This window comes from Pseudoduganella aquatica, assembly GCF_009857595.1.
In the GTDB taxonomy this organism is placed as follows: Bacteria; Pseudomonadota; Gammaproteobacteria; order Burkholderiales; family Burkholderiaceae_D; genus Rugamonas; species Rugamonas aquatica_A.
Genome location: NZ_WWCU01000038.1, coordinates 1 through 54521, shown reverse-complemented (window position 1 = coordinate 54521; position 54521 = coordinate 1). Strand labels below are relative to the sequence as shown.

59 protein-coding genes, 3 tRNA genes, 1 pseudogene and 1 riboswitch (1 of these 64 running past the window's edge) are annotated in these 54521 nt (G+C 64.2%); of the genes and pseudogenes, 36 read left to right on the top strand and 27 right to left on the bottom strand.

Annotated elements, in window-relative coordinates; translation table 11 throughout:
* The 3 genes in view from nusB to ribBA are tightly spaced (at most 49 nt apart) and all read right to left on the bottom strand, a layout consistent with a single transcriptional unit that may run on beyond the window.
* Positions 1-146, bottom strand: partial view of a transcription antitermination factor NusB gene (gene nusB / locus GTP77_RS24505; protein WP_161074771.1) — the 5' portion only. It extends 325 nt beyond the left edge of the window; the window shows 146 of its 471 coding nt (coding positions 1-146); the start codon lies at positions 144-146; its stop codon lies beyond the left edge, outside the window.
* 29 nt (positions 147-175) lie between these two features.
* Positions 176-670, bottom strand: a complete 495-nt coding sequence (gene ribH / locus GTP77_RS24500) for a 6,7-dimethyl-8-ribityllumazine synthase (RefSeq protein ID WP_161074770.1) — start codon at positions 668-670, stop codon at positions 176-178.
* 49 nt (positions 671-719) lie between these two features.
* Positions 720-1829 carry a bifunctional 3,4-dihydroxy-2-butanone-4-phosphate synthase/GTP cyclohydrolase II gene (ribBA, locus tag GTP77_RS24495; protein WP_161074769.1) on the bottom strand — a complete coding sequence of 370 codons (1110 nt, stop codon included), beginning with the start codon at positions 1827-1829 and terminating at the stop codon, positions 720-722.
* 176 nt (positions 1830-2005) lie between these two features.
* Between ribBA and GTP77_RS24490 the strand changes: the two genes are divergently transcribed.
* On the top strand, positions 2006-2896 hold the full coding sequence (locus GTP77_RS24490; protein ID WP_161074768.1) for an SMP-30/gluconolactonase/LRE family protein: 891 nt from the start codon (positions 2006-2008) through the stop codon (positions 2894-2896).
* A 106-nt stretch (positions 2897-3002) separates the two neighbouring features.
* On the top strand, positions 3003-3425 hold the full coding sequence (locus GTP77_RS24485) for an OsmC family protein (RefSeq protein ID WP_161074767.1): 423 nt from the start codon (positions 3003-3005) through the stop codon (positions 3423-3425).
* Position 3426: 1 nt separating this feature from the next.
* Here the strand turns inward: GTP77_RS24485 and GTP77_RS24480 are convergent, their stop codons facing one another.
* From GTP77_RS24480 to pilV, 8 genes are all read right to left on the bottom strand, one after another.
* The gene (locus GTP77_RS24480; protein WP_161074766.1) at positions 3427-4053 is read right to left on the bottom strand and encodes a riboflavin synthase; all 627 of its coding nucleotides are present in this window, start codon (positions 4051-4053) and stop codon (positions 3427-3429) included.
* A 9-nt stretch (positions 4054-4062) separates the two neighbouring features.
* Entirely contained in the window at positions 4063-5160 is a 1098-nt protein-coding gene (ribD, locus tag GTP77_RS24475) for a bifunctional diaminohydroxyphosphoribosylaminopyrimidine deaminase/5-amino-6-(5-phosphoribosylamino)uracil reductase RibD (RefSeq protein WP_161074765.1), read from the bottom strand.
* 21 nt (positions 5161-5181) lie between these two features.
* Positions 5182-5799, bottom strand: coding sequence for a GspH/FimT family protein (locus tag GTP77_RS24470; protein ID WP_161074764.1), 618 nt, complete (start codon positions 5797-5799; stop codon positions 5182-5184).
* A complete protein-coding gene (locus tag GTP77_RS24465; RefSeq protein WP_229202348.1) occupies positions 5727-6191 on the bottom strand; it encodes a type IV pilin protein in 465 nt (154 codons plus the stop codon). Before GTP77_RS24465 ends, GTP77_RS24470 begins: the two co-directional genes overlap by 73 nt.
* A 5-nt stretch (positions 6192-6196) precedes the next feature.
* On the bottom strand, positions 6197-8326 hold the full coding sequence (locus GTP77_RS24460) for a pilus assembly protein (RefSeq protein ID WP_371869395.1): 2130 nt from the start codon (positions 8324-8326) through the stop codon (positions 6197-6199).
* Positions 8327-8388: 62 nt separating this feature from the next.
* Positions 8389-9021: a pilus assembly PilX family protein gene (locus GTP77_RS24455; protein WP_229202346.1), complete on the bottom strand. Its 633-nt coding sequence runs from the start codon at positions 9019-9021 to the stop codon at positions 8389-8391.
* Complete coding sequence (locus GTP77_RS24450) at positions 9021-10001, bottom strand: PilW family protein (RefSeq protein ID WP_161074762.1); 981 nt, start codon at positions 9999-10001, stop codon at positions 9021-9023. Before GTP77_RS24450 ends, GTP77_RS24455 begins: the two co-directional genes overlap by 1 nt.
* A complete protein-coding gene (gene pilV / locus GTP77_RS24445) occupies positions 9998-10552 on the bottom strand; it encodes a type IV pilus modification protein PilV (RefSeq protein WP_161074761.1) in 555 nt (184 codons plus the stop codon). The genes GTP77_RS24450 and pilV overlap by 4 nt, the downstream gene beginning before the upstream one ends.
* Positions 10553-10696: 144 nt before the next feature.
* Between pilV and GTP77_RS31100 the strand changes: the two genes are divergently transcribed.
* Entirely contained in the window at positions 10697-11419 is a 723-nt protein-coding gene (locus GTP77_RS31100) for a DUF4351 domain-containing protein (protein WP_161074760.1), read from the top strand.
* A gap of 6 nt (positions 11420-11425) precedes the next feature.
* Here the strand turns inward: GTP77_RS31100 and nrdR are convergent, their stop codons facing one another.
* Together nrdR and glyA are read right to left on the bottom strand one after the other, a co-directional pair.
* Complete coding sequence (gene nrdR / locus GTP77_RS24435; protein WP_161074759.1) at positions 11426-11887, bottom strand: transcriptional regulator NrdR; 462 nt, start codon at positions 11885-11887, stop codon at positions 11426-11428.
* Between the two features lie 77 nt (positions 11888-11964).
* Positions 11965-13209: a serine hydroxymethyltransferase gene (gene glyA, locus GTP77_RS24430; protein WP_161074758.1), complete on the bottom strand. Its 1245-nt coding sequence runs from the start codon at positions 13207-13209 to the stop codon at positions 11965-11967.
* A 90-nt stretch (positions 13210-13299) separates the two neighbouring features.
* Positions 13300-13419: riboswitch (ZMP/ZTP riboswitch) on the bottom strand.
* Between the two features lie 85 nt (positions 13420-13504).
* Here glyA and GTP77_RS24425 point away from each other — a divergent pair.
* The 20 genes from GTP77_RS24425 (at position 13505) to GTP77_RS24330 (ending at position 30609) form a co-directional block, all read left to right on the top strand.
* Complete coding sequence (locus tag GTP77_RS24425; protein WP_161074757.1) at positions 13505-14251, top strand: SDR family oxidoreductase; 747 nt, start codon at positions 13505-13507, stop codon at positions 14249-14251.
* A 107-nt stretch (positions 14252-14358) separates the two neighbouring features.
* On the top strand, positions 14359-14781 hold the full coding sequence (gene ybgC, locus GTP77_RS24420) for a tol-pal system-associated acyl-CoA thioesterase (protein WP_161074782.1): 423 nt from the start codon (positions 14359-14361) through the stop codon (positions 14779-14781).
* Positions 14782-14785: 4 nt separating this feature from the next.
* Positions 14786-15475, top strand: a complete 690-nt coding sequence (gene tolQ / locus GTP77_RS24415; protein ID WP_161074756.1) for a protein TolQ — start codon at positions 14786-14788, stop codon at positions 15473-15475.
* 15 nt (positions 15476-15490) lie between these two features.
* Positions 15491-15931 carry an ExbD/TolR family protein gene (locus GTP77_RS24410; protein WP_228893427.1) on the top strand — a complete coding sequence of 147 codons (441 nt, stop codon included), beginning with the start codon at positions 15491-15493 and terminating at the stop codon, positions 15929-15931.
* 3 nt (positions 15932-15934) lie between these two features.
* Positions 15935-16885 carry a cell envelope integrity protein TolA gene (tolA, locus tag GTP77_RS24405; RefSeq protein WP_308807779.1) on the top strand — a complete coding sequence of 317 codons (951 nt, stop codon included), beginning with the start codon at positions 15935-15937 and terminating at the stop codon, positions 16883-16885.
* 8 nt (positions 16886-16893) lie between these two features.
* Positions 16894-18168, top strand: a complete 1275-nt coding sequence (gene tolB, locus GTP77_RS24400; RefSeq protein ID WP_161074755.1) for a Tol-Pal system beta propeller repeat protein TolB — start codon at positions 16894-16896, stop codon at positions 18166-18168.
* A 37-nt stretch (positions 18169-18205) separates the two neighbouring features.
* Positions 18206-18733 carry a peptidoglycan-associated lipoprotein Pal gene (gene pal, locus GTP77_RS24395; RefSeq protein WP_161074754.1) on the top strand — a complete coding sequence of 176 codons (528 nt, stop codon included), beginning with the start codon at positions 18206-18208 and terminating at the stop codon, positions 18731-18733.
* Positions 18734-18820: 87 nt separating this feature from the next.
* Positions 18821-19591 (top strand): tol-pal system protein YbgF, encoded by a 771-nt coding sequence (gene ybgF, locus GTP77_RS24390; protein ID WP_371869393.1) that lies wholly within the window; start codon positions 18821-18823, stop codon positions 19589-19591.
* A gap of 77 nt (positions 19592-19668) precedes the next feature.
* Positions 19669-19744: transfer RNA gene (locus GTP77_RS24385), tRNA-Lys, on the top strand.
* Between the two features lie 29 nt (positions 19745-19773).
* Positions 19774-19849 (top strand) — tRNA-Lys (locus tag GTP77_RS24380).
* Positions 19850-20190: 341 nt separating this feature from the next.
* Complete coding sequence (locus GTP77_RS24375; RefSeq protein WP_161074752.1) at positions 20191-20886, top strand: hypothetical protein; 696 nt, start codon at positions 20191-20193, stop codon at positions 20884-20886.
* 9 nt (positions 20887-20895) lie between these two features.
* On the top strand, positions 20896-21444 hold the full coding sequence (locus GTP77_RS24370; RefSeq protein WP_161074751.1) for a hypothetical protein: 549 nt from the start codon (positions 20896-20898) through the stop codon (positions 21442-21444).
* A gap of 158 nt (positions 21445-21602) precedes the next feature.
* Positions 21603-22388, top strand: a complete 786-nt coding sequence (locus GTP77_RS24365) for a substrate-binding periplasmic protein (protein WP_161074750.1) — start codon at positions 21603-21605, stop codon at positions 22386-22388.
* Between the two features lie 109 nt (positions 22389-22497).
* Positions 22498-23301, top strand: a complete 804-nt coding sequence (locus tag GTP77_RS24360) for an alpha/beta fold hydrolase (RefSeq protein WP_161074749.1) — start codon at positions 22498-22500, stop codon at positions 23299-23301.
* A 2-nt stretch (positions 23302-23303) separates the two neighbouring features.
* The gene (locus tag GTP77_RS24355) at positions 23304-24926 is read left to right on the top strand and encodes an ATP-binding protein (RefSeq protein ID WP_161074748.1); all 1623 of its coding nucleotides are present in this window, start codon (positions 23304-23306) and stop codon (positions 24924-24926) included.
* Between the two features lie 89 nt (positions 24927-25015).
* The gene (locus GTP77_RS24350) at positions 25016-25279 is read left to right on the top strand and encodes a hypothetical protein (RefSeq protein ID WP_161074747.1); all 264 of its coding nucleotides are present in this window, start codon (positions 25016-25018) and stop codon (positions 25277-25279) included.
* Positions 25280-25483: 204 nt separating this feature from the next.
* Positions 25484-26680, top strand: a complete 1197-nt coding sequence (locus GTP77_RS24345; RefSeq protein WP_187358835.1) for a glycoside hydrolase family 88/105 protein — start codon at positions 25484-25486, stop codon at positions 26678-26680.
* A gap of 13 nt (positions 26681-26693) precedes the next feature.
* Entirely contained in the window at positions 26694-28310 is a 1617-nt protein-coding gene (locus GTP77_RS24340; RefSeq protein WP_161074746.1) for a family 43 glycosylhydrolase, read from the top strand.
* Between the two features lie 11 nt (positions 28311-28321).
* Complete coding sequence (locus GTP77_RS24335; protein ID WP_161074745.1) at positions 28322-29656, top strand: pectate lyase family protein; 1335 nt, start codon at positions 28322-28324, stop codon at positions 29654-29656.
* Positions 29657-29856: 200 nt separating this feature from the next.
* Positions 29857-30609 carry an MCP four helix bundle domain-containing protein gene (locus GTP77_RS24330; protein ID WP_161074744.1) on the top strand — a complete coding sequence of 251 codons (753 nt, stop codon included), beginning with the start codon at positions 29857-29859 and terminating at the stop codon, positions 30607-30609.
* Between the two features lie 46 nt (positions 30610-30655).
* Here the strand turns inward: GTP77_RS24330 and GTP77_RS24325 are convergent, their stop codons facing one another.
* Positions 30656-31402, bottom strand: a complete 747-nt coding sequence (locus tag GTP77_RS24325; protein ID WP_161074743.1) for an SDR family oxidoreductase — start codon at positions 31400-31402, stop codon at positions 30656-30658.
* A 101-nt stretch (positions 31403-31503) separates the two neighbouring features.
* Between GTP77_RS24325 and GTP77_RS24320 the strand changes: the two genes are divergently transcribed.
* Entirely contained in the window at positions 31504-32493 is a 990-nt protein-coding gene (locus GTP77_RS24320; protein WP_161074742.1) for an AraC family transcriptional regulator, read from the top strand.
* A gap of 29 nt (positions 32494-32522) precedes the next feature.
* Complete coding sequence (locus tag GTP77_RS24315; protein ID WP_308807778.1) at positions 32523-32996, top strand: DUF6130 family protein; 474 nt, start codon at positions 32523-32525, stop codon at positions 32994-32996.
* 9 nt (positions 32997-33005) lie between these two features.
* Here GTP77_RS24315 and GTP77_RS24310 read toward each other — a convergent pair whose 3' ends face one another.
* The 4 genes from GTP77_RS24310 to GTP77_RS24295 all read right to left on the bottom strand — a co-directional run bounded on the left by GTP77_RS24310 (position 33006) and on the right by GTP77_RS24295 (position 36332).
* Positions 33006-33695, bottom strand: a complete 690-nt coding sequence (locus GTP77_RS24310) for a pentapeptide repeat-containing protein (protein WP_161074741.1) — start codon at positions 33693-33695, stop codon at positions 33006-33008.
* Positions 33696-33807: 112 nt separating this feature from the next.
* Entirely contained in the window at positions 33808-34494 is a 687-nt protein-coding gene (locus tag GTP77_RS24305) for a nucleotidyl transferase AbiEii/AbiGii toxin family protein (protein ID WP_161074740.1), read from the bottom strand.
* Positions 34487-34705 carry a hypothetical protein gene (locus tag GTP77_RS24300; RefSeq protein ID WP_228893435.1) on the bottom strand — a complete coding sequence of 73 codons (219 nt, stop codon included), beginning with the start codon at positions 34703-34705 and terminating at the stop codon, positions 34487-34489. The genes GTP77_RS24305 and GTP77_RS24300 overlap by 8 nt, the downstream gene beginning before the upstream one ends.
* A 76-nt stretch (positions 34706-34781) precedes the next feature.
* Positions 34782-36332: a helicase HerA-like C-terminal domain-containing protein gene (locus GTP77_RS24295; RefSeq protein ID WP_161074738.1), complete on the bottom strand. Its 1551-nt coding sequence runs from the start codon at positions 36330-36332 to the stop codon at positions 34782-34784.
* A gap of 133 nt (positions 36333-36465) precedes the next feature.
* On the opposite strand from GTP77_RS24295, the gene GTP77_RS24290 reads away from it, so the two are divergent.
* Positions 36466-37056 (top strand): hypothetical protein, encoded by a 591-nt coding sequence (locus tag GTP77_RS24290; RefSeq protein WP_161074737.1) that lies wholly within the window; start codon positions 36466-36468, stop codon positions 37054-37056.
* Positions 37057-37060: 4 nt separating this feature from the next.
* On the opposite strand, the gene GTP77_RS24285 is transcribed toward GTP77_RS24290, so the two are convergent.
* A complete protein-coding gene (locus tag GTP77_RS24285) occupies positions 37061-40021 on the bottom strand; it encodes a two-component regulator propeller domain-containing protein (RefSeq protein ID WP_161074736.1) in 2961 nt (986 codons plus the stop codon).
* Positions 40022-40155: 134 nt separating this feature from the next.
* On the opposite strand from GTP77_RS24285, the gene GTP77_RS24280 reads away from it, so the two are divergent.
* The gene (locus GTP77_RS24280; protein WP_161074735.1) at positions 40156-40944 is read left to right on the top strand and encodes a substrate-binding periplasmic protein; all 789 of its coding nucleotides are present in this window, start codon (positions 40156-40158) and stop codon (positions 40942-40944) included.
* A gap of 2 nt (positions 40945-40946) precedes the next feature.
* On the opposite strand, the gene GTP77_RS24275 is transcribed toward GTP77_RS24280, so the two are convergent.
* Positions 40947-41384 carry a hypothetical protein gene (locus GTP77_RS24275; protein WP_161074734.1) on the bottom strand — a complete coding sequence of 146 codons (438 nt, stop codon included), beginning with the start codon at positions 41382-41384 and terminating at the stop codon, positions 40947-40949.
* Positions 41385-41657: 273 nt separating this feature from the next.
* Between GTP77_RS24275 and GTP77_RS24270 the strand changes: the two genes are divergently transcribed.
* Entirely contained in the window at positions 41658-44972 is a 3315-nt protein-coding gene (locus GTP77_RS24270; RefSeq protein WP_229202345.1) for a DUF4450 domain-containing protein, read from the top strand.
* 7 nt (positions 44973-44979) lie between these two features.
* On the opposite strand, the gene GTP77_RS24265 is transcribed toward GTP77_RS24270, so the two are convergent.
* Positions 44980-46938: a helicase-related protein gene (locus GTP77_RS24265; protein WP_229202344.1), complete on the bottom strand. Its 1959-nt coding sequence runs from the start codon at positions 46936-46938 to the stop codon at positions 44980-44982.
* Positions 46939-46993: 55 nt separating this feature from the next.
* On the opposite strand from GTP77_RS24265, the gene GTP77_RS24260 reads away from it, so the two are divergent.
* The 5 genes from GTP77_RS24260 to GTP77_RS24240 all read left to right on the top strand — a co-directional run bounded on the left by GTP77_RS24260 (position 46994) and on the right by GTP77_RS24240 (position 49317).
* The gene (locus tag GTP77_RS24260; protein WP_161074733.1) at positions 46994-47599 is read left to right on the top strand and encodes an IMPACT family protein; all 606 of its coding nucleotides are present in this window, start codon (positions 46994-46996) and stop codon (positions 47597-47599) included.
* 50 nt (positions 47600-47649) lie between these two features.
* Positions 47650-47725: transfer RNA gene (locus GTP77_RS24255), tRNA-Lys, on the top strand.
* A 200-nt stretch (positions 47726-47925) separates the two neighbouring features.
* On the top strand, positions 47926-48417 hold the full coding sequence (locus GTP77_RS24250; RefSeq protein WP_161074732.1) for an Hcp family type VI secretion system effector: 492 nt from the start codon (positions 47926-47928) through the stop codon (positions 48415-48417).
* Positions 48418-48468: 51 nt separating this feature from the next.
* Positions 48469-48885 (top strand): BPSL0067 family protein, encoded by a 417-nt coding sequence (locus tag GTP77_RS24245; RefSeq protein WP_161074731.1) that lies wholly within the window; start codon positions 48469-48471, stop codon positions 48883-48885.
* 3 nt (positions 48886-48888) lie between these two features.
* Complete coding sequence (locus GTP77_RS24240; RefSeq protein ID WP_161074730.1) at positions 48889-49317, top strand: STY0301 family protein; 429 nt, start codon at positions 48889-48891, stop codon at positions 49315-49317.
* Positions 49318-49344: 27 nt separating this feature from the next.
* Here the strand turns inward: GTP77_RS24240 and GTP77_RS24235 are convergent, their stop codons facing one another.
* The 3 genes from GTP77_RS24235 to GTP77_RS24225 form a co-directional block, all read right to left on the bottom strand.
* On the bottom strand, positions 49345-50052 hold the full coding sequence (locus GTP77_RS24235) for a DNA alkylation repair protein (protein WP_161074729.1): 708 nt from the start codon (positions 50050-50052) through the stop codon (positions 49345-49347).
* Positions 50053-50126: 74 nt separating this feature from the next.
* Entirely contained in the window at positions 50127-50543 is a 417-nt protein-coding gene (locus tag GTP77_RS24230) for a putative toxin-antitoxin system toxin component, PIN family (RefSeq protein WP_161074728.1), read from the bottom strand.
* A complete protein-coding gene (locus GTP77_RS24225) occupies positions 50530-50820 on the bottom strand; it encodes a type II toxin-antitoxin system Phd/YefM family antitoxin (protein WP_223149394.1) in 291 nt (96 codons plus the stop codon). Before GTP77_RS24225 ends, GTP77_RS24230 begins: the two co-directional genes overlap by 14 nt.
* Before the next feature lie 123 nt (positions 50821-50943).
* On the opposite strand from GTP77_RS24225, the pseudogene GTP77_RS30255 reads away from it, so the two are divergent.
* Positions 50944-51078: pseudogene (locus tag GTP77_RS30255) on the top strand (YciI family protein); the annotation flags it as partial.
* 8 nt (positions 51079-51086) lie between these two features.
* Here the strand turns inward: GTP77_RS30255 and GTP77_RS24220 are convergent.
* A complete protein-coding gene (locus tag GTP77_RS24220; RefSeq protein ID WP_161074726.1) occupies positions 51087-51626 on the bottom strand; it encodes a PEP-CTERM sorting domain-containing protein in 540 nt (179 codons plus the stop codon).
* 115 nt (positions 51627-51741) lie between these two features.
* Here GTP77_RS24220 and GTP77_RS24215 point away from each other — a divergent pair, with 115 nt between their 5' ends.
* Positions 51742-52689: a sensor domain-containing diguanylate cyclase gene (locus GTP77_RS24215; RefSeq protein ID WP_229202343.1), complete on the top strand. Its 948-nt coding sequence runs from the start codon at positions 51742-51744 to the stop codon at positions 52687-52689.
* Between the two features lie 39 nt (positions 52690-52728).
* Positions 52729-53616 carry a KPN_02809 family neutral zinc metallopeptidase gene (gene ypfJ / locus GTP77_RS24210; protein ID WP_161074724.1) on the top strand — a complete coding sequence of 296 codons (888 nt, stop codon included), beginning with the start codon at positions 52729-52731 and terminating at the stop codon, positions 53614-53616.
* Between the two features lie 28 nt (positions 53617-53644).
* Here the strand turns inward: ypfJ and GTP77_RS24205 are convergent, their stop codons facing one another.
* Together GTP77_RS24205 and GTP77_RS24200 are read right to left on the bottom strand one after the other, a co-directional pair.
* Positions 53645-54079 carry a hypothetical protein gene (locus GTP77_RS24205; RefSeq protein ID WP_161074723.1) on the bottom strand — a complete coding sequence of 145 codons (435 nt, stop codon included), beginning with the start codon at positions 54077-54079 and terminating at the stop codon, positions 53645-53647.
* 93 nt (positions 54080-54172) lie between these two features.
* The coding region (locus tag GTP77_RS24200; RefSeq protein WP_161074722.1) for a helix-turn-helix transcriptional regulator at positions 54173-54521 on the bottom strand (349 nt) is incomplete at its 5' end.

Genomic DNA, 54521 nt, shown 5'->3' with positions numbered 1-54521 from the left:
TGCGCGGCGCGGATGTGGTTGACGACGGTTTTCGCGTCTTCATTGTTCAGCAGCCACTGGTACAGGCCCTGCAGCGCGAACTCGCGCGCGCGGTGGCGCGGCGTGCGGTTCTTGCTCGGGTTGGCGTGCGTAGATTTGTCGGTCATGATTTCCTGCCTGTTCTTATAAGTACTGATTATTCTTCTTCGTCGTAGCCGCCGTCTTGCTGGAGTTCTTCCAGCGCGATCGACAGATTGGCCATTTCCACGGCCACGCGGGCGGCGTCCGCGCCTTTGACGGCCATGCGCACTTCGGCTTGCTCGTCGTTTTCGGTGGTCAGCACGGCGTTGGCGATAGGGATGCCGAAGTCCAGGCCGATGCGGGTGATGCCCGCGCCCGATTCATTCGACACCAGTTCGAAGTGGTAGGTTTCGCCACGGATGACGGCGCCCAGCGCGATCAGCGCGTCGAACTGCTGCGATTCGGCCAGCTTTTGCAGCACGAAGGGGATTTCCAGCGCGCCGGGCACGGTCACGTGCAGCACGTCTTCGTCGGCAACGCCCAGGTGCTTGAGCTCGGCCAGACAGGCCGACAGCAGGCCGTGGCAGACGTCTTCGTTGAAACGCGCTTGAACGATACCGACGCGCAAGCCGTCGCCGGACAGATTGGTTTCGTAGCTTCCTACGGTCATGGCATGCCTCTTTTCTGTATGTGTATATTAATGAGTGTTGTGGACGGGCTTACGCGGCCGGCTTGGCAACGTAGCCCGTGACTTCGAGGTCGAAACCTGCCATGGAAGGCATTTTACGCGGGCTGGCCAGCAACTTCATCTGGCGCACGCCAACCGCGCGCAGGATTTGCGCGCCGATGCCGTAGTCGCGCAGGCCCATGCTGGCGGCGCGGCCCTGCGGCTTGGCGTCCTTGGCCAGCGCGCTGAACTGGCTGAACAGCTGGTCGGCCGTTTCTTCGCAGTTAAGCAGCACGATCACGCCCTGCTCGGCCGCCTGCACCGCCTGCATGGACGAGGAGATGTTCCACGAGTGCGTGGTCGCTTCCGATTCCAGCAGGTCCAGGATGGACACCGGCTGGTGCACGCGCACCAGCGATTCCTTGCCGGCGGCCATGTCGCCATGCACCAGCGCCAGGTGGGCCGAGCCGGTCGGCGTGTCGCGGAAGGCGATCATGCGGAAGTCGCCGTAGGTGGTCTTCAGCGGACGCTCGGCCACGCGCTCGACGATGCATTCGTTCTGGCTGCGGTAGTGGATCAGGTCGGCGATGGTGCCGATCTTCAGGCCGTGCTCCTGGGCGAACTCCAGCAGGTCCGGCAGGCGCGCCATGGTGCCGTCGTCCTTGACGATCTCGCAGATCACCGAGGCCGGGGTCAGGCCCGCCATGGCGGTCAGGTCGCAGCCCGCTTCGGTATGGCCGGCGCGCATCAGCACGCCGCCCTTCTGGGCTTTCAGCGGGAAGATGTGGCCCGGCTGCACGATGTCCATCGGCACGGCGTTCTTGGCCACGGCCACCTGGATGGTCTTGGCGCGGTCGGCCGCCGAGATGCCGGTGGTCACGCCTTCGGCCGCTTCGATCGACACCGTGAAGTTGGTGCCGAAGGAGGTGCCGTTGCGGGCCGTCATCATGGACAGGTCGAGCTGCTTGCAGCGTTCCTCGGTCAGGGTCAGGCAGACCAGGCCGCGCGCGTGCTTGATCATGAAATTGATCGCTTCCGGCGTGACGAAGTCGGCCGCGAGCACCAGGTCGCCTTCGTTTTCCCGGTCTTCTTCGTCGACCAGGATCACCATGCGGCCAGCGCGCAACTCGGCGACGATTTCTTCGGTGCTGGAGATAGACATTTCAATTCCTTCGGTTCAGGTTTCTTTAACCCTCTATTTTAAAGGATTTGGAGAAACTAATCTGGAACTCCGCCTCGAACGCCCCGGAAAGTCCCGAAGTTAAGCAAATGATAGCGCTACACACGCTTGCGCTTTTCGGGTAAGGTAATGCGTCCACCACTTACCGAATTGCCATCGTGACCGCACACAAGACCGACCTCGCGCCCCGCCTGCTCTGGCAACTGGGCGCCGAACTGGGCGAAGGCCCGCTGTGGCTGCCTGAACAGCAGCGCCTGTATTTCGTCAACCTGAAGGGCAGCACGCTGCACGCGCTGGACGCGGACGGCGGCCGGCACGCCTGGCGGCTGCCTGAATATATCTGCTGGATCGTGCCGCGCCGCGACGGCGACGGCTTTATGGCCGGCCTGCGCGACGGCGTGGTGCGCCTGTGGCTGGAGCCGGAACTGCGCGTGGAATACCTGATGCGCCCCACCGAGGGCAAGCCCGGCGTGCGCCTGAACGACGCCAAGGCCGACCCGCAGGGCCGCCTGTGGTTCGGCAGCATGAACGCGGCCGACGTGCACAGCCCGGACGGGCAGCTATTCCGCCTGGCCACGGACGGCGAACTGAGCGTGGCGCAGGACGGCGTCCATATCTGCAACGGACCGGCCTTCAGCCTGGACGGCAGCGTGATGTACCACAGCGACAGCCTGCTGGGCCGCACTTACGCCTACAGCGTGGGCGCCGACGGCAGCCTGGGACCGGCCCGCCTGTGGCGCCAGTTCGGCGAAGGCGAAGGCTCGCCGGACGGCATGACGGTCGATGCAGAAGGCTGCGTGTGGATCGCGCAATGGGGCGGCAGCCGGGTGTGCCGCTACAGCGCGGACGGCGAACTGCTGGCCACCATCGCCATGCCGGTGTCGCAACCGGCCTCCGTGGCGTTTGGCGGGCCGGACCTGAAGACGCTGTACATCACCACCGCTTTTGAAGGCATGAGCGAGGCCCAGCGCGCCGCCGAGCCGCTGGCCGGTTCGCTGTTCAGCGTGCAATTGGATGTGGGCGGCCTGCCGCCGGCGCGCTACGGCTGAACCCAGCGCCTCTCCCCTGCGCGCCCTCTCCCTTAAGTGAGCGGCGCGCTTCAAGCAATCGGCATACGATAGCTGCTCCCCTTGCAACGCAAACAAAGGAGCAGCGATGAAAACTAACGGATCGGCCGTCTGGTCGGGCGGCATCAAGGATGGCAAAGGCGCCATCAGCACCCAGAGCGGCGCCATGAAGGACTACCCTTACGGCTTCGCCAGCCGCTTCGAGGGCAAGCCGGGCACCAACCCGGAAGAATTGATCGGCGCCGCGCACGCGGGCTGCTTCACCATGGCGCTGTCGCTGATCCTGGGCGAAGCGGGGCTGACTGCGGAGAAAATGGAAACCAAGGCCGAGGTCACGCTGGACAAGGTGGCAGACGGCTTCTCCATCACGGCCGTGCACCTGACCTTGCAGGCCAAGATCCCGGGCGCCGACAAGGCCACCTTTGACGAACTGACCGCCAAGGCCAAGGCCGGCTGCCCGGTGTCCAAGCTGCTGAACGCCAGCATTACGCTGGACGCGACGCTGCTGTGACTTACTTGCCGACCGACAGCATGCGCTCGACGTAGCGGGCGATCAGGTCAATCTCCAGATTGACCTTGCCGCCCACCGTCAGATGCTTGAGCGTGGTCACGGAAATGGTGTGCGGGATCAGGTTGATGGAGAACTGGCACACCAGCGCGTCGCCGCTGCCGATATCGTGCACGCGGTTGACGGTCAGCGACACGCCGTTGACCACCACCGAACCCTTGAAGGCCAGGAATTTGGCCAGCTCGCGCGGCGCCTCGATCACCAGCTCCCAGGACTCGCCCACCGGCTCGAATTTGCGCACCACGCCCAGGCCGTCGACGTGGCCGGACACCAGGTGGCCGCCCAGGCGCTCGGACAGGGTCAGCGCTTTTTCCAGGTTGACTTCGGACGTGCCGTCCAGCCCAACCGTGCAGTTCAGGCTTTCGCGCGAGACGTCCACCTTGAAGGTCGTGGCGGTCTTTTCGATGACGGTCATGCAGGCGCCGTTCAGGGCGATGGAGTCGCCCAGGGCGACGTCGGCCAGCGGCAGGCCGCCGGCGTCGATTTCCAGGCGCACGCCCGCGTCATGGCCGCCTTCCAGCGGCTGGACCGAAGTGATTTTGCCGACTGCGGCAACAATTCCAGTAAACATGGTGCTATCTCATTGTGAAGTGAATCTGGCAAGGATACGCAAATCCGCGCCGGTCTGCTGAACCTGGTGGAATTTCAGGCTCTTGCGCCCGCTCAGTTCCGTCAGCGCGGGCAAGGCGAACATGCCCTGGGCGTCGCCCAGCAGCATGGGCGCCAGGTAGACCAGCAGTTCGTCCACGCAGCCTTCGCGTATCAGTGAACCGTTCAGCTTGCCGCCCGCCTCCACGTGCAGCTCGTTGATCTGGCGGCGGCCCAGTTCGCGCATCAGTTCCGGCAGGTCGACCTTGCCGTGCGGGTTGGGCAGCGTGATGATCTCGGCGCCCACGGCGCGCAGCGCGGCCTCCTTTTCCGGATGGCTGACGGCGGCCACCACCCAGGTTCCGCCGCCTTCGAGCACGCGCGCCGAGGGGCTGATGTCCAGGCGGCTGTCCACCACGATGCGGCGCGGCTGGCGCGGCGTGTCCACCGAGCGCACCGTCAGCTGCGGATCGTCCGCTTTCACGGTGCCGATGCCGGTCAGGATGGCGCAGGCGCGGGCGCGCCAGGCGTGGCCGTCGGCGCGCGCTTCGGGGCCGGTGATCCACTGGCTGGCGCCATTGTGCAGTGCCGTCATGCCGTCCAGGCTGGCGGCGGTTTTCATGCGCACCCAGGGCAGGCCGCGCGTCATGCGCGAGAAAAATCCGATGTTCAGCTCGTAGGCCTGCTCGGCCAGCAAGCCGCTGGAGACCTCGATGCCGGCCGCCGCCAGCTTGGCCAGGCCCTGGCCGGCCACCAGCGGATTCGGGTCTTCCATCGCCGCCACCACGCGGCCCAGGCCGGCACGCACCAGCGCGTCCGAACAGGGCGGCGTGCGGCCGTGGTGGTTGCACGGCTCCAGCGTGACGTAGGCGGTGGCGCCGCGCACATCATGCCCGCGCGCCTGCGCGTCCTTCATGGCCTGGATTTCGGCGTGGTCCTGCCCGGCGGGCTGGGTCACGCCGGCGCCGATCACGCGGCCGTCCCGCACGATCACGCAGCCTATGCGCGGATTGGGCGAGGTGGTGTACAGCCCCTTGGCGGCCCATTCCAGGGCCAGCTTCATGCCTTCGGTGTCGTTGTTGATGTCCACAGGATCGCTTACTCGGTTTGTTTAGTCTGCGCTGGTGCAGAGCGCCGGCTGCGCGACGGGATCGCACACCCTAACCCGGCCCAGCATATTGATCTTGACGAGGCGCCTGTGCTGGCCGGCCTCCAGCGTCAGCGTGCCCCAGCGCGCGGCCTGGCTGTTACCCGCCTGGCAGCTGCGCCCAGCAGCATTATAGGCAAGATAGGCCGGTCCCGTGCCGGAAGTGAAATGCGCGCCGAGATGTATGCCGTCCGCCAGGGGCTGCTGGACAGCGTAGCGCTCCTCGCCGGGGTCCGGACGGCGGTTGCCGTTACGGTCGGCAAAGACGGTCCAGCCCCGCTCCCACGCATCGCCGCTGGCGTCGTGCGGCGCCATCAGCACCACGCCGCCGCGTGCGATGGCCAGTGAACGGGTCAGCGCGATGGCGCCCTGCACATCGTTCAGGGCCGCGTGCAACAGCTGCTTTTGCAGCAGGGATTGCAGGCTGGGGGCGGCGGCGCTGGCCAAAATGGCTGCCAGCGCCAGCGCGACCAGCAATTCGATCAGCGTGAGGCCGGCGGCGGCGCGGCTCAGCGCCAGCAGCGCACGCCCTGCCCGCTTGCCAGCCGCAGCCCGGCGCTGGTCAGTATCAATTTTCCGCATTCCCTGTCCTCGTAGTGCGCATCCACCTTGGCCGTGCCCGGCGTGGCAATCAGTTGCACGCAGCTCGAGATCGCTTCATCGTCGCAGGCCTTTGCTTCGATCTCATATGCGCTGCCGGCGGCGCCGGCGCCGGACCACCATTTGAATTCGCGCTCGGCGGGATCGGTGGAGCCGGACGAGAAGGCAATGTAGCTGTTGTGGGCGCTGAAGTAGCGCTCCTGCTGCTGCATCAGCAGCAGCAAGGCAGCCTGCCCTTCCACGCGCTTGCTGCGGATCACGAACTGGCTGTAGGAAGGATAGGAGAACGCGGCCAGCACCACGGCGATCACCAGCACAACCAAGGCCTCCAGCATGGTCCAGCCCCGGCAGCGCCGGGCGCTAATGGCGTTCATGGACTTCACGGCTGCTCCCCGTCCCGCCGTTGCGGCGTCCGCCCCTGTGCTGCCTGATACAGCTCGCGCCAGTTGGCCAGCTCTCGCCAGCCCAGCCTGCCGGCAGCAACCACCGCCTTGGCCCGCGCCGACGGCAGCGCACCAGCTTCCCTGGCGCCCGCATTGACGGCGGCGATGCGCTTGCTGACCAGCATCCGGCCGCCAGCCTGGCGCACCGCCTGCGCCGCCTCGGTTACGATCACGGCCGCCGGCCCGGGCAGATAGTCCGCGACCAGGGTGCCGGCCGCCTCTCCGGAGAGCGGCACACCGGCGCTGTCCGGCGCCAGCCCGCTCAGCACATCGAGCGCGTAGCTGCGGCTGGCGATGGACGCGCAGGCGCTGGCGCCGGTCAAGACCGTGTTGAAGAAAATCTGCCCATCGGCCAACGCAGCACCGCCGACGCTGCGCTCTCCCCTTCCTGCGCCATTGAAGTCGACATACCAGCCATGCGCACCGCCGGCGCCGCCGTAAGTGAAGCTGCGCCCGCGCAGCGCCAGCACTGCGGCATCCGGCGCGCCCTCCAGTTCGCGCTGGGCCAGATCGCCACGTCCCAGGGGCCAGTCCGCGCGCGTTCCGCCTCGGCCGTTCACGCTGTCGTCCAGCACAGCGTAGAAGGATTGCTGGCCATAACGGGCCGGATCGCGGTCTGCCGCCTCCAGCAATTTCCCGGTCCCGAACAGGATCAGATAGCCACCGCCGGGCGCATTGGCAACACGGGGCTGCATCGTGATGGGCTGCCGCACGCGCCGCGCGTCGCGCGCGACAAACACAGGGCCTTCCGCCGCATCCCGCCACGGCTCGCTGCCCGTAAAACTGAAACGCCACAGATTGCCCTGCAAATCCCCGGCGTAGGCATAAAGCACGGCGCCGTCGCCGTCCAGCACCAGCGCCGGCGCGCTCAGGGCATTGGCGCGGCCGGGCTCCCCGCCCGGCGCTTGCAGGCGATAGTAGTTCCGGTTCAGCCGCCATGCCTCGCCTGCCGGCTTGTCCAGCGCCAGCAGGAACAAGGCGCTGGCATTGGCCGGGTCCGCATTGCCGTCGCTGGCCTGGCTGTTGACGCCGCTGCTCACGAGCGCAAAATAGCGGTAGGCATTGGCACCGCTGCGCAGGCGCAAGCGCGCAATCTGCGGCAGGGAGGCGACATTGCCCATCGCCGCGTCATCGCGGTCGGTGAACTCCCACAGCGCGCCGCCGATCTGGGGGAAGGCGGACGGGTTCGTGACGTCCAGTGCGAATACGCCCTGCGCGCCGGCCCCCATGGCGGATACCAGCACCGTCCGCCAGTTCCCGTCCAGCCGCGCTTCGGCCACGCTGGCCGGGCCGTCGACATAAGCGCCATGCACATAGTTGCGGTCGGGCAGGCGGTTAAGCAGGGGGAACAAGGCCTCCGGCACGTAGGCAAACAGCTCGGCCCCGCTCACCGCATCGAAGGCATGCAGCATGCCGTCGTTGGCGCCCAGGTAGACCGCTGCGGTGCGCGCCTGCATGCTGTCGTAAAAAGCGCGGTAGCCGTCGCCATTGCCTGCGGCGGACGGTGGCCCGGCGTACGCCGGGATGCCGTTGACGGCGTCGCCAAGTATGCTGGCGCGGCGGCGGAACAAGCGCCCTTCTTCGCTGCGGTCCCCGCGCAGCCAGTCCAGGCGCTTTTCGCCTTTGCGGTCGGACACTGGGCGCGCGGGCGGCGGCGGGCGGTTCAGGGCGGTGCGCTGCGCGGCGGACAGCGCGCCCCACTCGAAGGCTATCGTCACCCGCCTGCCCTGCTCCAGCCTGGAGGTGTAGATGCGGCGGCTTCGGTCCGGCTCGGGCAAGGCGTCCAGCAAAGCAGCGGCGTCCCACAGAGGGGCCGAAATCTGCGGCGCGCCGGATGCGTCCACGCTCACGGCCGAGCGCGTGAACACCCCGCTCCAGCTGCCGGGCCGCGCGCCTGCCTGGAACACCGCCATGCCGGAAGGCGTGGACGCCACCGCTGCGGCGCCGCGCAGCAAGTCCGGATGCGGCACGCAACTGGCGCCCAGCGGCTCGGTGCTCAGCTCCACCAGCGGCTGCACAGCGGCAGCTTGCGCGGCGGCCAGCACTGCAGCCAATACTGTGCACACTGCACGCGCCATTCGCCGGCTGGCGCCGAGCCAACGCGCACAGCGGTCCGTCCATGGCAGTTTCATGGCGTCCCTCCCTCGTCTGCTTTGCGGTAGCTTGCTTGCAGCACAGCCTCGGTGGACTCGCGCGAGCCAAAGCCGATGGCGGTGACGCGATACAGGTACTGCGTGCTTCCGGCATCCGCGCCAGGCGGGTGGTAAGGCATGCGCTCGATGATGTAGCGCGGGCGCCGGAATGGCAGCAGACCTTGGCCAGTCTCCATCAGCGCGCCGGTGAACCGTCCAAACGGCACGGAGCGCGAGGCGGCGCCGTCGTCGCCGATGTCGACGCTCTCCCACACCGGCACATCGCCATCCGCAGGCGCGCACAGTCCAAGCCCGGGGTTGTCGGCGCCCATGCCGCAGCCTTGCACAAAGCCCAGGCCGCTGCCCGGAGCCAGCAGCGCGGCACGCGCCGGCGTGCTGGCGGCGCCGCCGTTAATCTCCTTTTCCGCGTCGGCCAGCGCATCCTCCGCTGCTTGCAATGCCACGTAGCGGTCGCGTTCGGCCCGCGCCGCCTTCTCGCCCAGCATGGCCATGCGCGCTGCGGATGCGCCCAGCAGCAGCACGGCAATCAGCATCAGCAATGTGAGGAGCAAGGCAATGCCTTGCTCGGCAAGCATGGGAGCAGCGCTGATGTGACGAATGGCGGCCATTACGTGCCCCCGGCGTTGCGCAGCGCGACTGATGTTTCGAACACGCGCCGCACGCGCTGGCGTTCGCTCTCGGGCAGCAGGTGCTCGTCTATGTGCGTGCCACGGTCGCCGTCTGCCGTGCTGCCGCTGTAAGCGCCGCCGAGCAAGTCGTACTGCGCCGGGACAGCGCCGTTGCGGGAGTAGTCTTCCCCGCGCAGCAACAAGCCCACCTTGATGCTGGCCACGCGTTTCCACCAGGTTTTGCGGTTGAAATCCTGCGCGCGCGCCGGGGCGGTGGCGCCTTCCAGCACCAGATCTCCATCCATTAAGTTGATGGCGCTCGCGCTCAGGTAGCGGTTGGGAATGCCGTCCGCCGGCGTGTCGGTGTCGATTCCGTATAGCACCTGGAAACTGTCCACGCCGCGGACGATGGCGTCGGCGCCCCAACTGTGCGCGCTTTTATATTTGCACCGCAGTTCGGCGACACCGTCGCTACCCTTCGCAACGTAGAAAATACTCCAGCCGCGCTGCGCTTCGCTGCCCGCCGCCGCAATGCCAAAGCCGGCGCAATTCAGCACGGAGCCGTCCGCCTCGGGCGAGCCGGAGCCGGCATAGCGCAAGGCCAGCACATCGCTGCCATTCACGGTTGCGGGCAGCGGATCCTCAATGCCGTTGCTGTTGCGGGAAATACTGGCGTCATCCAGTCCGCTGATGTTGGCGCTGCTTTCCGGCGTGGTTGCCGGCGGCACGCTAGCATCATCCCAGTTCACAAACGCGGCTTGCCGCACGGACTGGCTGATGATGGACAGCGCGTAGCGGCCGCTGTCATTGAGCCGGGCGCTTTCAGTGTGAAACGCATAATTGGCGCTGGCATTCACCAGCAGCGCGCTGGCCACCAACGTCACCAGCGAGCCCACCGCGATCGCGATCACCATCTCAACCAGGCCGAGACCGCGCTCGCGGCTGCGGCCTGCATCACCATTGCAGACGGCCTTTTTCATGGCGCCACTCCCGCCAGCACCAGCGCCACACCGGGCGCATAATCGCCGTCCACATCGCTGGCCGCCGTACCGTCCGGATTCTTGCCGCGCCAGCCAACCTTGACGACTACCGGCGCCGCAGGGCCGCCCGCGCAGGGCCAACGCAGCCGGCCACTGCTCCACATGCCCGTGTCTCGGCAGATGCGCACCCGGCCGCCGGGCAGTTGCGAAGCGATTTGCCGCTTCAAATCATACATATCCGCCTGCGCCATGGCGGCGCTGTCGCACGGTCCGGCCCAGCACTGGCGGCCGGGCGCGGCGGGAACCGGCTCGGCATGCGCGTCATAGTCCAGAGAGAGATAGGCGGTGGCGATCTGGCCCGGATTGGCGCGCAAGCGTTCGGCCATGGCGAAGGCCATTTGCGCTGCATTGCTCAGCAATTGCGATTCGTAGCGCACACGCAGCGCCACCAGCTGCATGCCGGCGGCTCCCAGCACGCCGACGGCCAGCACCACCACCGCCACCAGCACTTCGATCAGCGCGAAGCCGTGAATCCGCCGTTGCGATGCCATACGCCACCTCCGCACAAGCCGCTTGAGAGACACCCTGATTGCAAGTTAGCAGCCCATGCGCAAGCCGCTTTGACGCAGATCAAAGCTCATATAACTCAGCCTTAAAATCCCACTAGCGATTGCCTATCGTCATTGCAAGCAGGAATGAAGTGTGCCAGCGCCAACCTTCGGCAGCGGCCTTGCGCCAGATCGAAACGCGTCAGCACACCGAGGGCTAGACTGCTGTTCGGCTGCACGCTGGAATTGAGGTTCCGCACCACTAAACTACAGGATCTTGCCGAGCATACCGGCGCATTGTTGGAGCATAACAACCCCTTCGCCTTGCTTACCGCAGCTCATCTGCTGACTCAGGAAACGCATGGACTGCCCGAGCAACGGCTTGCTGCCAAATGGAAGCTGACACGATTGCTGCTGGCGCGTGACTGGGACCATCAACGTATCGTAAACTTATTCCACGTCATCGACTGGATCATGCTCCTGCCCACCGAGCTGGAAGCCCAGCTCTGGCAGGGCATGGCCAAAATCCAAGGGAGACCCACCATGGAAAATTACATTCCGCGCGGCGCCAGAATCGTGATGCGGCGCGAGCTGGCGGAGGCTAAGGTCAAAGCTGCGCTAGAAGGAAGGCAAGAAGGGATGCTGCAAGGGAGGCAGGAAGGGAGGCAGGAAGGGAGGCAGGAAGGGAGGCAGGAGGGAATACAGCAAGGCCAAGCCGCCCTGCTCGCCATGCAGCTAAGCCAGCGTTTCGGCACCCTGCCAGACGACATCACCTCCATGCTGTCCACAGCCAGCCTGAGCCAGCTGCAAGACTGGGCCAAAGCGGTCATCGACGCGCCCACGCCGGACCAGATCTTCGCCCGCCATTGAGGCGAACTAGGTTTTCGGCGCCTGACCGACTTCTTCGATGGCGTCCTGGAACTCGGCGAGGTCCTCGAAATTCTTGTAGACGGAAGCGAAGCGGATGTAGGCCACCTTGTCCAGCCGCTTCAGCTCCTGCATCACCAGCTCGCCGATATAGTGCGTATCGACTTCGCGCTTGCCGCTGGTGAGCAGTTTTTCTTCGATCGCCTGCACCGCCATGTCCAGCGAGGCAGCCGCCACGGGCCGCTTGCGCAAGGCCAGCGTCAGGGAGCCGCGCAACTTGGCCGCAGCGTACTCCGTGCGGCTGCCGTTCTTTTTGACCACGAACGGCATCACGAGTTCAATGCGCTCGTATGTCGTGAAGCGCTTGTCGCACTTGCCGCAGCGGCGGCGGCGGCGGATCGCGTCCCCCTCCTCCGACACGCGGGTGTCAAGGACGTGGATTTCTTCATGCTGACAGAACGGACATTTCATCTGGCGCCGGGCTTTCGAATATTAAAAGAGCGCCGGACCAACACGGTCACGGCGCCCTGATGTTACCAAGACAATGTTTAAGCGTAAACCGGATGCGCGTCAGCCAGCACCTTCACGGCCGCTTTCACGCGCTCGATGGTGGCGGCGTCATGCGGATTGTCCAGCACGTCGGCGATCAGGTTGCCCACTTGTTCCGCTTCGGCTTCCTTGAAACCGCGGGTGGTCATGGCCGGCGAACCCAGGCGGATGCCCGAGGTCACGAACGGTTTCTGCGGGTCGTTCGGGATGCCGTTCTTGTTGCAGGTGATGTGCGCCTGGCCCAGGATGGCTTCCGCTTCCTTGCCGGTCAGGTTCTTGGCGCGCAGGTCGACCAGGAACACGTGCGACTCGGTGCCGCCCGACACGATGCGCAGGCCGCGCTTGATCAGCGTCTTGGCCAGCACGTCGGCGTTCTTCACCACTTGCTGCTGGTATTCCTTGAACGCTGGCTGCAGCGCTTCCTGGAAGGCCACGGCCTTGCCGGCGATCACGTGCATCAGCGGGCCGCCCTGGATGCCTGGGAAGATGGCCGAGTTGATGATCTTCTCGTGCTCGGCCTTCATCAGGATGATGCCGCCGCGCGGGCCGCGCAGCGATTTGTGCGTGGTCGAGGTGACGAAGTCGGCGTGCGGCACAGGGTTAGGGTACAGGCCGGCGGCGATCAGGCCGGCGTAGTGGGCCATGTCCACCATGAAGTAGGCGCCCACGGCTTTCGCCACGGCGGCGAAACGCTCGAAGTCGATTTTCTTGGAGAAGGCGGACGCGCCGGCGATGATCAGCTTGGGCTTGTGTTCCTTGGCCAGCGCTTCCATGGCGGCGTAGTCGATGTCCTCTTCCGGGGTCAGGCCGTAGGAAACCACATTGAACCATTTGCCGGACATATTCAGCGCCATGCCGTGGGTCAGGTGGCCGCCTTCTGCCAGCGACATGCCCATGATGGTGTCGCCCGGCTTCAGCACGGCGAAGAACACGCCCTGGTTGGCTTGCGAGCCCGAGTTCGGCTGCACGTTGGCCGCTTCCGCGCCGAACAGTTTCTTCACGCGGTCGATCGCCAGCTGCTCGACCACGTCCACGTATTCGCAGCCGCCGTAGTAGCGCTTGCCCGGGTAGCCTTCGGCGTATTTATTGGTCAGCTGGGAGCCCTGGGCTTCCATCACCGCTGGCGAAGTGTAGTTCTCCGAAGCGATCAGCTCGATATGGTCGTGCTGGCGGGTGTTTTCCTTCTGGATCGCGGCGAACAGGTCTGGATCGACGGAGGACAGGGTGTGATCTTTTGCAAACATGAAAAAACTCCAAGTGAGAGAGTAAATCTGGCAGGTGGATCGAATGAGGAACGCCAATAAGCGAGGAGCAGCCTCTTCGTGCTTTCCATCGGTGGCTGCCCAGGCGAACGGCTGTTGATTTGAAATCTCACGTTCCCCGGTGGATGCCCACCTTTCGCCGATAGATCGCGCAAGCGCAGACCCGGCTTTTCGCCAGTCACGTGAGACGTAATGGAAGCCAGATTGTACTATCAACTCAGGCAATTACGCTACACTTGCCCTACTCCACCATGTCATCTATTAGTAAGGAAGCAATATGATCGTCTTCATCACCGGCGCCAGCGCCGGTTTCGGCGCCGCCATGGCCCGCGTGTTCACCGCCAACGGCCACAAAGCCATCATCGCCGCCCGCCGCGTCGACCGCCTGCAGGCCCTGGCTGCCGAACTGGGAGACCAAGTCCTGCCTATCGCGCTGGACGTGACCGACAAGGCCGCCATCCGCGCCGCGCTGGACGGCCTGCCGGCCGCATGGCGCCAGATCGACGTGCTGGTCAACAATGCCGGCCTGGCCCTGGGCGTCAAGCCGGCCCACGAATCCTCGCTGGACGACTGGGAAACCATGATAGACACCAATTGCAAAGGCCTGGTCACCATGACCCACGCCGTGCTGCCCGCCATGGTGGCGCGCGGCGCCGGCACGATTATCAACATCGGCTCCACCGCCGGCGCCTATCCTTATCCGGGCGGCAATGTGTACGGCGCCACCAAGGCCTTCGTCGAGCAGTTCACCCTCAACCTGCGCGCCGACCTGGTGGGCACCGGCGTGCGCGCCACCAATCTGGCGCCCGGCCTGTGCGGCGGCACCGAGTTCTCCAATGTGCGCATGAAGGGCGACGACGCGGCCGCCGCCAAGGTCTACGAGGGCACGGTGCCGCTGGCGCCGCAGGACATCGCCAACACCGCCTACTGGATCGCCACGCTGCCGCCGCACATGAATGTGAACCAGATTGAACTGATGCCGACTTGTCAGGGTTTCTCCCCTTTCACGATCAAACGGGGATAAAATCCATCTTTTCGCCGAAAAAAACGTAAGCGAGTGTTACAAGAGGGCCAAACTCGCTTGCAAAATCGCGTAGAATGTTGCCCAATCTCATTAGTAGTCAGAACAACATGCCTTCAGAGTTTACCTGGAATGTCCGTGTCTATTACGAAGACACCGATGCCGGCGGCATTGTCTATTACGCAAATTACCTCAAATTCTTCGAACGCGCGCGGACCGAATGGCTGCGCGCCATCGGCGTTGACCAGCACGCCCTGCTGCAGCAGCACGACGCCATGTTCGTCGTGAAAAGCGTCGCTGCCGAGTATCATGCGCCAGCTAAACTCGACGATGTACTAAAATTAACCTTAAGTATCGAAAAACTGGGCCGCGCCTCGCTGCAATTTGTGCAGCAAGCCTGGAACGGCGATCAGTTGCTTAACACGGCGCGCGTGAAAGTTGGTTGCGTCGATTCCGCGCTGCGCCCGCGCGCGGTGCCCGATGTGGTAGCGGCACGCATGCGCGGCGCCGTGTCATCCCCAAACTCAGACTGAAACAATGAACGTCACTCAAGACCTCTCCTTCATCGCCCTGATTTCCAACGCGCACCTGATCGTTCAGCTGATCATGGCGCTGCTGCTCGGCATTTCCCTCACCAGCTGGACCTATATCTTCCGCAAGATGTTCGCCGTGCGCGCCGCGCGCCGCCAGACCATCGACTTCGAGAAAACCTTCTGGGCCGGCGGCAACCTGCACGCGCTGCACCAGAGCGCCGGCAGCAACCGTGAACAGAGCGGCGCGCTGGCGCGCATCTTCGAAGCGGGCATGGGCGAATTCATCAAGGGCAAGGCCGCGCACGCGGCCAGCCGCGAGCTGGACGCCGGCGCCGTGCTGGACGGCGCCCGCCGCGCCATGCGCGCCGCCTTCCAGCGCGAAATGGACGCGCTCGAATCGCACCTGGCCTTCCTGGCCTCGGTCGGCTCGGTCTCGCCCTACATCGGCCTGCTGGGCACCGTCTGGGGCATCATGAACGCCTTCCGCGGCCTGGCCAATGTGCAGCAAGCCACGCTGGCCGCCGTCGCGCCCGGCATTGCCGAAGCGCTGATCGCCACCGCCATCGGCCTGTTCGCCGCCATCCCCGCCGTGGTCGCCTACAACCGCTTCTCGCACGATATCGACCGCCTGGCCATCCGCTTCGAGAGCTTCGTGGAAGAGTTCTCCAACATCCTGCAGCGCCAGTCGCGCTAACCGGGGAGCATAACCATGGCATCTTCCTTCTCCAGCGGCATGCGCGGCAGCCGAGGCGGCCGCAAGCTGAAGTCCGAAATCAACGTCGTACCTTACATCGACGTGATGCTGGTGCTGCTCATTATTTTCATGGTCATGCCCTCGTCCAACAACCCGTCGCAGGTGGACCTGCCGCAGGCCGAGCGCTCCACCCGCCCGCCGGACGACTATATCCAGATCATTATCAAGCCCAACGGCGCGCTGTCGATCGGCGTGCAGGGCAAGAACGCGGACGCGCCGGAGACCGAGCCCAACCGCGACGCCCTGGTGCGCAAGCTGCGCAAGCTGCATGAGGCACACCCTGAGTATCCGGTGATGATCGCCGGCGACAAGGAAAGCAAGTACGACGACGTGATCCAGCTGATTTCGGAATCGAAAAAGATGGGCATCAGCCGCGTTGGCCTGGCCACGAAGTAAAGTATGACGATGAAACACGCCACCGCAGGCGGCCCGTACCGGGTGCCGAAACGCGACGACCGCTGGAGCTCGATCGGCCTGGCCGCTGCCATGCACGCGGGCCTGCTGTTCTTCCTGTGGGTGGGCGTGGCATGGCAGAACAACGAGCCGGTGGCGGTGGAAGCGGAAGTGTGGGACATGAGCACCCAGACCGCCGCCCCGCCGGCGCCGCAGCCGCCGGAAGCGAAACCTGAGCCCGAGCCGGAACCGGAGCCCGCGCCCACGCCGCCGCCCAAGGTGGTAGCGCCACCAGTGGAAGCGCCGCCGCCGGCCGTCGACCCCGAGATTGCGCTGCAAAAGCGCAAGGCCAAGGAAAAGGCCGAGAAGGAACGCGTTGAAGAAGAGAAGGCAAAAAAAGTAGCCGAACAAAAGGCCAAGGAACTCGAACAGAAGAAGCTCGACGAGAAGAAGAAACTCGACGAGAAGAAAAAGCTGGAAGAGCAGAAACTGGCCGAGGAAAAGGCCAAGCTGGATCAGGCCAAGGAAGACAAGAAAGCCGCCGAAAAGGCAGCCAAGGCCAAAGCGGAAGCAGAGCAGAAAAAGCTGGATAAACAGCGTGCGGCGGAAATGGCGCGCATCACGGGCGCCGTTGGCGCAGGCACCACCGGCACGGCCGCGAAAGCGACCGCGTCGCGCCTGGACAGCGGCTACGTGGCAGCCATTACCGCCAAGATCAAGAGCAACATCGCGTATGCCGGCAGCGACGTCGCCGGCAACCCGCGCGCCGAGTTCAAGATCGAGCAACTGCCAACTGGGGAAATTATTTCGGTCCGGAAGATCAAGAGTAGCGGCATTCCCGCCTACGACCTGGCGGTGGAAGCAGCCATCGCCAAGTCCTCGCCTTTGCCGAAGAAGAAAGACGGCACGGTCGAACGCGAGATTACCGCAGGATTCAACATGAAAGATTTGCCTTGAGAACCAATATGAAAAAAATGACTAGCCTGACCAATGCACTCGCCGCCGCCAGCCTGCTGGCCAGCCTGAACGCCTACGCGCAGCTGAAGGTGGAAATCTCCGGTGTCGGCAGCAACCAGATCCCGGTCGCCGTGGCCGCCTTTGCCGACGAAGGCGTGGCGCCTGCCCAGGTGTCGGCCGTCATCAAGGCCGACCTGGAACGCAGCGGCATGTTCAAGATCATCGACGCCGGCGTGATCAACAACCCGAACGACGTCGACTACAGCCAATGGAAATCGCGCGGCGCCAACGCCATCGTGGTCGGCACCGTCAGCAAGCTGGCCAACGGCGGCTTCGACGTGCGCTACAAGCTGCACGACACCATCAAGGCCACCAAGCTGTCACAGATGGACCAGACCACCTCGGTCAACGAAGTGCGCCTGTCGGCCCACAAGATCGCCGACGACGTCTACGAAAAACTGACCGGCGTGCGCGGCGCCTTCGCCACCCGCGTCGCCTACGTCACCCAGCAGGGCCGCCAGTACCGCCTGGTGGTGGCGGACTCGGACGGCGAGAACGAACTGCCGGCGCTGATCTCGAACGAGCCCATCATTTCGCCGTCCTGGTCGCCGGACGGCAACAAGGTGGCCTACGTCTCCTTCGAGCAGAAAAAACCCGTGGTCTACGTGCAGAACCTGGTGACGCGCGCGCGCACCGTGGTGGCCAATGAAAAAGGCAGCAACTCGGCGCCGTCGTGGTCGCCGGACGGCAGCAAGGTGGCCGTGGCCCTGTCCAAGACCGGCAACACCCAGATCTTCATCGCCAACGCCGACGGCAGCGGCATCCGCCGCATCTCGAACAGCTCCGGCATCGACACCGAGCCGCAGTTCTCGGCCGACGGCCAGTACATCTACTTCACCAGCGACCGCAGCGGCGGCCCGCAGATCTACCGCATGAGCGCCAACGGCGGCGAAGCCAAGCGCGTCACCTTCAGCGGCAGCTACAACATCAGCCCGCGTATTTCCTCGGACGGAAACACGCTGGCTTACATCTCCCGGCGCGACGGCGGCAACTTCCAGCTCTTTGTACTGGATCTCGCCTCCGGCCAGGAACAACGCCTGTCCGACACCACCAGCGACGAATCGCCTAGCTTCGCCCCGAACGGCAAGTACCTGCTGTACGCGACCGTTTCGGGCGGCCGCAAATCGCTGGCTGTGGTGTCGGTCGACGGCCGCGTAAAGCAACGCTTGACGATTCAAGCGGGCAATATCAAGGAGCCCACCTGGGGTCCTTTCATGAAGTAAAAAGCAGTCCTTTCATCAACGACCAGGAGAACTAACCATGCGTAACGTTAAAAGCGTAGCCTTCATCCTCAGCACCGCAGCCCTGCTGTCGGCTTGCTCGACCCCAGTAAAAGTGGCAGAACCAGCACCAGTGGTGGAAAAGCCAGTTGAAGCGGCCAAGCCAGTTGCCGACACCCGCCCAGTTGCCCCAGTACAAACCGCTTCGATCGACCCGCTGGACGATCCTAAAGGCGTGCTGGCTCAGCGTTCCGTGTACTTCGACTTCGACAGCTACGTTGTGCGTGAAGACGGCAAGCCAGTGGTGCAGAATCACTCCGGCTACCTGACCAAGAACGCCAAGCGCTCGATCCTGATCCAAGGCAACACCGACGAACGCGGCGGCGCAGAATACAACCTGGCCCTGGGCCAGAAGCGCGCTGAAGCCGTCCGTAAAGCCATGACCGCCCTGGGCGTGCCAGAAGGCCAGATCGAAGCCGTATCGCTGGGCAAAGAAAAGCCAAAAGCCGAAGGCCACACGGAAGAAGCATGGGCGCAAAACCGCCGTGCCGATATCGTCTACAAGTAATTCTGTAGTCTTAGTATGGCAACACACGGGGCGGCGCGCAGTTTATACTGCGCCCTGCCCCGTTTCTATTTTGAAAGCGCAATGCACATGACGACACTGACCAAATTCCGCCTGCGTTCCGCCACCGCCGCCGCCCTGCTGGCCGCCGCCACCTTCCTGCCGCTGCACGCCAGCGCCGCCCTGTTCGACGACGACGAAGCCCGCAAAGCCATCCTCGACCTGCGCGCCAAGGTGGAAGCCATGCGCGCCGAGCTGAACGGCCGCATCGACTCCAAGGCCGACAAGTCCATCGCGCTGGACATCAACAACCAGCACGAGCAGACCATGAGCGAAATCGCCAAGTTGCGCGGCTCGCTGGAAGTGCTGGCCAACGAACTGGCCAACACGCAAAAGCGCCAGAAAGATTTCTACGTCGACCTCGACGCCCGCCTGCGCAAGCTCGAGCCGCGCCAGGTGACCATCGACGGCAAGACCGCCGCCGTGGACCCGGCCGAGCAAAAAGCCTACGACGCGGCCATGCTGCTGTTCAAGGCCGGCGACTTCAAGACCGCCACCGTGGCGCTGGCCGAATTCGTGCGCCAGTACCCGGAATCGGGCTACGCGGCCAACGCGCAGTACTACCTGGGCACCACCTACTACGCGCAGAAGGACTGCAAGGCCGCCATCCTGGCGCAGCAAGTGGTGGTGAAAGCCTACCCGGACAGCCCGCGCGCGCCGGAAGCCATGCTCAACATCGCCAGCTGCCAGACCGAGCTGAAAGCGGTCGCCAACGCCAAGAAGACGCTGACCGAGCTGCTGAGCAAGTACCCGGACAGCGAGTCCGCCGCCACGGCCCGCGAACGCCTGAAAGCCAAATAAGCGGCCTGCGGCGACAGTTGATGCTCAAGAGCATTTGACAGGACGGCGGGACACCCCTATAATCTTGCTTCTTTCGGGGGTCGTTAGCTCAGCTGGTAGAGCAGCGGACTTTTAATCCGTTGGTCGCAGGTTCGAATCCCGCACGGCCTACCACTCGAAAGAAGCTAAGGTTTCATTACCTTGGGTCGTTAGCTCAGCTGGTAGAGCAGCGGACTTTTAATCCGTTGGTCGCAGGTTCGAATCCCGCACGGCCTACCAAGAATAATCAAGGAAGCCCACGAATTTACGTTCGTGGGCTTTTTTGTTTCTGGTCGCTCTCTGGTCGCTTACGCTGCAACCTCTACCGCGTGACAGTATCGACAGAGGCCTGATACTGCGTTCTGCACTCTAACACGCCCGATAGGCAAATTCAGCTTCCATACGCCGCTATTTCGCTGCAGCATAAGCGAAAGCTCCCCCCGCAGACCTAAGCACTGCGGCCAGTTCATCAGAGGCCTTCCAGTGCAGAACTACCAGCATCAAACAATCTTGCGCCGAATCAAATCCCGTGGTTCCCGGACCCAGTACGCTCATCAAACACCATCGACAGGGAGCCCAACATGCAGCGGTCCAACGAAGAAACATTCGAAAATACGATCAAGTCACTGGAAGCGACAGCAGCCAGCGCAGGGATGCACCTGGAAATTGACTCCGCTGCACGCAGCATTTACGCGCGCGAGATTAAGGCGATGTCGGACAACCTGCGCAGGCAAGTAGCCAGAGGCCAGTTGACTTGGGTACAAGCGGCAGAACAGGCCCAAAATACGAGGAACGTCGTCATGCAGCTAACCAGATCCCGCACCACTCCCGTCGCCCGGGCTTTCGCCGAGCACTACAAGGCAGAGGGTCGCGGACTAAACGCACTCGTCGCAAAAAAGACCACGCAGTTGTTTGGGGGAAATGCTGTCTTCTCAAATCTCTCGCCGGCAAAGCAGAGCCGCGTATTTGCGGAAATCGTGGCCTCCTCCGGGAGGTCTCAACCTTCCATCACCCGCAATATGATGCGCTTGTCATACCTGGGTCGTGGCGTCATTCTGCTGTCATTGGCAATATCGACATACAACGTGCTCACCGCTCGCAATAGAACTACCGCGATCAAGCGCGAACTGGCGACCACCACTGCGGGAATTGGCGGAAGTATCGCCGCTGGCGCCCTCGCGGGTTTGGCGTGCGGTCCTGGGGCGCCTGTATGTGTAACAATAGGTGCGTTTGTCGGAGGTGCTCTGGCAGCCTTCGGCGCTGGCTTCATATGGTAGAGCAAGCTCGTGAGACTACTTTCGAACTCGGAATTCGCAGCACGGCTGGTATCACACAACACGGATACCGCGCTGGCGTCTTCCGAACTGCTGGTTGACGGCAAACCCACCGGGGTGGTCGTCGACGGCGCCATACTGGAAGCAGCTGTCGATTGGCAAGACTGTCGAATCGCCTTCTTCACCGATGACATTCCGTTTGAAGACATGCTGCGAATTTATATGTTCGACGCCAATTTGGCGTTGCTCGATGCGGCTGTGCTTGGCGGTATGTATTCCACCGGCGCCTTTACTGACCTGCATCTCCAACCTCCAAATACGCTAGCGTTTCGCTTCTTCGCCGGCACCGTTTGGCGCGCGGTGCTGCTCGCCGAACGGGAATTTGCCCTTCCCTTCCTTTCCGACCCGCGTGGCGTGAGCCGAACGTTCAAATTCTTCCGGCACTTCCGGATTGAAGGCGAGCCGCTGCCCGAAAGTCTGCCTGGCGCGTCCGACAGCGCAGAAACGGCACGCAGGCAGCCTACCGCATCGGCATCGCACCGCGCTTCGCGAAAATCGTGAGCCTACACGGCTACGGTGAGATATAAGAGCACTTTCATCGAAGATTTACATCATTCATTACTTTCGGCGAAATAGTCTCTTGCACTCACGCAGCTAGTGCATTGCGAAATATCTCCGCAAAATGAGAGTCAACAAACAACCTGTTACCGGGATGAGTGATGACCAGCGTGCGTAACGTCCCCAGTGCTTCGATTTTCAAGTGCGCAGCGCTGTGCGGCTTATTGCTGCTCGCCGCCAGCGCCGCTCGCAGCGAACCACGGGTTTATATTGATCGTGTTGCGCCCCTCGCCTACAGCGTGAACGGCGTGCAGCAAGGTCTGCTCCATGACTTGATGTCCGAAATGGCGCGCCGCGCACAATACACTGGCGCGATTACGCCCATGCCCTTGCTGCGTCAGCGCTTCCTGATCAGCAGCCATGACGATGCGATAGGCACCATTTGGCGCATGGCGGACAATGAAGACAAATACCGGTGGTGGTGCAAGCTGTTCGAATTCAGCTTCGTCATGGTGGCGGCGCCGGGCAGCAGCGCCGACATTTCATCGATTGAGGCGGCCAAGGACTTGCGCGTGGGCGTTATCCTCGGCTCGCCCGCCGAGGATATGGCCCGCCGCAGCGGCTTCCGCAATATCCAAACCGCCAACAACGCTGCGGCCAACCTGGGCAAACTGGAACTGGGACGCATCGACATCTGGATCGCCGCGCCGCTGGTGCTCAAGGCCACGGAAGCGGAACTTGGCCGCTCACTGGCGACGCTGCGCATTGGCAAGCCAGTCGGGAAAATCGGGCTGTACCTGGCCAGCTCGCACAACTTCGACGCCCGGCAAGGAGAGAAATGGAAGGCGGCGTTTGGCTCCATGCAAAAAGACGGTAGCTACGCGCAAATCATGAAGAAATATGGCGTGCCCTTGGACGAAACCGAGCATCACGCAGCAAAGCGTTAGTCCTCAGCGTTAAATATTTCGGGCTTGCAGCAAACGGACCCGGCGTTGCGTCCTCTACCTGTACAATCCCCCGATTGCTTCCTATTGATTCAACGACCCCGAAAGCGCAATGGACATTCAAAAGAGGAATAACGTGCGCGTCAGTGGTAGCGGCGACGTCACGATGGTGTTCGCGCACGGCTTTGGCTGCGATCAAAATATGTGGCGCCTTCTTGTGCCGCACTTCGAGCAGCGCTTTCGCGTCGTGACATTCGACCTCGTTGGCAGCGGCGGATCCGATCTGTCGGCTTACGACGAAAGCAAATATGGCGTCTTGCACGGCTACGCGGCTGACCTGCTGGAGATATTGGACCAGTACGCCTCGGGACCGGTCATCTTTGTCGGCCACTCCGTCAGTGCCATGATCGGCCTGCTGGCCACCATCGAAGCGCCGCAGCGCTTCCTGGCCCAGCTCATGATTGGTCCCTCGCCGTGCTATGTGAACGATGGCGACTACGTCGGCGGCTTCGAACGGGAAGACATCGATGACCTGCTGGCCACCGTCGAAAGCAATTATTTGGGCTGGTCGAGCGCCATGGCGCCGGCGATCATGGGTGCGCCGGAACAGCCGGAACTGGGCGCCGAATTGACGAACAGCTTCTGCCGCACCGATCCCGCCATTGCCAAACACTTCGCCCGCGTCACTTTCCTGTCCGACCATCGCGCCGACCTGCCAAAGTCGGCGGTGCCGGCACTGATAGTCCAGTGCAGCGACGACCTGATCGCCCCGCTGGCGGTAGGCGAATACATGCATCGTGTCCTGCCACGCAGCACCTTGTCCGTGATCGACAATGTCGGCCACTGTCCACACTTGAGCTCGCCGAGCGCCAGCAGCGCGGCCATGGAAAGCTTCCTCGCATCCTTGGCACGCTAGAGGTGGAACGTCCTCACCTCACTGACGAGCGACTTTACGACAGAGCGGCGTGCGGACTGCTGCTGACCGACGAGAATGGGCTGATATGCCGCTGCAATCAAACGTTCTGCGGCTGGGTGGGCTTGCCGGAAAACGAGCTGGTGGGTAAACGCCGCATCCAGGACATGTTCACGATGGGCGGCAAGGTATTTCATCAAACCCATTTGCTGCCACTGCTGCAAATGCAAGGGTCGGTCGCTGAAGTACAGATCGACATCCGCCATGCCGATAAATCGGTGCTGCCTACCCTGATCAATATCTTCCGGCGCAAGGAAGGCGATCGCATTGTCGATGAGCTTGCCGTCTTCATTGCCACTGACCGGCGGGCGTATGAGCGGGAGTTGCTGCATGCGCGGCGCCACGCCGAGGCGTCGCTGCTCGCGCTGGAGGAAACGCAGAAGGCGCTGCAGGAAAATCGGGATGAGCTTGGGCGCGCCAATGCTGAACTGGCGCGCGCGGATCGCCAGAAAGATGAATTCCTCGCCACGCTCGCGCACGAACTGCGCAATCCGCTGGCGCCACTGCGCAACGTGCTGGAAATCTTCAAGCTCAAGCCACTCGACGATCCTCAGCTGCTCAGGGCACGTGCAGTGTTCGAGCGCCAGATGCAGCAGATGTCGCACCTGGTCGACGACCTGATGGACATTTCGCGCATTACGCAAGGACGGGTCGAGCTGCGGCGCGAGCGCATCAATATTGCTGAGCTGATGCGCCAGGCGGCTGAAGCTTCGCAGGCGCTGATCGATGCCGGCGCGCACCGGCTGTACATGACGCTGCCGGACCATCCCTTGCTGGTGGATGCGGATCCCACGCGCTTGACACAGATCATGACCAACTTGCTCAACAATGCCGCCAAATACACGCCGGAGGGCGGATCCATCTGGTTCGACGCGGCGGAAGAAAATGGCCAGGCGGCCGTCCGTGTCCGCGACTCCGGCATCGGTATCGCGGCCTATCATCTGGCCAATGTGTTCACCATGTTTTCGCAGCTTGAGCCCGCACTTGCGCGCTCCCAGGGAGGCCTTGGTATCGGGCTGGCCCTGGTCAAGGGATTGGTCACACTGCATGGCGGCACGATCGATGTTTTCAGCGAGGGAGTAGGCTGCGGCAGCGAGTTCGTTTTACGCTTGCCGCTGGCTGCGAAAATCCTGCACACTCTCGCCGGTTCAGCGCAAAATGCTGCAAGCACCCCGCAGTCCGTTTCTCCGGCCGACAAGGCAAAGCGCATACTGGTGGTTGACGATAACCGCGACGCCGCCGATTTGCTGGGCATGGCCCTCACCATGCAGGGATTCTCCGTTACGCAGTATTACGACGGTTCCTCGGCGCTGTCGGCCGGCCCGGCATTTCAACCGGACGTGGTCATCCTCGACATCGGACTGCCGGGGATGGATGGCTACACAGTTGCGCGCCACATTCGTTCACAGCCATGGGGAGAACAAACCTTGCTGATCGCTGCCACCGGATGGGGGCAGCAGCGCGATATGGAAGCCACAACGGCTGCAGGATTCGACGCGCATATGGTCAAGCCGCTCGATTTTACCGAACTGGGGGAAGTGATCAACAAAGGCCGCACCCCGCACTGAAATCCGGCCGTTGCGGGATATTCCACAGATCGCACGGCTTAGCGTTTTTCACTGCCCTCCTCCACCTTACACACTACGAAAGAAACACCATGAAAAAAACCGGAATGGCAAAAAGCGACGCCAAGAAGCTGATGGGTAAAATGACCGCGCCCGGCGCTGCCGAATTCGGCAAAGTCGCTGAAGTGGTCGACCGCCGCGAGCAGCGCCGCCGCGACCAGGCGCTGGGCCTGGTGCCGTTTGCCACCAAACTGAACGCTGACCTGGTAGCCCAGATCAACGCGCTGGCCGCTGAACAAGGCACCGATGTGGGCACCGTCGTCACCGCCTTGCTGCAAAAAGGCATGGCGAACTAAGACGCCGCAGGCGAGCAGCCCCAGCAAGCCAACCTCCGGGTTGGCTTTTCAGTTTTTGGGCCAGCAAAAACTCACCCTCAATGAGCACTTCCCGTAGCCGTTTTATGCAATGATGCATTTTGGCCTGACCAAACCAAAAAACTGGACTAGCCAATCCCAATTTCCCTATGCCATACTCGAAGTCCTGTCCGAAGGAGCCGCACCATGACGCTTGCTTCACCCCGCTTCGCCCTGCGCCGCGCGCATTGTGTTTTGCTTGGCCTGCTGTTCGCCTGTTCGGCCCATGCTGCGGCGCCGCTCGGGGTAGCTGTGTCGGATGCCATCATGCAGCGCTATACCCCCACCATCGAGGCGATGGGCAACTACGGCTGGGACCATTCGAACAGTGTCGTCCTGCACGGGATGGAGAAGATTTACGGGCGCACGCGCGACAAGGCTTATCTCCAGTACATCCAGGCCTTCGCCGACCAGTTCATCAATAGCGACGGCAGCATCAAGGCGCTGCATGCGAGCATGGACGGCATGCATCCGGGCGTGCTGTGCCTGTTTCTATACCAGGAGACAGGCGACAAAAAATACCTGCAAGCCGCCAAGACCATGCGCGACATGATGCTGGGCACAGCCGCCCAGCCATCGACGTTCATGCGCACGCCCCACGGCGGCTATTGGCACAAGAGCGAGCCGCGCTACAAGAACGTGATGACGGTGGACGGCCTGTATATGGCTTACCCCTTCCTGGTGCGCTATGCGCTGGTAGCCAACGAGCCGGCCTTGCTCGACCTGGCCGCCAGCCAGATCCTGATGGTCTCCGCCAGCTCCTTCGATCAGCGCCACAAACTGGCCTACCACGGCTGGGACTGGGGCAAGGAGCAGCCCTGGGCGCATCCGATCACGGGCAACTCCTCCCAGTTCTGGTCGCGCGCGTCCGGCTGGTATTCGATGATGCTGGCCGATGTACTCGAATACCTGCCGCCCACCCATCCGCAATACGGCAAGCTGCTGTTCCTGTTCCAGAACCTGGCCCAGGGCATCAAGACGGCCCAGCATGTCGACGGCTTCTGGTACGACGTGCTCGACGTGCCTACCGGGGCCGGAAATTTCCCGGAAACCAGCGGCAGCGGAATGATGGTGTATGCGCTGCAAAAAGGCGTCAACCTGAAACTGCTCGATCCGGCCTATGCGGCGGTGGCGCAGCGCGGCTGGCAGGCACTGCAGACCAAGGTCAGCCGCTACCAGGACGGCGGACCGCAAATCAATTCGGTCGCGCCGGGCATGGGAGTGCAGAAGGACTACGAGGCCTATATGGCGATCCGTCCGGTCAGCGTGCCCGTACCGCAAGGTAAACACCATCCGCACGGCTATATCGGCGTGCTGATGGCCGCCTCTGTCATGGAAAAATAATGGAATCAAGCATATGCGTTTAGCCGCCGTCCTGCTGGCCCTGTCGGCCCCGATCGCACCGTTCGCCGCGGCGCAAAACACCGCGCCCTGCACCAAGGAGCTTGGCAATCCCTTCCTGCGCCACTGCCAGGACTGGGCCAGGGGCGTTGAACAGCAGCGCAAGGCGGACCTGGGCAATGGCAGCTACCTGAACCCCATCATGGCCGGCGACCACCCCGATCCCAGCGTGCTCAAGGACGGCGACGACTATTACATGACCTTCTCCTCGTTCGAGGCCTACCCCGGCCTGACGATCTGGCATTCGCGCGACCTGGTGAACTGGGAACCGATAGGCAGCGCGCTGAAGCAATACGTGGGCAGCGTCTGGGCGCCCGAGCTGACCAGGCACAACGGCCGCTACTACCTCTACATTCCGGCCAAACTGCCCGGCAACAACAATATCTATGTCATCCACGCCGACAATATACGCGGCCCCTGGTCGGAGCCCGTGGCGCTGAACAATGCCCGCATCGACCCCGGCCACATCGTCGGCGAGGACGGCAAGCGCTACCTGTTCCTGTCGCACGGCGACCGCGTCCAGCTGTCCGACGACGGCCTGAAAATCGCCGGGCCGGTGCAGCACGTCTACGACGGCTGGAAATACCCGGAAGAGTGGGACGTGGAAGGCTACGCCCAGGAAGGCCCGAAGATGACGCGCCACGGCGACTACTTCTACATGACGCTGGCCCTGGGCGGCACGGCCGGTCCGCCCACCGGCCACATGGTGGTGTCGGCACGCTCCAGGTCCATCCACGGGCCTTGGGAGAACTCACCCTACAACCCCATTATCCGCACAGAATCGGCGGCGGAAAAATGGTGGTCCAAGGGGCACGCAACGCTGGTCGAGGGACCGGGCAAGTCCGGCTGGTACATGATGTACCACGGCTACGAGAACGGCTTCCACGCCCTTGGCCGCCAAGCCTTGCTGGCACCTATCGAATGGACCAGCGACGGCTGGTTCAAGGCCGCCGCCTTTGATGCCGGCAAGCCCATCCCCAAGCCGGCGGGCGGCAGCGCGGTCCAGCACGGCATGGCGTTGTCCGACGATTTCTCCAGCAATAAATTCGGCCTGCAATGGAGCTTCTTCCGTGGCGGCGTGGACGAAAACAAGCGCGTGCGCTACCGCGACGGCCTGCTGGAACTGGACGCGAAAGGCGGCTCGCCAGCCGACAGCTCGCCGCTCACCTTCCTTGCCGGCGACCAGGCTTACCAGTTCGAGGTGGACATCGATTTCGACCCCGGCGCGCAGGCGGGCGCCCTGCTGTTCTACAACGACAAGCTGTACGCCGGCGTCGGCGTGAACAAGGACGGCTTCATCCTGCACCGCTACGGCATGGACCAGCCGCGCGGCGGCAAGCCGGCCGGCATGGCCAACAAGCTGCGCATGCGCGTCACCAACGACCGCCACATCCTGACCATCCACACCAGCACCGACCAGGGCAAGACCTGGCACAAATACGGCGTGCAGATGGAAGTGTCCGGCTACAACCACAACACCGCTTACGGCTTCATGAGCCTGCGTCCCGCCATCTACGCCGCCGGGAAGGGCAAAGTCCGTTTCACCAACCTCGTCTACCGTGCCCTGCCTTGAACTGGAGAACCATGAAGCTGCCCGCCATCCGTAAGATCGCCCTCGCCCTTGCCATGGGCGCCTGCTCCCTGACCGCCCATCCCTCCGCCTCGGCAAGCGGCATGGACCGGGCCGCGATAGACGTGCGCGGCTGGGCCGCCGACACCAAGGGCGGCGCCGGCGGCGCTATCGTGCGCGTGACCAATCTGAACGCCGGCGGCGAAGGCTCCCTGGCCGCCGCGCTGGCCACCGACGGCGCCCGCATCATCGTGTTCGAAGTGGGCGGCGTGATCGACCTGCAAGGCGCCAGCCTGAACATCCGCAAGCCCCACGTCACGGTGGCCGGCCAGACCGCGCCCCATCCCGGCATTACGCTGATCCGGGGCGGCCTGTCGGTCTCGGCGAGCGACGTGATCGTGCAGCACATCGCCGTGCGCCCCGGCGAAAACGGCAAGCCGAAAAAGAGCGGCTGGGAGGTCGACGGCCTGTCCACCAGCGGCGCCAGCAACGTCATCGTCGACCATTGCAGCTTCAGCTGGGCCACCGACGAAAACCTGTCCGCCTCCGGCGCGCGCTTCAACGGCAAGACGCCGGAAGACTGGCCGAACGGCACCTCGCACCGCGTCACCTACAGCCACAACATCATCGCCGAAGGCCTGCGCAATTCCGCCCACGGCAAGGGTGAACATTCCAAAGGCACGCTGATCCACGACAACGCCGAGCAGATCCTCCTGTACGGCAATCTGTATTCGTCCAACGTCGAACGCAACCCGCTGGTGAAGGGCGGCGCCAAGGTCGCCGTGGTCAACAACCTGATCCACAACCCGGGCAAGCGCGCGGTTCACTACAATCTGATCGCCCACGAGTGGGGCGAGCGCGCGCCGCGCACCGGCGCCGTGACGGTGGTGGGCAACGTGCTGCGCGGCGGGCCGGACACCAGCCCCAAGACGCCGCTGTTCAGCCTGGGCGGCTCGGGCGACGTCAGCCTGTTCATGCAGGACAATATTGCCGTTGATGCCAACGGCGAGCCGCTGCCCATGATGGGCCGCTACACCGCCGACACCGCCCGGGTGATCCAGGCGGACCAGCCCTACCTGCCGCCCGGCCTGGCGCCGCTGCCGGCCCAGGGCCTGGAAAGCGTGATCTACGCCAGCGCCGGCATGCGCTCTTGGCAGCGCGACGCCATCGACTTCAAAATCCTGTCCGACGTGGCCGAAGGGCGCGGCAACATTGTCGACAGCGAAGCGCAGTCGTCCGGCTATCCGGCCTACGCGCCCACCCGCAAAGCCTTCGTGGCGGACGATTGGAATCTGGCGGACATGTCGCCCAAGGCCGGCTGGCAGTCGCTGGCGGTCAAGCGCCCCTGAGTGTCGGCAGGCAGCCACAGCCCTCTCGTTTCCGTACAGAAAATTGTGCTACGATGGCTGCATTGCCTCACCAGAATTCCGTCGTTTCCCGACTTCTGTCACGACACGGCAGCGCCTGCGCTGCCTTTCTCCATCCGGCCCCACCCTCGCCGAGCTAATACCTTAGTTCAGTACTGCGCACCGGCGCAGGAAGGGAAGCCATGAAAACCGCACATTTACGCATTGGTACCAAGCTGGCCCTGGCCTTTACCATCCAGATCGCCCTGCTGGCGGCCACCGCCGCCTACGGCCTGAACCGCATGGACCTGATGCAGGCCAACCTCGACGAGATCACCCGCGTCAACCAGCGCGAGGCAGCCCTGGCGTCGGCCATGCAGATGGCCCTGGCCGAGCGCATGGTCGCGCTGCGCAATGCCGTCCTGCTGAGCAAGGACAACGACATCAGCGCCGAAATCCGCCAGATTGACCTGGCCGACAAGGCGTATTCAACGGAGCAGGCCGCCCTGAAGAATATGCTGGCGGAGTCGTCCGCCAGCGAGGATGAGCTGCAGGCGCTGCGCGATGCCGACAACGCGGCCAGCGCCTCGGAAACGCTAATCGAAGACATCATCAGCGCCGCCCAGCAGCACGCCAGCAGCAAAGCCACCACGCTCATCGTCACGCAGTTGGCGCCGATACAGGCGCGCTGGAACGCGGCGCTGTCCCGGCTGGCGCAAATCCAGACCCAGCAGAACGAAATGGTGGTGGCCGCCAGCAAAGAGGCGGCCACGCACGCGCGGCTGATGTTGGGCGCACTGGCCGGCCTGTCGGTGCTGGGCGGCATACTGCTGGCCTGGGCCATCACGCGCAGCATCGCCCGCCCCATCTCGGTCCTGCTGGGCAGCGTCATGAGCGACGCCGCACGCTGGCGCAGCGAAGACGCCTCGCTCCCGGGAAAAGGCCTGGGTCCATAAGACCCGGCAGCGGCGGGATGCGCCCGCCCCAGTCCCTGCGCGCAAGCTAGGCTTGGGCTCCTGCCAGCGCCACCGCATCTGCGCCCGCAGCAAAGCGCAGCCGGCCGGACGTATCATTCGCAGCGCGCCAGACCTGCTGCGCCACATCCCCCTCCGTGGTGACAGCGGCCGGCTGCGTGAACGCGGCGAAAACGCTCTGCGCATACGGCGCGTAGGCTTCCGGTATCAATCCCTCCAGGCGCGCGCCGGTGTTCGCGGTGAATGCGGTGCTGGGGCCATAGCCCGGCTGCACCAGCTTGACTTGCAGGCCAAAGCCTTCCAGCTCAAACGCCAGCGACGCGGTAAAGCCTTCCACCGCCATCTTGCTGGCGGTGTAGGCCGCCACCAGCGGCATGGGCGCCAGTACGGCGCTGGAAGTCACATTCACCACCACGCCCGACCGGCGGGTGCGGAACTGCGGCAGCACGGCCTGCGTCATCGCCATCGTGCCAAAGGTATTGGTGTCGAACACCTCGCGCACCGTAGCCATCGGCGTGGCCTCGAATGCGCCGAACAAGCCGATGCCCGCGTTGTTCACCAGCACATCGATCGGCCCGCTCGCTTCAAGCGCCGCAGCAATGCTGTCGGCGCTGGTAACGTCCAGCGCCAGCACCCGCATGCGTTCGCTGCGCGGCAGCAAGTCCTCGCGCGGCGTGCGCATGGTGGCGATAACGTTCCAGCCCTGGGCGTGGAAATGGCGCGCGGTTTCCAGGCCATAGCCCGAGGAGCATCCGGTAATCAGTACGGTTTTCATGGTGTGTATTTCAGTGTGGGTTGGGACAGCCATAACGATAGCGGAGCGCCGCAGGACGAACTACAATAAAGAGTCCACATTTCATTTGCTAGCGTCCAGCGATGAGCGATCCCCTGTCCCAACTCATTTCCCTGTTACAGCCGCGCGCGGTGCTGTCGAAAGGCATCAGCGGCGCTGGCGCGTGGGCGGTGCGTTATGCGGCATTCGGCCAACCGGGTTTTTGCGCGGTGCTGGAAGGGAGCTGCCTGCTCGCTGTCGACGGCCAGGACACCGTCACACTGGAAGCAGGAGACTTTGTGCTACTACCGGAAACGCCAGGCTTCACCATGTCCGGCTTCGAACCCGCGTTGCCCGTGCAAATCGAACCCGCCGCGGCCGATGCAGCCGACACGGCGCAGCCCGACATGCGCCACGGCACGCAGGACGGCGCGCCCGATGTGCGCCTGCTGGGCGGCGCCTTCGCCTTCGATTCGGCGGATGCGGCCTTGCTGGTGTCCCTGCTGCCGCCGCTGGTGCATGTGCGCGGTGTGGAACGGCTGGCGGTGCTGGTGCGGCTGGTGCGCGAGGAGTCCGAGGCGGACCGGCCGGGCCGCAGCGTGGTGCTGACACGCTTTGTGGAAGTGCTGCTGATCGAAGCGCTGCGGCTGGCCTCCACAGCGCAAGCACCGCCCGGACTGCTGCGCGGACTGGCCGACGACAGGCTGGCGGCGGCCATGCGCTCCATGCACGGCGAGCCCTCGCGCGCATGGACGATGGCGCAGCTGGCGAAAGCCGCCGCGCTGTCGCGCTCGGCCTTTTTCGAACGCTTCTCACAGGCGGTGGGGCTGCCGCCCATGGAATATCTGCTGGCCTGGCGCATGGCGCTGGCCAAGGACATGCTGCGCCGGCAGGACCTGCGCCTGGCCACGGTTGCCGAGCGCGTCGGCTACAGCTCGGCCAGCACCTTCAGCACGGCGTTCAGCCGCCACGTGGGCCTGGCGCCCAGCCGGTTCGCCCGATTGTATCGCTCTGTGTCCACACGGCGCGCAGACACAAAATCCGTCCCCCCCGCCGCAAACCGGACAAACGGCAGCTACACCAGCGGCGTCTAATGGAATCCCCAGCCCACAACGAAGGAATCATGATGCCAAGCTTACTGAAACACCTGGCAGCGGCGGCCGCCGTCATCGCAGGCGCGTCGCTCTGCACCATGGCCGGAGCGCAAACCGCTTCCGAAGCGGGCCGTCCCGCCGCCGTGATTCCGCTCGCATCCGAGCCGGCGCCCAAGCTGATCGCTTACGCGCCGCTGCCGGACGCGCTGGCCCGGGGCGTGGTCATCATCCAGCACCGCACCGAGAACCTGCGCGTGCTGCCGGTGTTCGGCAAGGAAGCGGTGGCCGTATCGCCCCACCTCGGCCACATCCACGTCACGGTGGACGACTGGAAAGGCACCTGGGCGCACACCAGCACCGATCCCCTGATCCTGGTCGGCCTCACGCCCGGCCCGCACAAGGTGCTGCTCGAGATTGCGGACCCCAGCCACAAAATCCTCGGCAGCCAGACCGTCAGCTTCACCGTGCCGCCGAAGCAAGGCCCCAGCGAGCACGCGCATTAATCCCCTTGTTCATGCAACGATCAGGCCCATCTCCCTCAGCACGGCGGCGGCCTGCGCGTGGGAGATGACGGCGCCGCGGAACATTTTGGCGTCGTTCAGTTTCAGGCCGCCGATCTCCGCGCTGCGCAGGTCGGCGTTGTCGAAGCGGGACAGCTTGAGGATGGCGTCGCGCAGGCTGCCGCCTTCAAAGACGGCGTCGCGGAAGTCGCAGCCGGACAGGTCGGCGTCCGAGAAGTCCAGGTTCTTCAGTTCGGCCTTGCGGAAAGAGAAGCCGCGCAGGTCGGCGCCCACCAGCAAGCAATCCTCGAACGACGCGCCGAGATGGGACACTTCCTCGAAGGACGCGCCGGTCAGCTTGCAGCCGCGATAGCTGGCCGAGGCCAGCTTGGCCCTGCGCCACTTCGTGTTGTTCAGGTCGCAGCCCTGGAATTGCGCGTCCACCAGGTCGGCCGCCTCGAAGTCGGCCCCGCCGGCGCGGCAGCGCAGCCATTTGGAATGCGACAGCTTGCAGGCATACAGCACCGCCTCGCCGAACGCGCAACGCTCAAAGGTGCAGGATTGCAGGTCCAGGCGCGACAGGTCCGCATCGCTGAAGTCGCAGTTGGAGAAATGGCGGACGGAGAGCGCCAGGTGCTGTTCCAGCTCCTCGCGGCTCAGGCTGGCATCGGATATCGTGGTGGCAGGGGCGTGCAGATTCATAAGGCGTTCTGGTCGGACGGCAAGATGGAGCGGCCGAGTATGCGCGCCTCACGCAAAATTAACCAGTCTAGCCAGAACGCCGGATTTCTGAACAAATCCGGCTTGCGCCGCCTTAGACGTCCGGCAAAGAACCAAGCAACAACTCGGGGATACTCTCGGCAAAGGCTGGGGCCATATGCATCTTCTTCAAGCAGGACGCCAAGTAGCCAGAATCGCTCACCAGCTGGATAGCTTGGCTGTAGGCAGTATCGATGCTTTGGCCGTATGGCACACGTGCCTTGGCCCAAGCCTCGTCGGGGATCGCTCCCCAGTGCTGAATAAGCATTGCCAAATCAATGGCATCGCGGCTCAGCGCGGAAAGATCGCCATGCCGGTCAGCGTTGGCAAGCAACTTTTCAGCGTACATATCCTCACGCGCCAGCGTCGGAACACCAAGCAAGAGATCCATGCTGCCGCTAATATTGATTCGGCCCTCGCTAACAATCTCAAATTTTATCGGCACGCCATCAACCCGAACAAAGGTTAGAATCCCATAGCGGTCTGCGCGTACTTCACGCGCCAATTCCACAGGCCCGGCAAGAATGGTCCCCAGAGAGGTATTGCTGATCGTATTGCGCAAGGCTCGATATCCATCAATCGAGCTGCACAGGAAGTCAACATCCGCCGATTCCCTGTACTCGCCCAAAGACAGGGTGATAGCCGTTCCGCCACCGAAATAGCAATCGGACTGGGCAAGGAACTCTGCGTCCAGGCAGGCGAGGAATTTGGCGATACGTTGGTGATGAGGCCGGTCAAACATGCAAGATGCCATGGCCGTATTCGCGAATCAGCCACTCAACGACGGCGCGCTCGCGAGCAGGCATGGCAGCTTCGTCAACAAAACGCCAGTTCCTTTCGTAGAGATCGAACGCCTCCTCTCCGGTGATCGCATCATGTGGATTGCGGTTCCATGCGATCAGTCGGAGCTGGGGCAAATCCCCAATGACAAAGGTGTCAGCTGCGGCTTTCATTGACCAATTATGCACCATGCAATGAGTGTTTTCAAACGAACCCTTCTCATCAGTCCGCTGGGGTCGGCAGCCGCGTCTAGCGCTTCTTCAGGATGGAGCCCAGCACGCCACGGATGATCTCGCGGCCCACTTGCGAACCTATGCTGCGGGCGGCCGATTTCACCATCGCTTGCACGGCAGTGTCGCGCTTGCCGGATTTGCCGAACAGGCCGCCCAGCACGTCGCCGAAGATGGAGCGGTCGTCGGCCGGGGCTGGCTGAGCCTGGGGCTGGGACTGCGGCTGATATTGCGGCGGCGCATTGCCGCGTCCGGCGGCGGCCGGGCGGTCGTCGCCCGCGCGCGCCGTGCTGGCCAAGCGGCTGTTCAGCTGTTCGTAGGCCGACTCCCGGTCCACCGTTTTTTCGTAGACGCCCGCCACCACGGAACCGTCGATGGCGGCCTTGCGCTCGGCGGCGTCGATGGGGCCAAGCTGGCTGGCCGGTGGCAGGATGAAGGCGCGCTGCACGATCTGCGGCGTGCCCTTCTCGTCCAGGAAGGACACCAGCGCCTCGCCCACGCCCAGTTCGGTAATCACCTGCGCCACGTCCAGCGCGGGATTCGGGCGGAAGGTCTCGGCGGCGGCCTTCACCGCCTTCTGGTCGCGCGGCGTGTAGGCGCGCAGCGCGTGCTGCACGCGGTTGCCAAGCTGGCCCAGCACCGTGTCCGGAATGTCGAGCGGGTTCTGCGTGATGAAGAACACCCCCACGCCCTTGGAGCGTATCAGCCGCACCACCTGCTCTATCTTCTGCAGCAGCGCCTTGGGCGCCTCGGCGAACAGCAGGTGCGCCTCGTCGAAGAAGAACACCAGCTTGGGCTTGTCCAGGTCGCCCACTTCCGGCAGCTGCTCGAACAGCTCGGACAGCATCCACAGCAGGAACACCGCGTACAGGCGCGGCGCATTCATCAGCTTGTCCGCGCACAGGATGTTGACCACGCCCTTGCCGGCCGCATCGGTTTGCAGCAGGTCGTCGATATTGAGCATGGGCTCGCCGAAGAACTGGTCGCCGCCCTGCTCCTCGATGGCGATCAGCCCGCGCTGGATCGCGCCTATGCTGGCGGCGCTGATGTTGCCGTAGCTGGTCTTGTAATCGGCCGCGTTGTCGCCCACGTGCTGCAGCATGGCGCGCAGGTCCTTGGTGTCGAGCAGCAGCAGGCCGTTGTCGTCGGCAATGCGGAACACCAGCTGCAGCACGCCTTCCTGGGTGTCGTTCAGGTTCAGCATGCGCGCCAGCAGCAGCGGCCCCAGGTCGGACACGGTGGCGCGCACCGGATGGCCCTGCTGGCCGAACACATCCCAGAACGTCACCGGGCAGCCTGCCCACTGCGGCGCGTCCAGCTTCAGCGCCGCCAGCCGCTTGCCCATCTTCTCGCTCAGCGCGCCGGGCTTGGCGATGCCGGACAGGTCGCCCTTCACGTCCGCCATGAACACCGGCACCCCGATGTCGGACAGCGACTGCGCCATCTTTTGCAGCGTGACCGTCTTGCCGGTGCCGGTGGCGCCGGTGATGCAGCCGTGGCGGTTCACCAGGCTGGACAGCATTTCCAGCCCCAGCTGGTCATTCTTCGCAAGCAAAAGGGACGTCGGCATGATCATTCTCGCAAGTGATTGGAATAACTATCATACCGCCCCGCCGTGACAATTGAATAGTTTTGCGCTTTACGCAAGAGGCTAATATCCACATGGAAACTTTTTCCATTCGCAAACCTCATCTGCCCATCCTATGACCGACAACGTTTACGCCCCGCCCAAAGCCGAACTTAGCCCTATTCACGACAGCACCGCCGGCCATCCGTTTTACGTGGTTTCGCAGCGCAAGTTCCTGATCCTGTTTTTCGCCACCGTCGGCATTTACCAGCTGTTCTGGCATTTCAAGAACTGGAACCAGTATCGCCGCGCCAGCGCAGACAGCGTGTGGCCGGTGCCGCGCGCCATTTTCTCGGTCTTTTTTGTGCATGCGCTGCTGCGCAAGGTAGCGTCCCGCGCCGAAGACCTGGGCGCGGCGCCATGGAATTACCGCAGCACCGCCTGGCAGCTGGTTGTGCTGCTGCTGGCAAGCGCGGTGCTGGAGCAGCTGATCAAGTCCAGCGTAGGCAGCACTATCGCAGGCCTGTGCTCGCTGCTGATCCTTGCACCGATGAGCTTTTGCTACCTGGCCGCCCAGGAACACATCAACGCAGCCTGCGGCGATGCCCAGGGCCAGGGCAACGACCAGCTCACCACCGCCAACATCGTCTGGTGCGTGATAGGCGCGGTGCTGTGGCTGTTCACGCTGATCGGCGTGTTCGGCAGATCCTACCTGGAACAAACCTGACCGCTCACGCGCACACGCGGTTGCGGCCCTCATTCTTGGCACGGTAGAGCGCCGTGTCCGCCTCAAGGATGAAGCCGTTGATCGACTTGCCTTCCGCAGGAACGCACACCGTCACGCCCAGGCTCAGCGTCACCACCGGGCTGACCGGCGAGGCGGGATGGCTGATGGCCAGCGCCTCGCAGGCGGCGCGCAGTTCTTCGGCGACGGCCAGCGCGGCCGCCTGCGCCATCCCCGGCATCAGCAGCACGAATTCCTCGCCGCCGTAGCGCGCGGCCAGATCGCCCGCGCGCCGGGCCTGGCTGGCGAACACGGCCGCCACGGCCGCCAGGCAGCGGTCGCCTTCCTGGTGGCCCAGCGCATCGTTATAGGATTTGAAGCTGTCGATGTCGGCGATCACCAGCGCCAGCGGCGCGTTGTTGCGGCCGGCGCGGTTCCACTCGTCGTTCAGCACCTCGTCGAAGCGGCGCCGGTTCGCCAGCCCGGTCAGCGCATCGACAAAGGACAGGCGCGACAAATGCTCGTTGGCCTGCTTCAGCGCCTCGGTCTTCTCGGCCACCAGGCGCTGCATTTCCGCGTGGCGGATGCGCAGATGGCGCACGCGCAGACGGAACAGCAGATACACGCCGGCCGCCAGGGCACTCAGCATCAGCCCCGCGAACCAGAACGTCTCGTAGAAGAAGGGCTGCACCGTAATGGCCAGCACAGGGCCGCCCTCGCTCCAGCTCTTGCCGTCTATGCTGGCGGCGACGCGCAAGCGGTAGCTGCCGTGCGCCAGCGCAGGGAACGACACTTCCCGGTTCTCGCCGGCGTCGATCCAGCGCGGCGCCAGTCCCTCCATCTGGTAGCGGAAGCGCGCCCGCTCGGCGTTGAGCAGCGTCTCGGCGCGGTACTGGATGGCCAGCGTGACTGGCCCCGGCGGCAGGGCCAGCTGCGCCGCCAGCGGCTGAACCGCGCCGTTCACCGTCACGCGTTCCAGGCGCACGGCGGGCGGCTGGCCGCTTTCCGGCAGATGGCGCGGATCCACCAGCACCAGTCCCTTGGCCGACGGCAGCAGCAGGTTGCCCGCGCCATCCATGGCGCTGGTCGGCTGCAGCCCGCCCGCAAACGTGGTGCTGCGCAGGGAATCGCCCGGGCCGAAACCGGCCGAACTCACCCTGGCCAGCCGCCCTTCCGCAAACGCATCCAGCTCGCTGCGCGCCACGCGGTGGAAGCCGCGGTTGCCGCTGATCCAGAAATAGCCCTGGCCGTCCTCCAGTATGCTCAGGCAGGTGCCGTCCCACAGGCCGTCGGCGGGGCGGATGCTGCTCAGCTGCTGGCCGCGCATACGATTCAGGCCGTCGCCATTGCTGCCTATCCACAGGGTGCCGGCCTTGTCCTCGTACAGCGACATGATCCAGTTCGACAGCAGGCCGTCGGCCGCCGTCAGTGTCTTGAAGACGCCGTCGCGGTAGCGCGCCAGGCCTTCGCCGGTGGTGCCGAACCACAAGTTGCCGTCCTTGTCCTGCAGGATGGATGACACGCCGCCGGACGGCGCGCCCGGCGTGCGCAGCGGCGCAAAGACCTTGCCGTCCAGCCGCGCGATGCCGGACTGGGTGCCGGCCCAGACCACGCCCTGCCGGTCCTGGTACAGCACCCGCACTTCCGAACTGGGCATGCCCTGCGCCGTGCCGTACACGGTGACCTTGCCTTGCAGCAGGCGCGCGGCGCCGCCGGTGTAGCTGCCTATCCACAGCGCGCCGTCGCGGTCTTCCATCAGGCTGGAGATTTCCTCGCTGGGCAGGCCGTCCTTCTTGCCCAGCACGGTGATGCCGGCCGCGTCGACGCGGTTCAGGCCGCCGCCGGCGGTGGCCAGCCAGGTCACGCCGTTGCGCCCGTGCAGCACCGAGCGCACATTGTCGTGCGACAGCCCTTCCGGCACGCCCAGCACGCCGAAAGCGCGGTCGCGCAGCCGCACCAGGCCGCTGACCCAGGTGCCGACCCACACGCTGCCCTCGTGGTCGGTATGGATGGACCAGATATGGTCGCCCGCCAGGCCGCCGCCGCTGGCGATGGCGCTGAAATGCTCGCCCACCATGCGCACCACGCCGCTGCCCCAGGTACCTATCCATAGCGTGCCGTGCTGGTCGCGCGTGATGCCTGTCAGCTGGTCGGTGGGCAGGCCGTCGGCCACGGTGTACACCTTGATCTTGCCGTCCTTCACGCGCACCAGTCCACCGCCCGCCGTGGCGGCCCACACGCCGCCGGCCGGGTCGGCCAGCACCGAGCGCACTTGCAGATGGGGGAAGCCGCTGGCCGGATTCAGCACCGTGAAGCGCCCGCCCGAGAACGACACCAGGCCGCCGCCCGAACTGGCGATCCACAGCACGCCGTCGCGGTCAAAGGCCAGCGCGCGCAGGCGGTCGGTGGGCAGGCCGTCGGCCTCGCGGTAATACCTGGTCACGCCTTTGGCCCAGCGCACCAGCCCGTTGCTGGTGGCGGCCCACACGGCGCCGTCCGGCGCCTGGGCAAACGCCCACACGCGCTGGTCGCCGAGTTGCCCGGCGGAAAACATGGGTTTGAACTTGCCGTCGCGGTAGATGGCCGCGCCCTTGTTGTGTCCTATCCACAGATTTTTCTGCGCGTCCTGCATCAGGCCCAGCACCGGCTGGGACGCCAAGTCGGCGAATTCGGAGGCATCGAAGGTGGTGAAGCGGGCGCCGTCGAAGCGGGCCAGCCCGCCCAGCGTGCCCACCCACAAATAGCCGTCGCTGGTATGGGCCAGCGCCGACACGGCGTTCTGCGGCAAGCCCTGCTCTATCTGCCAGCCGTCCAGGCGGAACTGGCTGAGTGCCTTTTCCGGCGCGGACGGCATCAGCACGGCCGGCAGCGTGGCGGGCACCACCGCCGGCTGCGCCGCCACGGCGGCGCCGGCCAGCCCTGCGCCCAGCAGCGCCACCATGTAAATCCATGCCAATAAGAAACGCAAACCAACTCCTTTGTCGATTGCGCAAGATCATACCGTACCGTGGCTGCGGAGACAAAAACAATGCCAGGGTGCATTGCCGCACGGCTACAGGTAGAATGGGAAGTATCAATGCCGGAGATACTGAAAGTGAAAGAATGATGGTGGGCCGCCACTCCCTCGGCCGTACTGTGCTGGCGATGTGGTTATTGCTGCCGCTGCTGCTGGGAACGCTGCCCGCGCAGGCGGACGAGGCCGCGCGCCTGAGCATCGTCACCGGCGACCTGCCGCCCTACGCCATCGAAGGCCAGCCTCAGCACCCCGGCCTGCACGTGGAAGTGGTGGAGCAATTGCTCAAGCGCACCGGCAACCCGGTCAAGGTATCGTTCTACCCCTGGGCGCGCGCCATCGCGCTGGCCCAGCATGGGCCGCACACGGCCATCCTGCCGCTGACCCGCACACCGGAACGCGAAGCGCAGTACACCTGGCTGGTGAAGCTGGACACCCAGCATTTCGTCTTTATCAACCGCCAAGGCGACAAGCCCATTACCACGCTGGAGCAGGCCCGCAAGCTGCGCATCGTGGTGCTGCGCGGCTCACCCAACCTGGCGCAGCTGCTCGGCCGCCAGTTCAACGAAGCGCAGATCGTGCAGGCTACCAAGCTCGAGGACATGGTGCGCATGGTCGAGCGCGGCATCGTCGACGCGCTGTACGGCGGCAACGTCATCAATATGGAAAAGATACGCGCGACCGGCCGCAATCCCGCCAGCTTCCAGACCGGCATGCTGGTGGAATCGGCCGACATGTGGCTGGCCGGCGGCAAGGACTTCGGCGAGCATGAAGCGGGCGCGTGGCGATTGGCCTACGAGGCCATGGCCAAGGACGGCGCCCTGCTCCGCATCTACCGCAGCTACGGGCTGCCCATGCCCCAGGCCAGCGCGCCCTAGGTTTAGCGCACCGTCGCCGAGATCACTTTCGCCTGGCTCAGCGTGCCGTCCGCCATGCGCTGCGCGGGCACCCGCATCAGCACTTCGCCGCCGGCGTCGCCGTCCGGCTTCAGTTCCAGCGTCACTTTCAGGGAACGGTCCGCCGCGACAAAGGTATTGGGCGAAGCGGCGATCATTTTGCGTGCGCCTTGCTGATCGATTTCGGCGTATAGCGCAGGGCCGGAACCGTATTGGCGCAGATGCAGCATCTGGCCATTGGACAGCGTGTAGCTGCCACGGAAGGCGCTGCTCTGGTCACGGCCCATATGCAGCGGCAGGGCTGGCAGTTCTATCTTCAGCGCGCGGCCGGGAACCTGCACCGACTCGTCGGTTTGCATGTTTTGGGCAACGGCGGCCAGCGACGCTGCCCCCAGCAGCACTGCCAGAATAATTTTTTTCATGATGAGGCCCATCCTTAGTATTCGTTCGGTTCGAAAAAGGTTGCAAGGCCAGCCAACACTTGTTTTGTGGCCGGTTCAAACACTGTATGCAATGCGTGCAAACCAGACAACGGACTTGGGATAAACGGCATTTTCGCGGGGATGAAATGCAGTTAAGCGGGCATGGTTTGCTCAGCGGCCTCAGCGTCAACAATCACAAAGATGATCCGGCGGACGGCCACAGCTGAAGCGCCTGCCGCTATCATCTGGTGCATATCCACTGCTGGGGTTGCAATGAAAAGTTTTGTGCGCCGCGCGCTCGCCGCAGCCATGCTGGCGCAGGCCGCCGGGCTTGCCGCCGGGGCCGGTCCCTCCGCCACCGGAGGGCTGCGGCCCAACCTGGAGGGCCGCGTGCAGCAGGCGCTGCGTTATCGGCCGGACGGACAAGACTTCGTCATCGACAACGGCGCCGAGTTCTTCAACCGCTCGCTTTATGGCGGCAACACAGCCTTCCGCGCCGACGGCGGCGACAAACCCGAATTCCTGCTCTACCTGCCCGGCCGTGGCGGCAACCTGCGCCTGGCCGTGCGCACCGCCGCCGGCGCGGTGTGGCTGCACCAGGCCGCCGCCATCACCACGCGCTACCGGCCCGGCGAACTGCGCTACGAGATCCGCGACCCTGCCTTCGGCCCCAGCGGCGTCGTCAGCATCGTGGCGCTGGCCTATGCGCGCACTGAGGGACTGATCGTGCGCACCGAAGCCCAAGGACTGGGCGCAGGGGCCGAACTGGTATGGGCCTACGGCGGCGTGAACGGCGCGCGCGGCGTGCGCGACGGCGACATCGGCACCGAGAAGGTTCCCATCAGCGAATACTTCCAGTTCCAACCCGAACACGCCAGCGGCAACCGCATCACGCTGGACGGCGACGGCTACACCCTGGCCAGCCGCGCCGGCCTTATCGCAGGCGTGGCGCCGGCCGGCAGCACGCTGCGCATAGCCGACGGCGCGCAGTGGAACGACCTGCCCGCGCTGCTTGCACCACAATCCGCCGAAGCGGCTGCGGAAAAAACTGCCTCGCCCATCGTCCTTGGCCGCGTGCCGCTGCAAAACGACGCGCCCTTGCTGCTGTCCCTGCAACGCCTGCCCGGCGGTGCGCCCGCGCAGGACCTCGACCAGTACAAGGCCGTCACCGCAGGCAAGCCCGCCGCCGCGCCGAAAAAAATCATCCCGCTCGACCCGCAATATGCGCGCAGCCAGCTGCCCGCGCTGTTCGCCGAAACGCAGCAGCACTTCGCCGCGCTGCGCCGCACGGTCAGCATCGATACGCCCGACCCTTATCTGAACGCCGCCGTGGGCGCGCTCAACGTCGCCGCCGACGCGCTGTGGGACGAAGCCGACCAGGCCATCATGCACGGCGCCATCGCCTGGCGCACCAAGCTGCTCGGCTGGCGCGGCCCGTATGCGCTGGATGCGCTGGGCTGGCACGCCCGCGCGCGCAGCAACCTGGGCGCGTGGACGCCGCGCCAGAACACGCAGCCCGTCCCGGACCGGCTGCCCGGCGCGGACACCGTTTCCAACCTGGCGCGCAACGAGGCCGGCCTGCATTCCAACGGCGACCTGTCCAACTCGCACTACGACATGAATATGGTCTTCATGGACGCGCTGTTCCGGCATCTGCTGTGGACAGGCGACGTGGAGTACGCGCGCAGCGCATGGCCCGTGATAGAACGCCACCTGGCCTGGGAACGCCGCCTGTTCCGGCGCGAATTCGGCCCCGCCAAGCTGCCGCTGTACGAAGCCTACGCCAACATCTGGGCCAGCGACGACCTGTACTACAACGGCGGCGGCGCCAGCCACGCGTCGGCCTACAACGTGTACGCCAACCGCAGCGCGGCGCGCATCGCCCGCCTGCTGGGCAAGGACGCGCAGCCCTATGAGCGCGAAGCGGAGCTGATAGCGCAAGCCATGCGCGCCCACCTGTGGATGCAGGAGGAAGGCGCTTTCGCCGAATACAAAGACCTGCTGGGCGCGCAGCTGCTGCACCCCAGCTACGGCCTGTGGAGCTTCTATCACACCATCGATTCCGGCGTGCCCACGCCGCAGGAGGCGCAGCGCATGGCCGCCGCGCTCAAGCGGCGCCTGAAGCCCATCCCGGTCAGCGGGCCGGGCGTGCCCGCCGACGCGGCCTACCATGTGCTGCCCACCAGCGACTGGATGCCCTACTCCTGGTCCATCAACAACGTGGTGATGGGCGAGAACCTGCATACTGCACTGGCGCTGTGGCAGGCCGGCAGCGCCGGCGAGGCCTTCCTGCTGGCGAAAAGCGCCCTGCTGGCCAGCATGTATATGGGCATCTCGCCCGGCAACGTGGGCAGCATGAACTACCTGGACGCCTACCGCCGCGAATCGCAGCGCGACTTCGCAGACGGCGCCGGCGTCATGTCGCGCGCCATCGTGGAAGGCCTGTTCGGAGTGGCGCCGGACGCGCTGGCCGGCACGCTCACCGTGCGTCCCGGCTTCCCCGCGTCATGGAACCATGCGCGCCTTGCGCATCCAGACCTGGGGCTGGACTTCACCCGCAGCGGCAAGGCCGAACGCTGGACGGTCACGCAGTCCGGGCAGCGCTTCCGCACCGTCACGCTGCGCATTCCGCAAGCCTACCAGCGCGTGCAGCGCGTCACCGTCAACGGCGCGCCCGCAGCGTGGCGGCGCGATCCCGCATCCGTGGGCCAGGCCGCGCTGCTGATCGAAGCGCCCATGGCGCGCGAGACGGCCATCGCCATCGAATGGGCTGGCGCAAGGACCGTGGCAGCGGCTACGGCCAACGCTGCGGCCGCAGGCGCGCCGCGCGCCGCCGCGCTGCCGCCCGCAACGGACTGGAATACCGACAAGCGCGGCGCAACACTGGAAGCCGTCAGCCTTGCGCCCTATTTCAACGAGAAGGCGCAGGACATCTTCGCGCCCGGCAAATACCAGTCCCCGCGCTCGCCCCATGTTTCGCTGTCCCTGCCGGCGCAAGGCATAGGCGCATGGGCGGGCCACGTCAACGCCACGGCGGAGATTGACGACAGCGGCCTGCGCGCGGTGGCCGCAGCCAACGGCGGCTTGCTGCGCATGCCCAACGGCGTGCCCTTCGCCACACCGGCCGGCGCGCAGGCGCGCAACATCGTCTTCACCTCGCAGTGGGACAACTATCCAAAATCAGTGGAGATCCCGCTGGCGGGCAAGGCGCGGCAGGCCTGGCTGCTGATGGCCGGCTCCACCAACTTCATGCAGAGCCGCATCGACAACGGCGAAGTGCTGGTGCATTACGCGGACGGCACCACCGCGCGGCTGGCGCTGCACAATCCGGTCAACTGGTGGCCCATCGAGCAGGACTACTTCATCGACGATTACCAGTTCAGCCGCCCGCAACCGGTGCCGCCGCGCGTGGACCTGAAAACCGGCGCGGTGCGCCTGCAAAGCAGCGGCGGCGTGGTGCCCGGCGGCGCGGCGACGGCGCTCGCCATCGCGCTCGATCCGAAGAAACCCTTGCGCAGCCTGACCCTGCGCACGCTCAGCAACGACAGCGTGATCGGCCTGATGAGCGTGACGCTGGAGCGTCCATAAACAGAAGTCAGCGCCAGCGCTTGGGATGGCGCTTGCGGCTGACGGCGTTCTGGTCCTGCAGCACGGAGTCCACCCGTTCGGACGCGCGGCGCGACAATTCCTGCGCCAGTTCGATGTCCGGGAAGAACTCGGGCAAGCGGTAGCCCAGCCAGGCGTAGGCGGAATACAGGCGGCAGGCATCCTCCACCTCCTGCAGCGACAGATAGGAAAGCGCAAAGTCGTCCGCCTTCAGCCGCGTGGGCTTGGCGCGCGACAGCGACAAGGCCCAGTGCTCCCAGGCGCGCTGCAAGGACATCACCTTGCTCGACACCGGCACCAGCGACAGCGTGAACTTGTCCGCCACCGACAGCGGCAGGCTGTCCAGCCATTCGGCGCGGCTGGTCTGGTCTTCCGTAATGCGCGGATAGAAGAAGCCGTCCGGCACGTCGATATTGTGCACGAAGCGCTTGAGCAGCTTGGCCAGCGAGGTCTCGCTGGTGACCGAGGCAATGCGGTGCAAATGCTCCAGCGTGGGCGCCACCGAGAAGCCGCTGGTGTTCAGCGGCGCCAGCTTCTCCTTCAGCAACGAGCGCATCACCTGGTGCGTATCGTCGTCAAAGCCCGCCACCAGGCCTTCCTCGTGGATGCCGTAGCGCCCCGCCCTGCCCGCGATCTGGCGCGCCAGCGCGGCCGGGATCTCCTCTTCCTCGTAGCCGTTGTACTTCACGCTGGTGGTCATTACTATGCGCGAGATCGGCATGTTCAGGCCCATGGCGATGGCATCCGTGCCCACCACCACGTCGGCCTGCCCTTCGCGGAAGCGCTGCGCCTGCGCGCGCCGCACCTCGGGCGACAGGTTGCCGTACACGGTGGCCACCGACAGCCCGGCCTCCGTCACCATGTCGCGCCACATCAGCACTTCGCGGCGCGAGAAGGCGATCACCGCGTCGCCCTTGCGCAGGTTGCGCACCTTGCGCACCGAGGTGGCCTCCATCGACAGCGGCGCCTTGCGTTTCAGGATATGCACTTCCAATGGACACTCCAGCCGCTCGGCCAGCGCCTCGATGGCGCGGCGCGCTTCCGGCGCGCCAACCAGGTACACGGTCCGCGCCGGCGCGCCGCACACGGCGGCGGTCCAGGCGGCGCCACGGTCGCGGTCCGCCAGCATCTGGATTTCGTCGATCACGGCCACGTCCACCGGCGTGCGCGTGTCCAGCATTTCCACCGTGCTCGCCACGTGGGTGGCGCCTTCGGCCAGGCGGCGCTCCTCGCCCGTCACCAGGCTCACCGCCAGCGGCTTGCCGTGCTGCTTGAACTCCTGCAGCCGCTCGTAGTTCTCCAGCGCCAGCAGGCGCAGCGGCGCCAGGTAGATGCCGCTCGGCGCCTTCGCCAGCGCCTCGATGGCGCGGTGCGTCTTGCCGGAATTGGTCGGCCCCAGCAACGCGACAAAGCGGCGCGGCAGGCGGCGCGCCACCTCAAAGGAATCGGGGTATTCGGCCAGGTTGATGCTTTGCTTGGTGCGCTCGGCGTAGCGCTCCTCGGTCTGGCGCTCGATGGCGTGGTCCAGGCGCTGGCGGATGCGGTCGAACACCTCGCCGGCCATCAGGGACGTCTGCAAGTCGTCCAGCGTATGCAGGAAACTCATCGCGTCGAAATCGTAGTCCTCGGCTGCGGCGGCGATTTCGTGCACAAAACCGGTCGCCTGTTCATGCAGGTCGTGGATCGCCTTGTCGCCGCTGCGTTCGCGCAGCAGCGCGCTGCGCGCCTCGGTGTCCATCTTGCGCCACTTGGACGGCTTGGCCAGTACGCCCTGCGCGGGCACCAGCTGGTAAGGCACGGTCAGGCCCTCGGCCTTCACCTCGCCGGCGATGCGCAGGAACACCCGCCCCTCCATCTTCACCAGGCTCACGCCCCGTGCGGGCAAGCCCAGTTGCTGGCACAGGAGATCGTCGTCGCCCAGGTCGTGTTCTTCGGTGGTGCTGGTCATATCGTGTCGCTAGGTTGAGTTGAGGGCGAGTATAGCAAGCCTGTACAATCGCACCATGCCGCAGACCATTACCACCGCCGTCCATCACGAATTGATCATCAAAAAGAGCCGCTTCATCGCCTGCGTGCAGCCGATGGCGGACCGCGCGTCGGCGCAAAAAGTGGTGGCGGAGTTATGGGCGCAACATCCGGGCGCGGCCCACGTCTGCTGGGCGCTGCTGGCAGGCGGCCAGTCCGCCGCCGTGGACGACGGCGAACCCAGCGGCACCGCCGGCCGCCCCATGCTGGACGTGCTGCGCCACCAGGACCTGGAAGGCGTGCAAGCCACTGTGGTGCGCTACTTCGGCGGCGTGAAACTGGGCGCGGGCGGCCTGGTGCGCGCCTACACCGACAGCGTGGCGCAAGCGTTGCTGGGGGCGGAGAAGATCGCCATCGTCAAACTGCGCGCGCTGCGCTGCGAGGTGCCGTATGCGCTGGAAGGGCTGATGCGGCGCGAAATCGAACTGGCCGAGGCACGGCTGGACGGCGTGCAGCACGCGGACCTGGTGCGCTTCGACTTCAGCCTGCCGGACAGCGCCGCCGTGGCGCTGACGGCGCGCCTGGCCGAAACCGGAGGCGGCCGCATCGCCTGGCTGGACGTGCCGGAAGAAAGCGAAGAATAAAAACCGCGCTTGCAGAAACGCGCAAGCCGCCCTATAATGCTGCCTCTTTCGGGTCGTTAGCTCAGCTGGTAGAGCAGCGGACTTTTAATCCGTTGGTCGCAGGTTCGAATCCCGCACGGCCTACCACGAATACTCAAGGAAGCCCACGAATTTCGGTTCGTGGGCTTTTTTGTTTCCGGCCGCTTCGCAAAACATCCGACTCAAAAACGGAATAGACCTTGCTGTGACGCAGTATCGGCCTGCTATCTCTTTGATCCTCCGCACAGAATATTTCTCACCATCAAGTAACAATAGGCCTCGTCCTATTGCTTACCCAGGAGAGAACCATGGCAATCGATGTATACCTGCAAATCGACGGCATCAACGGCGAATCGAACGACGACAAACACCGCAGCTGGATTGAATGCACCTCAGTCCACTGGGGCATTGCGCAACCCAAGAGCGCAACCGCATCCACAGGCGGTGGTCATACGGCAGAGCGCTGTGAACATTCAGAAATCAGCTTAACCAAGCTAGCGGACCTTTCCTCTCCGCTACTGCTGCAGACGTGCTCGGCAGGAAAAACCATTCCTAAGGCCAAGCTCGAATTCATGCGTGCGGATGGACAGGGTGAACGGATCAAGTATTTCGAGATCGACCTCGAAGACGTCCTGATCGGCCATGTCACGCCAGGCATCGAGGAAGGCGAAATCCTTACTGAGCACGTCGGCCTGAAGTTCTCCAGGGTGAACTGGAAATACGTGCAGCAGCGAATAGGCGGCGGCATCGCTGGCAATACCGTAGGCGGCTGGGATCTCTCGAGTAACCGAATCGCCTGAATCATCTCCCGTTCCACCAGTTCGACCACATCCCCACGCATGGAGACTGAAATGGCATACGTCTATTCAAAAGTGTCTGATTTGGAAGGAAAAGCAAAAGTAGGGACAACTCAATGCGTTGCACTAGTTCAGTTCTACGGTGGAGCCCCTAACCATAGAGGCTGGAAAGCCGGTGCGGCCGTCATGAACAACAAGGATATCCAACCCGGCACAGCCATCGCCACGTTCGTCAACGGCCATTATCTTAGCCACTCTAAGGGCAACCACGCGGCACTCTTCCTTCGGCACGGCATCAAGGGAATCTGGGTAATGGACCAATGGAAAGATGACCGTCCCGCCGACCAGAACAACAAACCGACAATTTCCTCTCGCTTCATCCCCTCCAGAGGCCTCAAGCAACGCAAAAGTGGGGCATGGCCAAATGCCAGCAATAATGCCGACGCCTACAGCGTTATTGAGATGAGGTGAGATATGGCTCACTATCACCTCTACCTCGCTGCGGCGCTCGGCACTTCAGTAACGCTGATGGCTTCAGCCGCTACGCAGCACTTGATCGAATGCCCACCGGAGATACCTCAAGACTCTGTGTCCATCACTAATCCTCCCACCGGCTGGACCCCGTTCGCCCGAACCAGCCTGCGCCTGAGTTACGCCGAGCCCATGTTCGGTCCGCCAGCCGCAAAAGGATTTCTCAAGCCAAGCCGTTCGACGGCGTCAGGCGATGTTTGGGAGGAGCTTGAAGGCATGATCGAGGGCGGAAAGTGGATCGCTTGCCGCTATGGCGAACGCGGCGAGGTCATTCTCGCCAAGCGCATAGCTGACAACACTTTGGCATGCACAGTTGTTTCCAAAAAAGACAAGCAAGGCGTTAAGCGTCTGGAGATAAGCTGCATTTGGTAAGTCCTGCGCCCAAATTCCCACATCGGTTCAACACTTAATGGTCTTGCGCTTCTTGCCCAGCGTGCCGCGCTGCCGGACTTTGTCGATGTAATCCACCGCCGGCGGCACTTTGCAGGCGGTGTCGCCCATGTCGACGGTGACGGCGCCGAGCGCCCTGCCCACTTGCTCGGCCAGCGCGGTCAACGGGGCCACGTAGCAGCCCACGGCAATCACGAAACCATTCATTACGTAGCGCACACGGTTCGGCTGCCGGTGGATGGTTTCCTGCACACGCAGCAGCAGATACCTGAGCTCCTCCAGGTCCAGCTTGCCGTCGTCGGTGATCGCCACCAGCCCACTCAGGGTGGCCCAGCCGGCGGTGGCGATTTTTTCTTCGCCGGAGTCTATCCAGGCCAGCGCCAGTTCGCGCCCGTGTAGGCTTTCGCTCGCCACCCAGGCCACGGTGTATTCGCTGGTGGCCAGGCAGCTGGAGGTGTCCGCCCAGTGCTGCAGGTCGGCGCGGCTCATGGCGCGGTCGTCGGCGATCAGGCCGGCCAGGTAGCGCGCGTCGTAGATGCCGCTGTCGTACAGCTCCAGCGCCAGCTGGTAGTCCTTCTTGATTTTCTTCTGGAAGACTTTCAAATCCTCGATCTTCACGCCCAGCAGCGGTTCCGGCACGCCATGCTTGAACATCACGTTTTTATAGGAATCGCGGCCCAAGGGCCTGAGTTGTTCGATGATCTCGTCGGCAGTCACGCGGCTCTCCCTGTATTAGTTTCGCCGCCCCAGCGCGGCGTAGATATGGAGCACGGCAATTCTACTCGCGCTGATCAAATCCCCAGAAAATCGGATGGCGACATCACTCGAATTCCGCGATAAGGATTCAGCATCAAAAGGTCGCTGTCACCGCTGACTATCGCGGCCGCTCCGGCATCGATTGCCAAAGCAAGGAACCTGTTGTCCTTGGGGTCTCGACAGTCGGAAACAATTGTAGAGACGTTCAAGAACTCGCTGGCTCTGGCTACGACAAGAAGGAATTCGTGGCGGCTCAAGTCTGGGAAATATCGATCAAATTTCTTCCGGCAAATAACTTCAGTGAACTCAGCCCACGTTTGATCGGAGTGGACAAGCTGAAAGTGCTCGACAGCATGCAACAGTGCTTTCCGGCTAACCGAGACCGGAAGGATCGCCGCACTGACAAGTACATTGGTATCGAAAACGATACGACGCAAATCACTCTGCGTCATTAATCAATTTACTTATGTCTGCTTCCGTCAAGCCGTCTATTTCCGCCTGGGCTCCCATGCGAGACAGCACATCAGCGAGGGCATCGGAAGCTTCCTTGCCTTGCAGAGGAGCCAATTCCCGTACCGCCTTCATGTACTGAAAGAGGGAGTCGCTGGAGTCTCCGTTCGAAGATATTACGATGGAGACCGGACGACCTCGCCTGGTAATGAGGACAGGTTCCCGTTGAGAAGTGTCGATCATTTCGCCGAAGTGGTTTTGCGCTTCGAGGGATGTCATGGTTCGCATGTCCAGATCCTTGGCAGCAAATAGGCTCATTATAGCGGGATCACCCGCGAGCCCCGGCACCTAGCCAAGCAAAATGTTAGCATTCCTGCTCGGCCATGGCTACAAAGGGACGATATGCACTATGTACTGTTCTACGACTACGCAGCAGACTATATGGAGCGCCGGGGGCAGTTCCGGGATGCGCACTTGAAGCTGGCGTGGGAGCCGCATGCGCGCGGCGAGCTTCAGCTGGCCGGCGTGCTGGCCGACGCGCCCGCCTACCCGGCCTGAACCGCCCGGCCCCGGCGCAGCGCCAGCAGCAGGATCAGGCCGCCCGCCAGCATCAGCACGTAGGCGGCAGGTTCCGGCACGGCGCTCAGGTAGAGTACCACCCGCGTGTCCTCGTCAAAGGACAGCCCCTGCCAATTGACATAGGCCACGTTCCCGCTGAAGGTCACGTTGGCCGGCGAGAAGCCCGCCATATTGGTTTCCCGTCCCAGCGCCGCAAAGGGATGAAATCCATGGTCCAGGTCGGTCAGGGCGAAACCGTTGAAGGCGCCGCCCAGCCACATGGCGCGGGTGTTGAAGTTGCTGGCGATAACTTGCGTGTCGGTAATGGTGAGGTCGAACACGCCTGCCACATTGCGGAACAGCGCACCGTCGCCGTCCACCAGCTGGGCCGCGTAGCTGCGTGTGGGCGTGTCGAGGTCAGGGTAAAAATATTGCAGCGCCACGCGGTCCCCCACCGTGCCGGCGGATGCGCCGGCGCCGCAGGCCAGCAACAGCATGCACAGCGCGCGTTTCAGTAAAATCAACATGGCCAGCCTCCCGATACAAGCTCAACCTGCATGCTATGCGAACCCGGCCGCAGGCGGCGCTATCTTGCCTTAAGGCCATACCTCTGCTACCGTTGCGGCGCTGCACAAAAATTGAATGATAGTTAAACAAGACCCCGGATTTTCCATGCCGCACCTGCCTGCCCTGTCGAGCCAAGAGATTGCCTCGGTCCTGAAAGCCCTGCCCGACCCGGCCTTCCTGCTCACCCGCAGCGGCCGCTACGCGGCTATTTTCGGCGGGGCGGACGTGCGTTATTACGACGAGATCGGTTTTCTGGCGGGCCGAACCATGGCCGAGCTGCTGGTGCCCGCCAAGGCGGAGTGGTTTGTGGGCGAAATCCACAAGGCGCTGGCCACGCGCAGCCTGCACGTGGTCGAATACGGCCTGGACAGCAACGACATCCTGTACAAGGGCGGCAGGACGCCGCTGAAAGCCAGCTGGTTCGAGGGCCGCGTGCAGGCGCTCGAATTCCAGGTGGACGGCGAGGACGCGGTGCTGTGGGTGGCCAGCAATATCACCGCGCGCCACCAGCTGGAAGCCCAGCTGCGCCTGCACAGCGAGATCGACGAGCTGTCCGGCCTGTACAACCGGCGCAAGCTGATGGGATCGCTGACCGAACATTATCAAGTGTTCGCACGCTACGGCACCCCGACCACGCTGCTGATCTTCGATATCGACCACTTTAAAAATATCAACGACCAGTTCGGCCACCTGTTCGGCGACAAGGCCATCCGCGCCGCCGCCGACGTCTGCCGCGACGAGCTGCGCAGCACCGACTTCCCGGCCCGCCTCGGCGGCGACGAATTCGTGGTGCTCATGCCGCACACCAACCGCGACCAGGCCGCCCCCATCGCCGAAAGGCTGCGCCTGCGCGTGGCGGAGGCCTTGCTGCGCCTGGGCGCGGTGGGCGGCGGCGCCACCATCAGCGGCGGCCTGAGCGAGTTCCTTGCGGGCGACGCCCACGCCGAGGACGTGCTCAAGCGTGCGGACGACGCACTGTACCGCGCCAAGCGCGGCGGCCGCAACCGCATTGCTAGCGTATAGTGGCTACAAACCTATAAGACTGCAGAACAGGAGCACGCCATGAAATGGGAAGGCAACCGCGAGAGCGACAACGTTGAAGACCGGCGCGGCGATGGCGGCGGCGGCGGTGGCGGCTTTGGCCTGGGCGGCCGCTCCATCGGCATCGGCACCGTGGTGCTGGCGCTCATCGGCTCGTATGTGTTCGGCGTGAATCCGCTCACGATGCTCAGCCTGCTCAGCGGCGGTGGCGGCGGTCCGGCCCAGGTGCAGCAGCAGGCGCCGTCGCACACGCCTCCCGCGTCCGACCGGCAAAGCAAGTTCGTCAGGGTGGTGCTGGCCGACACGGAGGACGTGTGGACCGAGCTGTTCCGCGCCAAGGGCGGCAGCTACGTCAAGCCCAGGCTGATCCTGTTCAGCGGCAGCACCGATACCGCCTGCGGCACCGGCCAGTCCGCCACCGGCCCCTTCTACTGCCCCGGCGACCAGCAAGTGTATATCGACCTGAGCTTCTACCGGCTGATGCAGGAACGCTTCCACGTCAACGGCGAGTTCGCGCAAGCCTATGTGATCGCGCACGAAGTGGGCCACCACGTGCAGCACGTGACCGGCATTTCGGACAAGGTGGACCAGCAGCGCCGCCGCGCTTCCGAGCGGCAGGCCAATGCGCTGTCGGTGCGGCTGGAATTGCAGGCCGACTGCTTCGCCGGCGTGTGGGCCTTCCACGCCAACCGCTCACGCAGCATACTGGAGCAGGGCGACGTGGAAACGGCGCTGAGCGCCGCCACCGCCATCGGCGACGACGCGCTGCAGCGCCAGTCCCAGGGCCGCGTGGTGCCGGACTCCTTCACGCACGGCAGCTCGGAGCAGCGCGTGCGCTGGTTCAAGCGCGGCCTGGAAAGCGGCGACACCGGCCGCTGCAACACCTTCGACGCCCAGCAGCAGCTGTAAGCCACCCGGGCGCCGCCGCGCGCCCTTGTTAGCGGAAGGCCACCCGCATCAGCGTATCCTGCGCAGGCATGCCGGCTATGCTGCGGCCAGGCACCACCATCAGCAGCTCGCCGCCGATGCCGCTGCCGATGCCCGTATCCAGGTCGATGCGCACTTTCAGTTTCTGGTCCAGCGCCACAAAGGTATTGTGCGCCACGGCCACCACTTGGTGCTCGTCCATGTCGCCCACCTGGGCGTACATGCGGCTGCCTTTTTTCGTCAGCGTCAGCACCTGCCCGTTCGACAAGTCATAGCCGCCTTTGTAGCTGCCGAATTCCATATCTGTCAGGTACACGCGCTGCGTGGGCGCCTCGATCGCCGAGATTGTCTGCGCCGGCGCCGGGATGGTCACCGTTTCGCTCTGCTGCGCTACCGCGCCCACGCATGCTGCGCCCATCAATGCCGCCAATAGTAATTTTTTCATGATATGCACCATCCCTGGATAACTGGATTAAGGTTCTCGCCGGCCTGTGTGCACCGGTCGAACCCATTGTAGGCAGGCATGCTGGTGCTGGCGTCATCCGACTGAATGAGGCGGCAGCAAAGTCGCCGTGGAACCGTGGATCAGCGCGATCAGTTCGCCCTGCCGCCGCGTGGACGTCTTGCCGTAGACCCGGTGCAAATGGGTCTTCACGGTGTTCACGCTCACGCTGCTGGCCGCCGCAATGTCCTCCAGCGAAGCGCCCGCCGCCAGCGCGCAGCTGACCGCCGCCTCGGCCGGCGTCAGCTCGAACAGCTGCTGCAGTACGGCGGCCGATGCGGTCACCGCCTCCGGATCGCGCGCCATGACGATGGCGCAGGCGCGCCCGCCGGCGGCGCCGCCCGCCAGCATGAACGGCGCCACGGACAGCGTCAGCGGCAGGCGG

What these genes read in the sequence shown, in the direction of transcription:
- GTP77_RS24275 (WP_161074734.1), bottom strand. Translation starts at nt 41,384, where the DNA reads ATGAAAAAAATTATTCTGGCAGTGCTGCTGGGGGCAGCGTCGCTGGCC.
- GTP77_RS31100 (WP_161074760.1), top strand. Translation starts at nt 10,697, where the DNA reads ATGAAGTGTGCCAGCGCCAACCTTCGGCAGCGGCCTTGCGCCAGATCG.
- nrdR (WP_161074759.1), bottom strand. Translation starts at nt 11,887, where the DNA reads ATGAAATGTCCGTTCTGTCAGCATGAAGAAATCCACGTCCTTGACACC.
- tolQ (WP_161074756.1), top strand. Translation starts at nt 14,786, where the DNA reads ATGAACGTCACTCAAGACCTCTCCTTCATCGCCCTGATTTCCAACGCG.
- GTP77_RS24270 (WP_229202345.1), top strand. Translation starts at nt 41,658, where the DNA reads ATGAAAAGTTTTGTGCGCCGCGCGCTCGCCGCAGCCATGCTGGCGCAG.
- GTP77_RS24360 (WP_161074749.1), top strand. Translation starts at nt 22,498, where the DNA reads ATGGACATTCAAAAGAGGAATAACGTGCGCGTCAGTGGTAGCGGCGAC.
- GTP77_RS24250 (WP_161074732.1), top strand. Translation starts at nt 47,926, where the DNA reads ATGGCAATCGATGTATACCTGCAAATCGACGGCATCAACGGCGAATCG.
- GTP77_RS24480 (WP_161074766.1), bottom strand. Translation starts at nt 4,053, where the DNA reads ATGTTTACTGGAATTGTTGCCGCAGTCGGCAAAATCACTTCGGTCCAG.
- GTP77_RS24345 (WP_187358835.1), top strand. Translation starts at nt 25,484, where the DNA reads ATGACGCTTGCTTCACCCCGCTTCGCCCTGCGCCGCGCGCATTGTGTT.
- tolA (WP_308807779.1), top strand. Translation starts at nt 15,935, where the DNA reads ATGACGATGAAACACGCCACCGCAGGCGGCCCGTACCGGGTGCCGAAA.
- GTP77_RS24205 (WP_161074723.1), bottom strand. Translation starts at nt 54,079, where the DNA reads ATGAAAAAATTACTATTGGCGGCATTGATGGGCGCAGCATGCGTGGGC.
- GTP77_RS24465 (WP_229202348.1), bottom strand. Translation starts at nt 6,191, where the DNA reads ATGAACGCCATTAGCGCCCGGCGCTGCCGGGGCTGGACCATGCTGGAG.
- GTP77_RS24330 (WP_161074744.1), top strand. Translation starts at nt 29,857, where the DNA reads ATGAAAACCGCACATTTACGCATTGGTACCAAGCTGGCCCTGGCCTTT.
- GTP77_RS24365 (WP_161074750.1), top strand. Translation starts at nt 21,603, where the DNA reads ATGACCAGCGTGCGTAACGTCCCCAGTGCTTCGATTTTCAAGTGCGCA.
- GTP77_RS24350 (WP_161074747.1), top strand. Translation starts at nt 25,016, where the DNA reads ATGAAAAAAACCGGAATGGCAAAAAGCGACGCCAAGAAGCTGATGGGT.
- GTP77_RS24305 (WP_161074740.1), bottom strand. Translation starts at nt 34,494, where the DNA reads ATGTTTGACCGGCCTCATCACCAACGTATCGCCAAATTCCTCGCCTGC.
- GTP77_RS24335 (WP_161074745.1), top strand. Translation starts at nt 28,322, where the DNA reads ATGAAGCTGCCCGCCATCCGTAAGATCGCCCTCGCCCTTGCCATGGGC.
- glyA (WP_161074758.1), bottom strand. Translation starts at nt 13,209, where the DNA reads ATGTTTGCAAAAGATCACACCCTGTCCTCCGTCGATCCAGACCTGTTC.
- tolB (WP_161074755.1), top strand. Translation starts at nt 16,894, where the DNA reads ATGAAAAAAATGACTAGCCTGACCAATGCACTCGCCGCCGCCAGCCTG.
- GTP77_RS24300 (WP_228893435.1), bottom strand. Translation starts at nt 34,705, where the DNA reads ATGAAAGCCGCAGCTGACACCTTTGTCATTGGGGATTTGCCCCAGCTC.
- GTP77_RS24470 (WP_161074764.1), bottom strand. Translation starts at nt 5,799, where the DNA reads ATGCGGAAAATTGATACTGACCAGCGCCGGGCTGCGGCTGGCAAGCGG.
- GTP77_RS24375 (WP_161074752.1), top strand. Translation starts at nt 20,191, where the DNA reads ATGCAGCGGTCCAACGAAGAAACATTCGAAAATACGATCAAGTCACTG.
- GTP77_RS24265 (WP_229202344.1), bottom strand. Translation starts at nt 46,938, where the DNA reads ATGACCAGCACCACCGAAGAACACGACCTGGGCGACGACGATCTCCTG.
- GTP77_RS24225 (WP_223149394.1), bottom strand. Translation starts at nt 50,820, where the DNA reads ATGACATCCCTCGAAGCGCAAAACCACTTCGGCGAAATGATCGACACT.
- GTP77_RS24245 (WP_161074731.1), top strand. Translation starts at nt 48,469, where the DNA reads ATGGCATACGTCTATTCAAAAGTGTCTGATTTGGAAGGAAAAGCAAAA.
- GTP77_RS24425 (WP_161074757.1), top strand. Translation starts at nt 13,505, where the DNA reads ATGATCGTCTTCATCACCGGCGCCAGCGCCGGTTTCGGCGCCGCCATG.
- GTP77_RS24260 (WP_161074733.1), top strand. Translation starts at nt 46,994, where the DNA reads ATGCCGCAGACCATTACCACCGCCGTCCATCACGAATTGATCATCAAA.
- GTP77_RS24295 (WP_161074738.1), bottom strand. Translation starts at nt 36,332, where the DNA reads ATGCCGACGTCCCTTTTGCTTGCGAAGAATGACCAGCTGGGGCTGGAA.
- ybgF (WP_371869393.1), top strand. Translation starts at nt 18,821, where the DNA reads ATGACGACACTGACCAAATTCCGCCTGCGTTCCGCCACCGCCGCCGCC.
- pilV (WP_161074761.1), bottom strand. Translation starts at nt 10,552, where the DNA reads ATGGCATCGCAACGGCGGATTCACGGCTTCGCGCTGATCGAAGTGCTG.
- GTP77_RS24315 (WP_308807778.1), top strand. Translation starts at nt 32,523, where the DNA reads ATGATGCCAAGCTTACTGAAACACCTGGCAGCGGCGGCCGCCGTCATC.
- ribBA (WP_161074769.1), bottom strand. Translation starts at nt 1,829, where the DNA reads ATGTCTATCTCCAGCACCGAAGAAATCGTCGCCGAGTTGCGCGCTGGC.
- GTP77_RS24290 (WP_161074737.1), top strand. Translation starts at nt 36,466, where the DNA reads ATGACCGACAACGTTTACGCCCCGCCCAAAGCCGAACTTAGCCCTATT.
- GTP77_RS24325 (WP_161074743.1), bottom strand. Translation starts at nt 31,402, where the DNA reads ATGAAAACCGTACTGATTACCGGATGCTCCTCGGGCTATGGCCTGGAA.
- GTP77_RS24240 (WP_161074730.1), top strand. Translation starts at nt 48,889, where the DNA reads ATGGCTCACTATCACCTCTACCTCGCTGCGGCGCTCGGCACTTCAGTA.
- pal (WP_161074754.1), top strand. Translation starts at nt 18,206, where the DNA reads ATGCGTAACGTTAAAAGCGTAGCCTTCATCCTCAGCACCGCAGCCCTG.
- GTP77_RS24280 (WP_161074735.1), top strand. Translation starts at nt 40,156, where the DNA reads ATGATGGTGGGCCGCCACTCCCTCGGCCGTACTGTGCTGGCGATGTGG.
- GTP77_RS24455 (WP_229202346.1), bottom strand. Translation starts at nt 9,021, where the DNA reads ATGGCCGCCATTCGTCACATCAGCGCTGCTCCCATGCTTGCCGAGCAA.
- GTP77_RS24410 (WP_228893427.1), top strand. Translation starts at nt 15,491, where the DNA reads ATGGCATCTTCCTTCTCCAGCGGCATGCGCGGCAGCCGAGGCGGCCGC.
- GTP77_RS24340 (WP_161074746.1), top strand. Translation starts at nt 26,694, where the DNA reads ATGCGTTTAGCCGCCGTCCTGCTGGCCCTGTCGGCCCCGATCGCACCG.
- GTP77_RS24220 (WP_161074726.1), bottom strand. Translation starts at nt 51,626, where the DNA reads ATGTTGATTTTACTGAAACGCGCGCTGTGCATGCTGTTGCTGGCCTGC.
- GTP77_RS24450 (WP_161074762.1), bottom strand. Translation starts at nt 10,001, where the DNA reads ATGAAAAAGGCCGTCTGCAATGGTGATGCAGGCCGCAGCCGCGAGCGC.
- GTP77_RS24320 (WP_161074742.1), top strand. Translation starts at nt 31,504, where the DNA reads ATGAGCGATCCCCTGTCCCAACTCATTTCCCTGTTACAGCCGCGCGCG.
- GTP77_RS24215 (WP_229202343.1), top strand. Translation starts at nt 51,742, where the DNA reads ATGATAGTTAAACAAGACCCCGGATTTTCCATGCCGCACCTGCCTGCC.
- GTP77_RS24230 (WP_161074728.1), bottom strand. Translation starts at nt 50,543, where the DNA reads ATGACGCAGAGTGATTTGCGTCGTATCGTTTTCGATACCAATGTACTT.
- GTP77_RS24485 (WP_161074767.1), top strand. Translation starts at nt 3,003, where the DNA reads ATGAAAACTAACGGATCGGCCGTCTGGTCGGGCGGCATCAAGGATGGC.
- ribH (WP_161074770.1), bottom strand. Translation starts at nt 670, where the DNA reads ATGACCGTAGGAAGCTACGAAACCAATCTGTCCGGCGACGGCTTGCGC.
- ybgC (WP_161074782.1), top strand. Translation starts at nt 14,359, where the DNA reads ATGCCTTCAGAGTTTACCTGGAATGTCCGTGTCTATTACGAAGACACC.
- GTP77_RS24310 (WP_161074741.1), bottom strand. Translation starts at nt 33,695, where the DNA reads ATGAATCTGCACGCCCCTGCCACCACGATATCCGATGCCAGCCTGAGC.
- ypfJ (WP_161074724.1), top strand. Translation starts at nt 52,729, where the DNA reads ATGAAATGGGAAGGCAACCGCGAGAGCGACAACGTTGAAGACCGGCGC.